Here is a 57671-nt window from a genome sequence, read left to right on the forward strand (position 1 = left end):
ACAAACCGCTTCGGGCTTGAACCCGCCGGCGATCGGGCTGTTCGCCACACCGCCTGCCTCGTCTCGCTCGAAGGCTACGAAGCGTGCCTAGAGAACGAACAAGGCAGACGGCAGGCGCTGGACGGCTGCCGGGAAGCGCGCATGATCGTGCTGGCGAGCTGGACGTTCTCGATAGCCAAATCGCCGTTCGATTTCGCGTCCGCATTCGCTTCGCTGGATGCCGCGATGCTGGCGACGCCTTACTCCGGCGCCAACGAGACGGTGCGCCAACTGTCCGACCTCGGCTATATGCCGATGAATCATCAGGTGCGCGACGGCAGCCGAACCGTCTCCTGGTACCAGCCGCCGCTTATTCCTTACGCCGAACCGAAAGAGCCGTTGATCTGCGCGCGCTTCGCCGATCAATGGCTGAGTTACGACCCGGAGATCGGCATGATGGATATCCGCTTCGCCGGCGCGTGGCAGGTTGGCAGGTCGATGGCGCTGGCGGATCAATCGTATGCGCAGCGCTTGTACGCCTGGCGGCAGAGCAACGTGCGGGCGGCCCGCAGCGCGGTGTACCGCGGGCTGCTCGGCGCGCATCTGTCGGCGCCTTCGGACGAAGCGACGCTTGCGCCGGGACCGGGCGACGATTCGATCGGACATGACTTCGTCCTTGCGGCAGGCCGCGATCGGCGAACCGGAGGGCCGGACAGCGGCCGGGAGCGGCTGCGGCAGCAGTTGAACGAGCGGTATCGGTCCCTGCTCGGGGAGGACATCGACGATGAACCTGCGGACTGAGTGGGAACGTTCGGCGCCTGATCTTCGCGCGCAGGTCGGCCGCGTCTTCGGCACGTTGGCCGAAGAGCTGCCCCAAGATTTGGACGGCCAAGGCGGCGAACTGATCTCCTGGCTGAGCGAACTGTGCCTGCTCGTCGACGTGCCGTTTCATTATTTGGTTCCGTCCGAAGCTCTGCTGCCCGCCAATGCGATTCGCCTGTTCTACGTCAATCCCAACTGGCAGCAGGCTTTGGTTGACGGAGCGTGCAGCCCGGGACGACAAGCTTCGCTCGACCTGGACCACGACCGGCAGCTGATCGACGCGGTGTTTGCGCAGATCGGCAAACAGGTCAAAACGGTCCGCCCGCGCCTTCAGAAAAAAGCGGTCGCGCCGGAGGAATTGGCGGAAGGGGTGACGACGATTTTCGGCTTCCTGCTGCGCTCGCCGTTGGTACGCGGCTGGCGGGGCCTGGAATTTCAGGCGCGTTCCGCAGCCGGCGAACCGCTGAAGGCGCTCCGCATCGAGCAGCTGTCCGACGACGTGCTGATCGGGCTGTTCGACGGCGTGCCGCATACGCTGGACATCGCCCAGCCGCCGGAAAGCTTCTTCTTCGGTTTCCAGGCGATCGACGGACATTACCGCAAGCGGCTCCGAAGCTTCGAGACCGGCGCGCTGCTGGAAGAGAGCGACACGGTTGACGTGGTCGTGCAGGACGCCAATCTGCGCACGCTCGACGTTTGTGCGACCGCCCAAAATATCGAGCGCTTTTTCCAGGTGCCCGTAACTTCGGCCGAGTTCGCGCTGCAAATGATCAAGACGCCTTATATCGGCCGGGTCGTCCGCAGAGATGCCGCGGACTGACCGACAGACTCGACGCCAGGCTTCATCACAGGCTCACATGGAGAAAGGGGAAGAATTGCGATGTATGGATTTTTACCGGAACTGCACAACAAGGTACTGAATCAGATCGATCCGGAGACGGGCATGCTGGAGCTGGATTTTTCCGACGACGAGCATTACCATTTTTTCCTGGAACAGATCGGCGGCCTCGAATCGTTTGGACAGAAGCATCCTCATCTCCTGCCGGTGCTTCAGGAACTTCGCACCACTCCGCTGCTTCGAGCATCCAAGCTGTCCGACGAGTACGGCTTCCACGAAGGCCCGGACGACAAGATGGCGATCCAGAATCTGCTGTTCCAGCCGTCGGCGCAGACGACTTCCGGATTTACAGCAGGCGCCGATCCGGAAGGGTTGACGCTTGCGGAGATCACGGCCGACTACATCGAACAGAAAGATCGGATCAGCGTCGTCTCCTACCTGTACGACGTCACGAGCGGGGAGCTGCTGCATACGACGGCGGACGAAGTCGAACATTCCCGCCAGTATAACGGCAAGATCCAGGCCGATTATCCCAACTACCTCGAAGATACGCCCCGACAATTCATGATTCACAGTACGTTTTATTGTTCCGCCAGCGCGAGCGCAAGAGACGAAGTCGCAGCGCCCCGTTTGAATGCGTACGTGACCAAAAACACGGGATTCACCCTGCAGGGCAATACGAATATCATCAAATCGTTCACGCTGAACGACCCCGTGATCCGACCGGACCATCTGAACGACCCCAACCACAAGGAAGTCAAAATCTCCTATATCCGCGAAGGCTCCATTCCCGATTACGATTACACGAACGACGACCAGCCATTTGTGGACGGAGACCATACGAAAATTTTGGTCCGCGTTCCGTTCTCGGTCACGGTCGAAGCGGCAGACAAATGGTGGATCAAAGGCATGGACGAATCGTATGGCTATCGCATGTGGCTGAAAAACATGATCAACGGCACGGTCAATTTTTACGGCGACCCCGATGCGATCATTCAGCACAAGGACGCGTTCGACGACCAGAACCGGTGTATCCGCATGACGTTCACGTTTCCCCAATCGTGGAACAATATTTTGGATTTCTCCAAGGTCGGCTACCAAGCGTACACGGACGTGGACTTCTATTCCTCGTTCGCCGTTCTTATGTCCGGTCCGTACGATCTGCCGGTCGGCATCTCGGTCAAAAGCGACGGCAAAGACTACGATGCACTCAATATCCAATCGGCCAAAATTTTTATTCAATGGGGCTGCGTCGCCCGCGAGACGAAGATCGCAATGGCGGACGGGACGCTCAAGCGGGCGGACGAGGTTCGAATCGGGGATGAGGTTCGCGACATGAACGACGCAGCGGTTACGGTCCGCAAAGTGCTGACGGGACCCGAAGCCAAACTGTATCTGCTGTCCACGGACTCCTACAGCGTGCGAGTGACGCCCGACCATATCATGTGCACCGAGCACGGCCTGATGCGCGCGATTGAAGTCATCCCCGGCATGCGGCTCCATACGGTCGACGGACTGCAAGCAGTCACGGAGACGGGTTGGTCGGATTACGGAGATACGGTCTACAATTTTGAATTCGATACCGAGACGGTGATGATCGGCAGCGGATTCCTGATGGGCGACTCGATGCTGCAAAACCGCACAAAGGAGCTGGACATCCATGAACATTAATTTCCTGTACTTTACGGTCAAATATATTGCGTCCCGCTCGGGCTACACCGATCCGGAAGCGCAGTCGATCGCGGCCGCCTGCCAGTTTATTGCCGACAACAATCAGGACGTACCCGTGTATCTCAAAAAAGACCGGTTGTCCGAAGCGATCAAACAGCGCCATCTGTACCAAAATGAAACGTCCAAAGGACCCGATATGTGCAAGGTTCCGCTGCTGCTGTCCGCGATCGACGCGGAAAGCGACACGGACGCCTGGAAAGCGGAGCTCACAAACGTGCACAATCAAAAAGAACGGCTGATTCCGTTTGACTATTTTACCGATTCCGCGCTCACGGACGACGGGGAAGAGGACAATACGGACTACCGGGTCCAGCCGATCCAGACGCTGCAGAGCAGCGAAGCTTTTGCCCGGCTGTTTCGCGCCGCGGCGAAGCGGTACCGGCCGGTCAGCGATCCCGATTCGACGCAGGCGCTCCGGCGTCTGGGCGTGCTGCTGCATATCGTCTCGAACAGCTTCGCTTACGTGCCGTTCAACGGCTACGCAGGCGATGTGAACGACTGGACGATCGTGGAAGTGAAAAACAGCCGGACGTTTGCCGACATTACGGATCGGTATAAGCTGGCTAAGGACCAAACGTATCCGAAAGTGGGCCATTTCAGAACGGGCCGCGTATGCGACGATTACAATATCCAGTTCATTCTGAAAAATAACACGTTGATGAACAGCCATACCCGGCTCAGCAACGACTATTTTGCCAAAACGGCCAAAGCGCTTTACGGGTTCTTGTGCCAGTTCAGGGGTCAGTCTCCGTCCGATACGGATTGGCGCGACAATCTGCTGCCGTCGCTGATTCGCGGATGGAATACGGATGCCGAGAGCTACGCCGACCTGCAAAAGCATTGGAGCGAAGCGACGGGAGTCACCTACGGCTACGACGAAAACGCCGTGCGGCAGTCGATCGTGGATGTGGATTCGGCTTTGAAGCCGGATCAGCAGGGTTATTTCGATTTTCTGCTCATGATCCAGGACGTCCGGGATACGGTGCTCGGCAAATTGAAGGAGGCAGAAGAGATGCAGAGCGAGAATCAAAACGGGGCCGGCGGATGGAACATCGCGGTATCCGAGCCCAACTTTGCCGGAGACGATTACGAATTGACCTTTGCCGCCACGCTTCCTGCCAAGCTGGATTCGCTCGCCCTGATCGCGACGGTGATCGACACGAATACGCAGGAGCAGATCAAATCGCAGACGTACACGTATAAAAGCGTCAAATCGATCGCCGAAAAAATGCGTCTGAGCATTCCGGACGACGATCAGCAGCTGACGGCCCGGCTCGTCTTTGTCTGGAACACCGAGAAGGGGCGGCAGCAAAAAACGTTTGTCCAAGACTACGCGGTGCGGGGCAATTCTTCGGTGCTGGCGCAGCTCGACCGCATTCATCCGGTCAGCCGGACCGGCCGGCCCGCGATCCAGATCGTGAACGGCACGCCCAGCGAGACCGCCGATTACAATTATCCGCTGAACGCGATGTACATCGACCAGGACAGCGTCAGCCGGCTCGATCTGTACGCGCCGATCGAACTGCGGATGAAGCTGGCCGACGGCTTCAAGCTGCTCGACTACAGCGATCTGCAGCTTACGCTGACGCCGCCGTCCGGGCCTGCGCTGCGGTACTGCAACAACTCCAAGTTCGTCAGCTTCAAGCCGGACCCCGATACCGGGCTGCTGCAGCTCTCCGCTGTCGAAGAATGGAAAAACCGCCTGGTCGCGTCGGATTTCAGCGCCAGCCTCGCGAAGATGAGACTCGGTATTCAGGTCACGCTCGAAGTCGGTTCGGAATCCGAAGAAGGCTATCGGAACGTTGCGATCGACACCGGCAGGGACGCCAAGCTCGCGGTCGAGATCGAGTACCTGTGGAACCTGTAGAGAGAGGACGCCATGACGCCATGAGGCAAAGCGAGCTTGAGGCGAACCGGATCTGCGTGCCGATCCGACTCGAAGCGATGCCGGTGGGAGCAAGTCCCAAGCCGACCGTATTCGCGAATATCCCGGACGATTTCTCCCGGTTGAGCCTCGACCTGCTGGGCAGCGCCGTACCGTCCGATCTCATGGGTACGCAGACGAAGCAGAAGCCCGGCGTGCATCTGAACTGGAGTCTCCCGGAAGGGTTGAGACAAGGCTTCCAGGCACGCGAAGAGACCGAACCGGAATACCCGAACGTGCCGGAGCGGTGGATCGTAACCCGGCTGTGGTCGACCGAAGCGCAGCCGGATCTGCTGCTGGCCCGGCATTGGATCGTGGAGAGCGACGCGCTCGAAAAGGGAGCGGACCCGAGTCTTCATAACGCGGACAGTTTGACGGTTCCCGAACTGGACGATCCCCGGAGACTTTACCGCATTCTCGGCCGATCGTATCCGTACGAAGCGTCGGTCTCCGAGCCGGCCGGACGATTATCTTCGCTGACCGCGCTCGGTCCGGGCAACCCGGCCTTTTCGGCGATGTATCCGTATCACGTGAACGTGTTCGGCTTCTACGACGACCTGACGGACGAGACCGGCAGGCGCCTGGAACACGTATCGATCGAATACGTCGTCCGCGGGATGTACCGGGACGAACGGAAGCTGCTGCGTTCGGCGGAAGAGTGCCGCGAACGTTATGGCTGGCAGCCGCCGGAAACGCTTGTCTATCCGGCGTCGCCGGTGCTGCACGGCATGCTGAGCGATCTGCGCTGGATCGACGACCGGACCGATTACAACGGCCCGACGATTCGCAATCTGCCGATGCCCAAGCTTGCGGTAGGCAATACGTCCGCCGAAGCGGTCGCGGCGCTGCACGGCAAGCGGGAACGATCCGGCGAGCGCCTGATGAGCGTGCTGCTGCACGATCAGAGCCACAAGCTGCTCAATCTCAACGGCATCTACCAAGCGGACTACGCGCAGCACGACCGGCGCTTCGTCGTCCATGCCGAACAGAAGGCGTACAGGCTTCAGCCCGACCGTCCGGAGTCGGACGAGACCGACCGGTCCGATCTGTCGCCGACGGACCGGATGGTATACCGCAATTTGCAGCGCGGTATCGACGAGAGGTATCGGTTGTCGTTCGACGCGGACGCCAAGCGGTCGTCAATCTACGATCTATGGTGCAAATACATGATCAAAGCGCAAAACAAAAATCCAAACGAAAAGCCGGCGATCCGAAAATGGATGACGGCGTACCGGGAGCAGCTCCATCAACGTATCCTTGAGCTGGACAATGCCGAGATCGCGCTCGAACAGGCGGAGGAGCGTTTGCGGCTGCTTGAGCGACAGCTGGCGGCTGCCGTGCAGGGCGCGTACGAATTGAAGCAGGCTTCCGGCAGCCGGTATTACGTGCCGAATCCGCCCGTACTGCTGCTGTCGGGCGCCGGCCGCGGGCCGCTGTTCGATTCGCAGTCGCCGGAAGGCGAGCAGGCGGCGCTGCCTTGCCGGACGCTGCGGGAGACGATCAGCGCGCTGCGCTTCGAGATTACGGCAAGAGGGCAGACTTACGCGCCGATCATCCAGGCCGCGGCGCTGCTGCCCGCCGCAAGCGTGCAGGGCGAGTATCCGCGGCTGCTGCTGGAAGGGGCGCTGCTCTGCCCGGGCAGCGCCGACCGAATCGTTACGCTGATTAACCAGCAGCTCGGGCTGGCGCCTTTTTCACCGGAAGAACGCGCGCAGGTCAAAACGCAGGTCCGCCGTATGCAGCGCGAGCTTACGGCGGAGCCGGTCGACCCGGAAGAACGGCTGCCGAGTGCAATCTTCGCCGCCGTCTGGACGCCGCCGTGGAATCCGGTCCTGCTCTGCTGGCGCGGCTTGTATTATCCGGACTCAGCATTGATCGGCAGCCGGCCGGCGCTGGACCACTGGACGTTCGGCGAGTCGGACTATACGTTCAGCGGCCCTCCGGTCGATACCGGCAATCCGGTGACCCTTAGCGGCCGCATCTTCCTGACGCCGCATATCGCGCGGCAGCTGCAGGCGATGGCCGCCAAGACGTTCGGGGACGATTTGCCGGGAAGTCTGGGCACGCTTCACCAAGCGGATTATTTGTCGCAGGCGCTCGACGGGTTCAACGAAGCGTTCCTGATGAGCCTGCTGTCGCTGCGCTTCCCCGTGATGGTTCCGGCTGACGGAAGCGCCGAACTGGCGGACGACGTGGCGAACGCGCTGACCGGCTATGCGGTGCAGCAGCCGCGCTTCGACACTTTTTTCTCGCCTTTGCGCGGCGGCTTCTTCAAGTTCGATCAGCTCCGGCTGATCGACACGTTCGGACAGCTTCAGGAGATCGACTGCGGCGAATACGCGCGGGCCGAAGATCTGCGGGACTCGGCGGACGTGCTCGGACAGTATGTGATGCTTCCGCCGCGGTTTATCCAGCCGAGCCGGCTTGTATTCGACTGGATTCAGGCGAGAAGCGCGGAGATTTGCGATTTCGACCTTGCGGATTCGCCGGTGTGCGGCTGGTTGATGCCCAATCACGCGGATCAGACGCTGATGATCTACGACGAGCGGGGGTCCATGCTCGGCTATTTGATCGCGACCGCATTCGACGGGAACGGTGTACAGTGGCGGGACGCCCCCGGCAGGCGGGCCGCTCCGGACGCGGCGGGCGAACTGCCGGCTGGGATGAATGCGGAGATGCAGGGATTTCTCGGCGAGATGCTGCGCCGCAGCCGCGAGTTAGGCGAAGATGTGCTGACTCCGTTTCTGCAGACGGTCGATTCGGCGCTGTGGGACGTCGACCGCCCTTCATCGGCGGCGCCCGGCGGCCTGAGCCTGTTCGTCGGCCGGCCGCTGGTGCTCGCTCGGGCGCGCATACGGCTCGTACAGGCCGGCCCGCCTGCGGCGTACAAGCAGTTGGAACCGAACAACAAGCCGGTTCCGCCGATTCCCGATATCTCGATCCGGGCGTTCGAGATGCCGCTGTGGATCGGGGAACAGCGGCATACCGAAGACGGCATGATCGGCTTTTTCGTGCAAAGCGGCGATTCGGCGCAGCACGGCTACAGGCAGTTCAACAGCGCGTATGCGCCGGAGCATATACAGGAGCATGCACCGGAGAATGAAGCTTCCGGTTATTTCCGCCGCAATCGCCGGATTGATATTCCGGCGGACGAACAAGCGGAAGGCACGACCGTCTCGCTGATCCTGGACCCGCTATGTTCGATACGCCTGATCAGCGGCATGCTGCCGGTCTCGGAGCAGCGTATTCCGCAGGAGCGGATCGAGTCGGCGCTGAATCGCCTCTACGTGATGCTGTACACGGGTCCGCTGCTGCTTGGCGAAGGCCGTCCGCTGCTGCCGCTGACCCGGCTGCCGGACCGGGAATGGGCGTTGATCACGCCCGGCGAGGCCGAAGACTGGATCGAGACGCAGCCGCTCCAACCGTCGAACGGGAACGCGTTTCTGGCCACACCGCCGATTATGGCGGTCGAAGGCTGGCTGCAATCCAAAAAGGGAGGCGACCATGAATCCGAACCTTCAAGCTGAATCCGAACGGCTCGACAACTGCCGGTATCTGCTCGATGTCGACGACAACCGTATCGAAGTGAACGAACCGACGCTCCTGAAGCGGGACTATCCGGTACGGGACCGATTGACGTTTCAACTGTTGAACCCGGAGCGCGCCAGCCGGCTGGTGTTCGATAACCCGGCCAAGCTTACGGCCGAACAGATTCTCAACAAGCTGCAGGCGCGGGAACCGGTCAGCGATACGTCTTATGTCCGGTTCTTTTTCCCTTACGGGGACGAACAGGGGGACTTCATCGACGCGCAGCGGGGACAGCTCATCTCGTTCGAGACGGAATCGGGCGATTGGTCCGTCGCGCAGGGCGTCGTGGAAGACGGCTTTCTCAGCTTCGTCGTGAGCTGTTACAACCGGTACGTGATCGAGACGCTGTTCAGCATGTACTTCCGCTGCGTGAACATCCAGTCGTATGCGCCGGCGGGACTCACGTATGTCTATGCGGATATCCGCAACGTGGCAGGGATCGAGAACGTGGTCAAAGTATTCCCGATTCAGAAGACCGCCGCCGTACCGCAAATCAATCGCTTTTTCGGCGAACCGACCACGGTGGGCGTCGCCGGACCCGTCCGGTTGAAATGGCAGATCAGCGGCGCGGACAAAGGGCAGCTTACGCCGGGCGAGATCGATATTTTTTCTCTGCCGGCTCCGGGTACGGACGTGGCACTGAGCCGGAATATGGCGTACCGCTTGTCGATCACGGGCAGCGGGTCGGAGACGGACGCGTGGGTGAACGTGTACGTGCAGCCCCCTGAGGTCGAGCGGCTGGATTACGATCCGGCGACCGGTCTGGCAAGCTGGCAGTCCCGCTACGACAATCCGCTGCGGCTTGGTCTGGGGAATGAGTGGAGCGCCGTCGAGCAGAGCGGCAGTCTGCAGCTCGCGCTGCCGGTCAAGCCCCAGCTTGCGCTGCGTGCGGACGGCCGTCTCTATCGGGAAGCGGTCGCGCTGAACCTGCAAGGATTGACGCTGGAACAACCGCAGCGGTTTCGCAGCCGTATTCGTGTCTACACCGGTTACGTGCAAAGCCGTTGGACCTGGGTGACGCAGGGCGCGGCGACCGTTTCTTTTGAGATTACCGAAGACGGTCTGTTCTGGCATGCCGCCTCCGCGGACGCTTCCGGCACGTTCGAATACGTATCCGACGCTCCGCTGCACGCCGCCCGGCTCGTCTGCACAAAAAGCGACGGCAGCGCGTATCCGATTTTGCGTTTGGAAGGGGAGGCGGCGCAATGGATCGTTTGATTCAGGCGAACGTGCAGGGCAGCAAAACGGTGCGGCTGAGCGAGCGCAGCGCGCATACGGATCTGCTGTTTCCGAATACGCTGAATATCGAAATCGTCAATGTCAGCTGCGCCGAGACGGCTTCTTTTGTGAACGATCTGCCGGAAGGATCGCCGATTCCCGGGATCGAAGAAGAACATAACGCCGTCTCGGTCATCTATGTGTATTTCCCGCTCGGCACCGGCGATGCGTATCTGACGACGGAAGAGTGGGCTTCCAAAATGGTCGCGTACGCTCCGTACAACTGGGCCGTCGAGCAGGCGTTTGATCCGGCTTACGGCATGTACTTCAAGCTGTATCCGCTGTACGCGTACGATCTGGCTCCGAGAGACAAGTTTTATATCAGCATCGGCAATGTGATCGCGTTCGGCGACTTGGAGAAAATGGTATATGCGGCTGTCCGCTTTCCCGCTGTGGCGATGTACGGCGGACTTGACGATGCGAAGCGGCAGGCGGCGGGAGAGAGCGTTACGGCGGGCGGAACGGACTTTTTGGCCTTTTTCAAAAAAAGGGCGCCGCTGCATATCCCAAGCTTCGACTGCGATCGGACCCGCGTGGCGGTAGGCGACACGGTCACGCTCCGCTGGGCCGTTGCCGGCGATGTCGAACGATGCGTGCTTACGCCGGGCGATACGGCCGTGGACCGCATAGGCAGTCTGGAAGTTCAGGTGTTCGAAGATACCCCGTTCCGGTTGTACGTATTCGGCGAGGATCGGCAGGTCGCCCGTACGGTCACGGTGTATGCGGAAACTCCCGCAATTACCCGTTTCGTCTCGGATTGTCCGCACAATGAAACGAAGTACGGCGAGCGGATCACGCTGTCTTATGCCGCGACGAACGGCTGTGATCTGTATCTGAATCAAGGGATCGGGCGGGTGCGCGGCAGTTCGATCTCGGTGCTGCCCGCAAGACCCGAGACCGTGTACACTTTGAGCGGTATGGGAACGGAAGGGCTGATCCGACAAAACCTTACGATTACCGTAACCGATTACCTGGATGTGGAAGAAGTTACTTATTATCGCACCGGCCGTTCACCGGACACGTACCGATATTACTTGTCGTGGAAAGTGCGTAATTGCTCCACGATCCAGCTGACGACGTCCGACGGACAGCTCCGCAGCTCCGGTCAAAGCGCGGGCAGCCTTCAATTTTCCGATCCGTCGCAAGCGCCGCTAACGCTCACGCTGTATTGCACGGGCACTTCAGGGCAGGTTATTAACCAGGTGTATACTGTGTAAAAAAACAAGCCGCGAAGATCGGCGACGACTCGCATAAAGCGTCACTTTAGTTCAGCAAAGCACAATCAAAGCGCGGCAAAAAGGCTATTTCCCGGCAGTATGCCGAGAAACGGCCTTTTTTGGCAATAATTTATGGATTCGGGCGTTAAGGTCTTTTGCGGTCTGAATCCGGATGATTTGAAGCCGCCACGACGACCAAGCCAATTTTTCGCAAAGTTAAAAAATTTCGATGATGAGCAGACAATCCGAAACTATCCGCTTATTTTCGATATATTTCTTCACAAAATCAGTATTTTGTACATATGTCTATAAGCAGCCGAAAAGCCTCATCGTCCCGGTTCGTTCCGGTAATCCGGCTTTTCGGCTTTCTGCTTTTAATTACGTTACATATTTCCGTTTATGCTTCGTTCAACGGCGCCCAGACCGCTCTAGTCCACGCCATTTGCAGGCCTACCCGTTCCATATTATTTTGGCTGGAGCTGCCGAAAGCCGCTTGAGCCACGACCAGTTCGCAGTTCGCTTTATGGGCTTCGTGCATTCGCCGCAGCAGCAGCGCCGTTTGCAAGCCTTTGCGCCTGAATGCGGGAGCCGTGGCCGCCAAGGTCAGAGAAGCGATACGATCGCTGCCGATATGCATAACGGCTACGGCAGCCGGTTCGTCGTCCCATGCGGCCAGGAACATTTTCCAACCCGGACGATGCAGCAGCCCGATATTGTTGTTTGCAAAATGATGTTTATGTACGAGATCCATGCCGGCTCCGATACAATGAATGCCTGCATAGAGATCAAAATCCGCTTCGGTCTCGATCTGACGGATCTTGATCCTTGAAGGCAGTTCGGGCAATTCGGCGCTGGGCAGCCCGTACAGCACGGAATGAAAACTATCTTGATACAAGCCTTGTTCGGTTAACTGCTTCAACATCTCCGGATGACTGCCTGCCGGATTGATGTCCAACTGAAAAGCCCTGTTTCTGGATCGGTAAAAAGCAATAATCCCTTCCAGTTGGTCGGCATCGCCGTGCGAGAAACCTTTGACCGAATTGAATAATCCCCACGGCATCGTTTGCACATAAAAAGCGGTCGTATGTCCGAACTGCGCAATTTCGACGCCTTCCGGATTGCCGTCCCGCTCGCCGATCGATCTGATCCTTGAAGCCAAATATTCCGTTTCGCATGCTACCAGACGTTTAGCCAATGTTTCGTTTATAACGGGTAATCCCACGAATTGTCCACTTCCTTTTCATTGATTAAGTGCCGTTTGGATCAGCTCCGCCATTTCCGCGCTGCCTTTCGACGAGGCATACGCCAACGGCGTCAACGATTCGCTATTGGGAATCGAGAGATTTGCGCCCTGTGCAATAAGCAACTTGGCGATCTCCAACCGGTCAAAATGCACGGCGACATGCAGCGGCGTAAATCCTTTGCGCAGCTCGCCTTCGCACCTCGAATCGATGTCCGCCCCTTTTTCAAGCAGCATGTGGACAAGGTTCATGTGATTGCCGGCTATCGAAGCGTGCAAAGGCGTATTGTTGAGCTTCCCGTCTGTTCCCTTGAGGTTCGGATCCGCACCCTGACTTAATAAATAAGCCGCTGCTTCTTCCTGCCCGAAATGAGCGGCAAGTCCAAGAGGCGTATATCCGTCGAAGCTGTGGCTGTTCACGAGTGTCGGTGTCTCATCCACGATTTCCGCGATCCGCGCCGTATGACCGACCGATGCCGCTTCGTACACGTTAAGTTCGGCGCCTTTTTGCAGAAGCAGTTCCCGAATCTCGTGAGCCCGGTCATACGCAGCCATCAGTACGGCCGTCTGCCCTTCTTCCGACTTGGCATCTTTCAGCTTCTCGTCGATCTCAAGCAAATACTTGACTTGATCGAGATTTTGGCTTTTGACCGCTTTCAACATCTCATTTTTCAACCGCCGTACGTTTTGTTCCAGTTCCTTGGCTTTTATGATCAACTCTTCCGACGATTGCACGCCGATAGCGATAAACTGCGAAGCGGCTTCCGAACGGCTCTGCGCAAGACCGGCGTTCACCAGCAGATCTACCGCCGTGAGCGTCGTTTCATCCAGCCTTACCGAGATCACGACGCTGCGGGTTGATTTTTTGTTCATCTGCTCAACCTCCTTTCTTTTTACGTAATAAGTATTACAACGTCAGATTATCATCGTATGTCGTCTCTTGTCAAAAGCAAAAACGGACCGATGCGTACCAGTCCGTTTGATATAAGCCTATCTTGACGTAACCCTATCGCCCAACGTTCACGATCTGTCCGATCCAGGTCGGTTCGCTCACGGCAGCTCGCGCCAGGCAGTCGGCACAATCGGCAAAAGACAAAGGGCGAAACGCAGCGATCCGCGCCGCAGGACCTGCCGTATAATCCGCCGTAGCCGCGGACTCGTTCAATCCCGCCGGCCGCACGATCACCCATTCCAGGCCGCTTCCCCGCACCGACTGTTCGGCAGATGCTTTATCGTGAATCGCTTTGGAGAAGACGCGCCGATTAAGTCCGAGCATGCACCGATCCAAAGCAGACAGCTCTTTCCCGTCGCTCAGGCCGATTCCGCTCTGCATGACGAGACGATGGACTCCGGTACGCCGGCAGGCTTCGACGATATTGCGCATCCCTTCCGACATCACGGTGCCGGGCGAGAAGTTGGCCGCCATGATGTCCAGCACGCTTTTGGACGAAGCCGGGCTTGCGGAACGGCCGCTTGGGCCGATGCAGCTGATTACCGCATCCGTGCCCGCGACGGCTTCCGCCAGGCTTGCCGCGTCATAGACGTCCGCCTGACGGGTACAAAGTCCTTTGGCCGCCTGAATATTTTCCGGCCGCCGAGCGACCGCTACCACTTCATATTCCCATTCCAACAGCCGCTCCACCACTTTTCGGCCGGTACTTCCCGTTGCTCCGATAACCGCGATTCTCATCCCTATTCCCCTTTCGACAGCCGATCCTGCTCAAATGCATATTCGTGCACCAAGAAGCCGTTAGGTATAATTGTAGGGAAATGCAAGTCGGCGGCAATGATCAAACAGGCCGCTTTCGTGCATTCATGCACACCCGAGCGGATATTGTGCACGATTTTCCGAAAAGCGGGAGGTTTTTATAAAGTGGGTATCGATCGAAGAACGCGCAAGTCCCAAGAAGCGATCAAACAGGCCGTCGTTGAACGGATGGCGGTCAAACCGTTCGATCGGATTACGATCCAGGAGATTGTCGACCACGCGGATATCAGCCGAAGAACGTTCTATCTTCACTATATGGACAAGTTCGACCTGCTCGATCAACTGATCGAAGAACAGATCGACCGGATGCGCCAGCTCTGCGAGTCGACCGAACAAGACGCCGGCTACCGGGAGATGGGCTTGTTATGGTTTGAGTATCTGGAACGTCATGCCCTGTTCTTCTCCGCCGCATTGACGAATAAAGGCAGCTCTTTTTTTCGAAGCCGACTGCTTGATTTTTTCCTGCATGAATTGAAAAAAAACGAGGTCGCCTGCCCGGACGAGGTCGATATTCAGTTTTTGGGAGCGGCTATCGTAGGGATCGTCGAATGGTGGTTTGAACAGGGCATGCCGCTTGCTCCCTCCTTGATGGCTCAACGAGTCGGCTCTTTGCTGGAACGGAATCTGGACGTGCACTAGGCCGCCAAAAAAACAGTCGAATCAACAAAGAACCGTTTTGCCCGACAGGTGTCGGGCAAAACGGTTCTTTGTGATCACTCGCCAACACTTATCCATTCGGATGCCGTGTTCAACCCACTTCCAACCCGTAAGCCCGGCAGGCTTCTTCCAAACCGCCGGCGAAGAACGTCTCCGACGTCGTGAACGCCCCTCGATCGTTCAAGCCTGTCCGTACCAGACGGTCATCACCTGCGTGATCGCGGATTCCAGCGCTTCCAGCGGTACGCCGTCCCGGGCCTGACTGGAGAAGCCGCGCATAAAGGTGTCGAACAGCGTCGTCAGCGTCCGGACATCGGTATGCGCGGGAAGTTCGCCGACGCTGATGCCGCGCTGTACGCAGTCTTGCAGCCAACCTCGCGTTTGTTCGCGTTCCAGCGTGAGCACTTCGCGGATATGTCGATTCTCGGGAGAGCAGGTTGAAGCCGACAAGACCATCATGCAGCCTGTAGGGTGACCCGCTTCGGTCTGCATACGCGCGGATCGTCGAAGGCCCTCTTCGACAGCCGCCCCGGGAGACAGACTGGCGTCTTTAAAGCTCTCGGTTACCCGTCCGTAAGAGTTCATATACTGCTCTACCGCTTCGCGAAACAGCGCTTCTTTCGATTCGAATGCCGCGTAGAAACTGGCTGCCGACAGATTGCCCATGGCGGCGCGAAGCTGAGCCAACGAGGTGGACTCAAATCCTTGTTCCCAAAATAAGAACATCGCCGCGACGACCGCTTGATCGCGGTCGAAAGAGCGCGGACGACCTGTGCGTACCATAACAACCCCTCCTTTTTCTTACTTTTATATTAATCGATCCAGAATTCGTTGACAAGAAACCCTCTCTCGATTAACATATGGATTGATCGATCCACATATCAGACAAGGAGGGATACACACATGTCTTCACCTGAAAAAGTTCATCAGTCAAGCGAATCGGCGAACGTTTCCGATCGTCTTCCATGGCTTGCGCTGCTCGCGCTCGCTATGACCGGATTTATCTGTATCCTCACCGAGACTCTCCCGGCCGGGCTGCTGCCCCAAATCGGGCTTGGGCTGAACGTTTCCGAGTCGATGACCGGACAGCTCGTGACGTTCTACGCCGCAGGATCAATCGTAGCGGCGATTCCGTTCGCCATGTTTACCGGCAGTGTGCGGAGAAAGCCGCTGCTGCTGACGATTATCGTCGCGTTTCTGGTCTTCAATACCGTAACTGCGCTATCTTCCCATTATTTTCTGACTCTGACCGCCCGCTTTCTGGCTGGAATGGCGGCTGGCGCCGCATGGGGAATGCTCGCCGGTTATGCTCGTCGTATGGTGCCCGAAGCACTTAAAGGCCGGGCGCTGGCCGTTGCGATGGTGGGTACGCCAATCGCTCTGACCTTTGGAGTTCCGGCCGGAACCCTCCTCGGCGGGTTAATCGGATGGCGGGCTATATTCGCAACGATGTCGCTGCTCGCGCTGGTACTGATTGTCTGGGTGGCGTGGAAAGTACCGGATTATCCCGGACAACCTTTGGAACGCAAAATGACGATCCGCCATGTGCTGACGCGTCCCGGTATCCGACCTATTCTGCTGGTCGTGCTGGGATGGATGCTGGCCCACAATATTCTGTATACCTATATCTCGCCTTTCCTCGAACATTCCGGTCTGGCCAATCGGACCGATTTGGTGCTGCTCACTTTCGGAGCGGCGTCGCTTGCGTCGATCTGGATCGTCGGACTCTGGGTGGACCGGCATCCGAGGCTGCTGGTTCTACTCAGTTTGTCAGGCTTTCTGCTTGCTTCCGCTGCGCTGTGGGCAGGCAGTACATCTGCGCCTGTTGTCTATACGGCAGTTGTACTGTGGGGCTTGAGCTTTGGCGGAGCGGCTACTCTGCTGCAAACAGCACTTGCCTTAGCGGGCGGCGAGGAAAGCGTAGACTTGATCATGCCGATCAATACCACCGTATGGAACGCGGCTATCGCGGGAGGCGGAATCGCAGGCGGAGTTCTGATCGAATGGATCGGAGTGCAATCTTTTTCGGTCGTGCTTCTGGTTCTGCTGGCTGCTTCACTATTGACCGCAGCAGGCGCTAAGCGATACGGGTTCCCGAGCAGACGCTAATTCCGCGGTCCTGATAGGTCCGCATCACGCAAAAGCGCGAACTCCTCCAAGAGTTCGCGCTTTTTCAATGGGAGAGAATCCATCCTATTTAACAATAAATTCCCGTCAAGTGTTCAACCCACTTCCAACCCGTAAGCCCGGCAGGCTTCTTCCAAACCGCCGGCGAAGAACGTCTCCGACGTCGTGAACGCCCATTCTCCGTCGATTTTGCGGAATTGGCCCAGCACCAGCGTGTCGCATACGGCGCTCGGCATATATTCGAACGTGTGGTACAGATCCAGTTCGTTGTCGATCGTCAGTTCCACTTTGCGCTTGTACGTATCCAGCGAGCCGACGATCACGATGCGCGTGCAGTGTGCCGGCAGCTTGGCCAGGTCGAGCATGAGCAGCTTTTCCCACACATTGTCGTTGATCAGCTGCACGCAGCCGCTCGGATGTTCCGCCTGATTGTAGAAAATGAAGTCGTCTTCGCCTGCGCATACGTCGTGCTCGTTCACGAGGAACGCCGACAGGTCGATATCGACTTCGTCTTCCGAGTTGAGCTTGGACAGCTTGAGCGTCAAGACATTCTCCGCCGAGACGCCGATGCGCGAACGCAGCCGCTCTTCCGTCTTGTCGAGCTGCGTCTTGTCCCACACTTCCACGCCGAGCTGCTCCGCCATCTGCAGCGCCGCGCGGCTGAAATAGCTCGTCGCCACGACCATGTAGCTCTGGCAGTCATACATATTCGCGCCCGCGTACACTTCCTGGATCGCTCTTACCGGCACGACGTTGCTGAAGCATTTGAGCTGCACCGCTTTGCGGACGCCGCTTTTGACCAGAATGAGATCCACTCCATAGTCCGGCGCATACGGGTCGCTCGTCGGCACTTCGACGTCATAGCCGAGTTTGGTAAACAGGTCCTGCATATGGTATTCGAACGTACGACCGTCGAGCGCAATCTCTTCCAGCACTGCCGGGGTAAACGAATAGGTCGTCGTCAGATCGGGGATGCCGTAGCTCTGCGCCACCTGCTCCATGCCCGCCTCGTAGCCGTTGCCGATCGCGTTAAAGCGCCATTCGTCTTTGTAGGCGTAGAGCGCTCCCAGTTCCAGAGCCGTATTGCCGGAACCGTTCTCCATCTCGACGTCGTAGCGCAGCATTTCCCGGTTATCATACGTCATGACGCGGAGATACAGCTCTTCCGGGATGCCGTTTGGCATAACGAGCGTAAACAGGATTTTGTCCAGTCCCGCCTGTCCGAGCGCCGCCAGATTGACCGTATACACCTCCATGTCTTCCGTCGGCAGCTCGCGTCCGTCCACATGCGTCACCCCGACCGTCGACTTGTTGCCGAAAAAGGCGATGCTTTCCGCGTCCGGCAGCCGATTGTTCGTCAGCAGCATGCCCGCCGTCAGGCATTCGCCTTCCGACGTTTTCCAGCCGATGCCCACCTTCAGGCTGCTGTGCCCGACCGGCGTTTTGGAACCTTTGACGACGCTTTGGGAGTCCGAGCGGTCTTCCGTTCGAATAACGCGTACCCGTCCGCTCATCGGCAGATCCGTTTTGTTGATATATTGGGTAAACTTGTTGAAAATTTTGCGGTAGAGGACCGACGTCGCCAGACCCGAAATTTTCGGGGCGTGCGTCAGCGTGATGTTTTTGGGCGTTTTCTGCGTGCAGCGCAGCGGATAGCCTTTGATCGAGATGAAGTTCCAGAACAGGTGCGGGGCATTCATGGAGGCGATCGGACTCAGGTAAGGCGTCACTTCCTCGTCCGTGAACCAGATAATATGCGTCAATTCGCTCGTCGTAAACAGTTTGGAAAAGAGGTCGATCCGCTCGCCGCGCAGCGGGTCTTTGGCGTAGATCTCGTCTTTGAGATAAGTGTGGGTATTCTCGTGCGTGAACGGCGGCAGCCGGTAAAAGGACCCGTCCGACTGCGCCACCACTTTGACCGGTCCGGCAAACGTCAGCGGGGACAGCTTGTTGAACACCGTCTGCATATTGCTGCGCTTCATGTATTTTTGCAAGCCTTCGGCGGCGTTGACGATCAGGATCACGTTCATCTTGTCGGCTTCCACGCCCTGGCGGCTTAAGTAAGATTGATACGAACTGCGGTAACTGCTGGATCCCATAATGGTTCCCCCTTGAGGAATTTTCTTTATAAACATGAATGTTACGTCCTGAATATCCATTTACTTTCTAAATAGTACTCTCTTTCTTGCCGGAAGTGAATGTCTAAATCGAAAAACCCACCGATTCGGCAGAACCGAATCGACGGGTTGAAGACTGAGCGGGTTAAAGAGCGGACGGGTCGAAGCATAGACGGGTTGAAGATCGTCTATAGGCGGCTTCGATTTTCCGGAACCCCGAAGCCATGCGCTAACTGCCGGATACCGTCACCGTGATCTTCGCTGTCCGGGTCTCTCCGGCGTCGTTGATCAGCACGCCTTCGTATTCGTAAATGCCCGGCGCCCGATCGGCAATCTCGGTCATCGCCGACTGCGCGCCTGGCGTCTTGCCTTGCAGCGTCTGCTTGTCTATGAGAACGCCGTTCTCGTACAACTCATACTCCGAAGCCTGGGTCCCCCACCACAGATTCATATCGATACGGTAGCTTCCGTTCTCATCCCAATTATCGTGCGACAAAACGGCCTGCGCCGGATTGGCATCCGTAACCGTCACGGTCAGCGGCGCGCTTGCCGTGCTTCCCGCCGCGTTGACCAGCTCGCCGGTGTAGACGTACGTGCCGTTCGGCTTGCCGGCGATATCGATCCGCACCGACTGCGCGGCCGGCGACTGTTCGGCAAGCTTCCGCTCTTCGATCAATTTCCCGTCTTCGTACAGCTTGAACGAACTTCCGTTGACGCCCCACCACAGATTCATCGTGACCGCGTAATCGCCGTCCTTCAGGCCGGTGTCGTGACCGTTATCGTCGGACAGCACCGGCGTTCCCGGCACACCGGCCGGCGTCTCCGCGGGTTCTTCGCCCGGTTCTTCGACCGGCTCGTCGCCCAGCGTCACGGCAGCCGACAGCGGAATGTTCAGGTCTTTGACCAGACCCGCTACAAGTCTGGATACTTGAATCGCGCCGTCCATTTGCAGATGCGTATTGTCTTCTTTCGTTCCGACCCACATGAACAAGCTTTTGGTCCCTTCGGGGCCGAGTTCGCGGAAATAGTCCCAACTCGCCTGATTGAGATCGACGAGCAGCGTATCGGTCTCCCCGGCGACTTCGGTCATCGCCTGCACATATTCCGGAAAACTTTTGTTCAGTACGTCGCCGGTATAGTCGCGCCGGTTCACCGGCGTCACGAGCACCGGCGTCGCTCCGCGCTGCCTTGCGCCGTCGATATACGTGTTCAGGTAGACTTTGAACTGTTCCGGCGTCACATAACGTTCCGGCCGGGACGGCGTGGAGTCGTTATGCGACCACTGCATGAACAGATAATCGCCGGCGCGTACGTCCAGCAGCAGCTCGTTCAGGTGTCCGCCGACGAGGAACGTCTTGCTGCTGAGGCCGCCGACGGCCCGGTTGTCGATCTTCACTTTCTGCGGATCGAAGGATTGGCCCAGCGTCTCGCCCCATCCCGCCTGCGGGCGGTAGCTGTCCGCGTAAGGGGCGACGGTCGAATCGCTGGCCAGATAGATCGTCGGCTGATCCGCCGATCCTTGATCCGGCAGCCGTTCGATCGTCAGCGCGTTGATCTTCGGCGCATGGCCGGCAAATTCGAAATCGAATACGCCGTCGATCAGCGCCACGTCATACGTGATGTCCCGGAACTCACCTGCCGGGATCGCCGTCAGCGGCAGCTTGGGCATCTGCTCGGCGATGACGCTTGCGCCCGTCGCTTCTTCGGCGTCGCCGACCGTCATCGATACCCGGTAATTGGCCGGCTCCAATTCGACCCGAAACGAAGTGCCGTTAACCCGGACGAAGTCTCCCGTCAGCGCGTCGCCCGCTGCCCTATTGCCGTCTTCGGTCAGCGCCGTATCGGCAAAGCCGTACCCGTTGCCTTCGATATAGGCATGCGCGGCCTGAACTTGCGTGTACCCTTCCGCCGCTTCGCCGGAGCCGAAGTCAAACCGGTAGCCGCTAACCGGCGCGCTCTCTTCGCGGGTGAGCGAATCTTTGGCGACCTGCAGCGTATGGCGGGCATGGTCGACTTGCGCCTGCGTCGCGGCGGCCGTATCCAGTATCTCTTGCGCAGCCGCCAAAGCGCGGCGGAGCACCGCTTGGGAAGCGGCGGTATACGGCGACAGATCAAGCGCCTGCAGCTCTGCATGCAGCTTCATGAGCGCTTCCTTGCTGCCGGTCTGCGGCGGCAGCTGCGTGCCTTCGATCCGTACGTTGTCGATCGCCGTCGTCCAATTCAGCGTCCCGGAACCGCTTTTTCTCGTGCCGAGGAAACGGATCGAGCGGACGTTGTCGGCATAAGCGGCCGGGCTGAGCGCAAGACCTTCGACCGTCTGCGTCACCGACGGGTCGCTCAGGCTGCGCAGCGTCAGATCCATTGTACGGTTCGCGAAGTTGATCGCGGCGTCCACGCGGACCCAGTCGTTTTTCGGAATCGTCGTGGCGACGCCGCCGCCGGGAATCGCCGTCGTGCCCGTGCCGTAATCCGCCGCATACGGACCGACGAAGTAATGCAGCTTGTCGGCGCTAGTTTTGGACACCAGCGTAATCAGCGCATTGTCATTGGCATCCTGCAGCGTCAGATGGCCTTCCGACGGGGAGGCGCCCACGCTGCCGGAGTTCCAATCGAACTGTACCTGCACCTTGTCGCCGTTCACGGCATCGAACAAGCGGAACGTTTTGGCCCGATGGCCGGAACCGCTGCCGCTCAAAGACAGCACTTTGCCGCCGGCTTGCTCTGTCACGGTGCCTGCCATGGTGCCGCCGAATCCGGCCGCATTGACCAGCGCGTACCGGGCGGCGGCCGGATCGCCTTCGAAATCTTCTTCATACAGCTGCGCTTGCGGCTCCGGCTCCGGTTGTTCGAGATCCGGGTCGATGACCAGCGGGGACAGGCCGAGATTCAGATCTTTGACCGCGTTCGCGACCAGGCCGGCGATTTGCTGCGCTCCGTAGCCGCTGAAGTGCGTATTGTCGCCGACTCCGTTCGGATATTTCGGATATTCGCCCGGATTGGCATACAGGAACAATTTTTCCGCCGCCGCATTGCCGATCGAATTATAATACGCAAGGCTGAGCGCGCTGAGGTCGATCAGCGGCACATCGAGCTGCTGCGCGGCTTCCCTGGCGGCCTGCACGTATTCCGGGAAGCTGACGTTAAACGTCTGCGTCGCCGGATTGAAGTCCCGGCGTCCTACCGGCGTAAGCAGCACCGGAGTCGCGCCGCGCTGCTTGGCCCCGTTGACGTAGCGGGCCAGGTAAGTCTTGTAATCCGCCGGCGACGCGTAGCGGTCCGGAATGCCGGCGCTGGCGTCGTTATGCCCGAACGACACGAAGACATAATCGCCCGGCTTGATACGATTCAAGATTCGATCGAGCCGCCCGTCGACCAGAAACGATTTGCTGCTGCGCCCGCCGATCGCTTCGTTTGCGACTACGGCGCCGTTTGCGAAGTAGCGGCCAAAAGCCTGGCCCCAACCGGCTTGAGGCGCCTGTGATTCGCTGTACGCCTGCATCGTCGAATCGCCGGCCATATAGATCGTGGCGGCGGCTCCGGCTTCTTTTTCCGGATACCGCTCGATCTCAAGTTCCTGAATATCGATCGCCGAGCCGGTGAAGACAAATTCAAGCCGGCCGTCCACCAGCGCCGCGTCGTACGCATAGCTCAGCGGTTCGCCCGCCGCGACCGAAGTCTGCGCCAGCTTCTGCACGAATTCCGATTTCACGCCGACGTTCGAATCGCGCTCGTCGCTGCCAAGCGTCAACGTCACCTTATAATTGGCGTTCGGCAGATCTACCGCAAACGTCGCACCGGCCGCGGCGGACACGTGATGCGCGCCTACGCGCAAGCCGCCGGTCTCCGTGAAGCCGTATCCCTGCTGCCCGCTATAGAGCGTATCCTGCACGCCCGTATGGCCTGGTGCGGCATCCGTGCCGAAGTCGAACCGGTAGACCGGTTCCGTCGCAGGACTTCCGCCGGTCAGCGCCAGATTGGCTTTGGGGAATTCGGTAGCTTCCGCGCCGATATAAAAGCCCGGGTGCGGCGGCTGGTTATACGCGACGTTCTGCCACGCCACCCCGAGCCGATAGACCGGGTCCTGCATCAGCGCCGGGATTCGGTATTCGCTCGGGATCGTCGTCGTATACAGGCGGTATTCCGAACTGTCCGCGCTGCGCACCAGAATCTCTTCGCGCCAATCGCCCAGCAGATCCGCCTGAAGCGCCGGATTGCCTTTGGTATGGTTGTTCGTCAGCGCGCCGTTTGCGCGAAAGATTTCGTTCAGCTTTTTGCCGGCGGGGTCCCACTTGTAGACGAGCGGGGTGCCTTGGGCCGCGGCCGCGTTCCATTCGTGGTCCAGCAGTTCGCGCTGCAGGTCGCCGTCCCACCAGATTGCGAAGTTCGCGCTTTTCGGCGACTGTTCCGGCGTATAGACGGCTTCTCCCGCCGCCGAATACGTGCTCGTGACCGGAACGCTTTGGCCGTCCGTAATCGTCGTGGCCCACGATTCATAGCCCGGATAATTCGGATCGATATCCGCCGACATCCCGCGTCCGGTATCCCGCCCCGTGTATTCGCCCCAGAGAATCTCGCCCGTGCCGGCGTCGCGCATTTCGAGGCCGTAAGCGGCCGTCGTGTGCTCATGCACGCTCATGACCTGATAGCCTGCGCGGTTCGGGTCAAGCTTGCCCGCATGAATCGCGTCGCCGTGGCCGAGCCCGGTGCTGTACAGCAGCGTGCCGTCGTCGTCGATCGCAAGCGCGCCGAACATGATCTCGTCTTTGCCGTCTCCGTCGGCGTCCAGCACGCTCAGGTTATGGTTGCCCTGCGATTCGTACGCTTTACCGGCTTCGTTCGTATCGAACGTCCAGCGCCGCACAAGCTGCCCGCCGACGTAATCGTAAGCGGCCACGACCGTGCGCGTATAATAGCCGCGGCTCATAATGACACTCGGCTTGGAGCCGTCCAGGTAAGCGATGCCGCCGAGGAAGCGGTCTACCCGGTTGCCGTACCCGTCGCCCCAGTCGCCGACATTCCCCCGGGGCGGATCGTACGCCACCGTCGAGACGGCCGCTCCGCTCTCGCCGTCGAACAGCGTGAGGAACTCCGGCCCCGACAGGATATACCCGCCGTCGTTGCGGTAATCTTTGGACGCGTCGCCGATAACCGTGCCCTGCCCGTCCACCGTGCCGTCCGCTGTTTTCACCACGACTTCGGCTTTGCCGTTTCCGTCCAGATCGTACACCATCAGTTGGGTGTAGTGGGCGCCGGCCCGGATATTGACGCCCAGATCGATCCGCCACAGCTTCGTGCCGTCGAGCTTGACCGCGTCGATATATACGTTACCGGTATAACCGGCTTGCGAATTGTCTTTGGCGTTGCTCGGGCTCCACAAAAAGACGATCTCGTATTCGCCGTCGCCGTCCAGATCCGCGACGGACGCATCGCCCGCATAATACGTATAGGTGCCGCCGTCTTTCGTTCGCCCGTCCGCCGGCTTGTCCAGCGGGATCGGCAGGTAGTCGTCGTGCCAGACCGACGCGACTTCCGGCTGCATCTCTTCACGGCCCGCGGTCACGGTCGAGAGCTGATACTGCGAACTGTCGAAGCCGGTCGGATCGACATAGTTCGTCGCGCCGCCGATCGGAGCCGCGTTTACTTTGATTCCGTTTTTATATATATTGAAAGCGATCTCATCGGAATCCGTATGCAAATACCTCCAGCTTAGAAACACGCCTTCGTCCGTGAGCACCGCGACGAGCCCCCGGTCGAGATATTCCGCTTGGCGGGCCGCAGGCGAAGCTGCACTTTCGGCGCGCGCAGGCGCGGCCGGAACAGCGATCGTCACGACCATCAGTAAAGCAAGAAACGCGGCGATTACGGATTTCCGGACGGCACGTTGGGTACGATTCATCAAATAAAGACCTCCTGTTTGTGAAAATATTTTTTTGGTTCGGACAAAAAATCTGCGATTCGGTCAGTACGCCTCCTTTTTTGATAGCGTTTACATTTATTCTACAAGGGTCTAAAAAGCCGCACAATCTTAAAAATAAGACTTCCACTCTAACAAAATTGACTTTTTACGGGAGATGAGAAGATGAAAAATACGGTCTCTTATGCTTTTCGCAGCGACGATTTGTCGATCATGACCGTCGATTCCGTAGGTTGGCAGAACATCTCGCGCGCCAATTACCGCTGTTCGAGCGACGCCAGGCCGGACTACGGTCATGTCGTTTTTCAATACACGCTCAGCGGTCAGGGTTATGTGGACATCGCAGATCAGGTACTGCCGCTGCCGAAGGGACACGCGCTCGTCGTGCAAGTGTCCGATCCGCATTGTTATTACTACAAGGCAGACAGCACCGAACCGTGGGAATTCGTATGGATCAATATCCGGGGCGAAGAAGCAAGCCGAATCTGGAGCCTGATTATCGAGCGGGAAGGACATGTGATCAAGCGCGGCGCGGACTCGCCCCTGATCCGGCAGCTGTGGGACATCATCGGCCTGATCAATCGGGAGAACGTGACGGACAAGTACCGCTTGTCCGTGCAGGCGTATCAGTGGATGCTGACGCTGGTACAGACAAGCCGCGAAGCGGAGAACGAGATCGGCGTCGTCGCGATCACGACGATCGAGAAGTGCAAGACGTTCATGCGGGAACATTACGCGTCGCCGGTCACGCTGGACCTGCTCGCCGAGCACTGCGACCTGAACAAACATTATCTGTGCCGCCTGTTCCAGCGCTCCGAACGGATCTCGCCGCTTGCGTATCTCAAAAACAGGCGGATCGAAGCGGCGCTCAAGCTGCTGCGCACGACCGAACTGCCGATCTCGCGGATCGGGCGGCAGTGCGGCTTCGAGAGCCCGAGCTATTTTGGCAAAGTGTTCAAGCAGTATATGTCCATGTCCCCGACGGAATATCGCCTGAACACGCTGGAGTTTCCTTACGACGCCATTTATTACGAATAACGCAAAAAGAGTCCGGAACACGCGTCGCAGCCGCGTCTTCGGACTCTTTTTCCATCTTCAAATTCCGTTTTCTATCTTCTCAAATTCCGGCCTGGCCTACGTTCAATCTCGCGCATCAAGCATAACCGTCATTTCGCGAGGATAACCCGCCAAGTCTCCCGCGATACGACTTTGACGTCCGTGTCGGACAGACCCTGGCCTAGCTCTTCAATCCGGACGTACAGCGTCCGGGTATACGGATCGACCCGCAGCTCCGTAATATGGCCGCGCTCCGTCTCTAGGCTCCAGGCGTGGACGGTGTCGTGGATACGCACGTTCACGCCGTCTCGCGGACGGATAACCCATTCCCGCTCGTTCGTCTGGACATCGCACCCGAAGCCGTAGATGCCAAGGATCGGGTGATCGATTACGACCGAAGCCGCCATTTTGAGTGCCATAAAATAGCCGAGGCTGCTCTCGCCGGACATCTGCCACGCGTTTTTGATCAACGGGACCTGCCCGGGCCTGATCTCCTTCGTGTTCGCCCAGCCCGTATGCAGCACCCAGCACGAACTTCCGATCGTCTCCGGGTCGTCGTTCCACTGTCCGGAATTGATCAGAGACCATCCTGCCAGGTACGACGCATACGCCGATTTGATCAGTTCGTAATCCGCGCGGCCTTCGTTCAGGGCGTAATCGTACAGCACCCAGCCGCCCAGATGCGTCATATAGCTGACGTTCCAATACGTTTCGCCCTGTTGACGAAGGTCGGTGTTGTAAAAGCGCCAATCCGGCTGATGGCCCCGGTTGGCGAACGACGCCTGCACCGCTTTTTCCATCGTCTGCGTGTCTCCGGCGCTTTTGGCATAGCCGTAGACCGCTTCGTACGCCGTGGAATCGTAAGCCATTTCCGAACCGAACGGGTAAGCCGATTTTGTGAAGAAAGAAGCTTTGGAAGCCGCCGTCTCCCGGACCCATTCCGCTTCTTCGGTCATGCCTTTGCCAGCCAGCGCGTCGGCGAGATACAGCGGAATCGTCGACTCCCCCATATTGCCGTATTCGGTCGCGCCGACGCCGTCCGGAAACATCCAGAACCGGAACATCGCCTGCGTATACAAGAACGCCTGGCGCAGATAATCTTCGGCCGTTCTCAGATGCGTATAGCCGAACCGTTCCTGAATGCGGTACATATTGAAGTACGTGTTGATTACATGTACGTAATTGAACGCCCGCCAGACGTCGTCGGCGCCGTGGCCTTCCCACGGCTCGAACATCGTATGCCACGGCACCATGCGGTGCACCCGGTATCCCGGCTGCTCCGTCAAGCGCTCTTCGACGAAATCGGACAGATAGGCTTCCAGAATGCGCAGCTGCGCTTCGTCCGGGCGATAGACGTTTTTCTCCGACAGGAACAAGCCGCTGACGAGTCCGATCTCGTCGCTTCCGCCCGCCCACCAGTCGTCGCCGAACGGATTGCAGGTCGAGTTGATCCGGCTCTTCATCGTCATGTCCCACATGAGCAGGCCGTGATAACACGGATCGCCCGGATTCGTCTCGTACTGGTGCTCCGCGATAAAGGCCGCATGCCCGGTAATCAAACGCTCCAGCGTGTCGATCGCAAAAAAGTGCAGCACGCTCCGCTCTCCGTCCCCGTAATGGATCGTCACGTCATTCTCGCCGAGATGATGAAAGCGAATGCGGTACAGGCGGTATCCGCCTGCCTGCTCGCCTTCGTCCCGAATATCCGTCAGTTCGGGAACGGACGCCGTCACGGCATGAATCGTCTTCGTGGAACGAAGCAGGACGACCGCCTGATCGTCGCGCGGCACGACCAATCCCGGCAGCACCTCGATATCGATCTGTCCGCTCTCATGGGCGAGGCGGCCGATATCCGCGAAGCTTTGCGCCCAGGCGAGTTTGAACCTGTAAGTCAAGCGGTTCCCCGGAGGCAGGATCAACGCGCGGCTTCCTTGCAACACCGCGGTGACCAGGCCCTCCCAGCTTTCGTCGAACGAGGTGTACGGACCGAACGGGCTGCCCGTGCCGGGTTCCGCTTTGAGATTGTTCCGGTCGTCTCTCTCCGTGCTTTCAAGACCCGTCCCGTCGCGGGTCAGCATGACGAGAAACGGCGGCTTGCCGCTTGACCTCGCCCAGTACACGTACGACCCTTCTTCGCTAATAAAAGTATGGCGCAGCACGTTCTGTTCGTATTTGTAGACGGAATCGTTCCTGAAGATCTGATTGAACAGCAGCGGAACGCCGATCGAATCGAATTCAAGCGTATGCTCCGAGCGGTTGGTCAATCCGATCGTCCAATACAACCCGTCGTCTTCCAGACGAAAATCCGTCTCCAGATCGAAATGCCGGATACCGTCCGCATGCACCGAATCGCCCTTATAAGTCACGTTCACGGCGTTCCCGCGCTGCCGAACCGTGCGGATATCCGACGAAGGAGCGGTATTTCCCGCCGTCCATTCCCTATTCCCGATGCGGTATCGGGTGACGATATGGCCGAACCATTTCGCGTCCGGAATGTCCATCTCCGGGAATTCGGCAGGATCAAGCAAATATTCGGTCGACTGCCGGTCTTCCCGGCAGCGAAGAGAAATAAATCCTCCCCGGCCGGTATCGAATTTGGCGACGAAAGTCTCATTTTCCAGCGTGATACCGTGTTCTGACAGCGGACCGTCCGATTTCATAAGCCGTGCTCCTCTCCCTGCGATCGTGCTTCTGCTTCGCTTACTTCTCGTCGACCCATACGCGCATCTCGCCTTCGCCGCGGTTCGCCCAGGCGAAATACGGGATAAATTTCAGCTGCGTCTCCACTTCTTGCTGCGCCGCATCGCGTCTGTACAGCTCTTCGCCCCAGCTACCGGGATCCCGTTTGAGACCTGCGGCCGTAATGAACGGGATGCGGCCAAACGACGTATCGTCTTCCTTGACTTCGAACGCCGCTTGCGGAGACAGCAGAACCTGATGCAGATCCGCGCCATTGTCCGCTTCCTCCAGACAGTAGACGAGCGGGCCGCGCTGCAGCGCCGTTTTGCCGGCCGTCTGCCGAACGAGAGGGTGGCCTTTCATGCGCGCGACCGTCATCGGCAGCGCAAGCTCGACGCTATCGCCCGCTTGCCATTCCCGCTCCAGCTTGACGTAACCGGCGTGAATCCGGCCATCGAGCGGCACCTTGACGCCGTTGATCGAGAGCGCCGGATGTTCGCACCAATTCGGGATCCGCAGCGCCAGTTCGAACGTGACAGGCGTCTCCGCCTCGACCGTGAAGCGGATATCGCCGTCCCACGGATAGTTGGACTGCTGATGCAGCACGAACGCCTGACCGCCGAGTTCCAGCTTCGATTCGCCGCTGATATACAGATTCGCGTACACCGTATGGTCCTGCACGGTGTAGATATATTGGCCGAGCGAAGCGAGCAGGCGGGCTACGTTCGGCGGGCAGCACGCGCAGCCGAACCAGCCCTGCCGAACCGTCTTCACGTGATGGTATTTATGGTTCGCGCAGCACGCTTTGGGATGAACCTCAAGCGGATTGACGTAGAAAAAGCTTTTTCCGTCCATCGACATGCCGCTGATTACGGTGTTGTACAAAGCCCGCTCCATCGCGTCCGCGTAACGACCCTGCGGCTGCAGCATCAGCATCCGCTGCGCGAAGAAGATCAACCCGATCGACGCGCACGTCTCGGCATAGACCGTATCGTTGGGCAGGTCGTAATCCATGCTGAACGCTTCGCCGTGGCTCTGGGAACCGATGCCGCCGGTAATGTACATCTGCTTGCGTTCCATGTTGTCCCACAGTCTTTTGCAGTCTTCGAGCAGCTTGACGTCGCCGGTCGCCGCGGCCAGATGCGCCATACCGGTGCACATATAGACGAACCGCACCGCATGACCGACCGCTTGATCCTGCTCGCGAATCGGCTTGTGGGCCTGGCTGTACGTCTTGTCGTCGATCACCCAGCGGCCGAAATGCGTCGATCCGTCTCTTTGCTCCAGTTCGGCATCGTAGAAGTGCGGGTTCTGCTGCCGTCCTCTTTCTTCGACGAAAAATCGGCATAGGCGCATATACTTCTCGCTGCCGGTCGCGTCGTACAGCCGCATAAGCGCAAGCTTGATCTCCTGATGCCCGTCATAGCCCTGAAGCTTGCCGGGAGCCGAGCCGAACACCTCGTCGATATAATCCGCGAATTTGCAGACGACTTCGAGTATTTTGCGTTTGCCGGTCGACTGGAAATAAGCGACGCCGGCTTCGATCAGATGGCCCGCGCAGTACAATTCGTGGCACTCCGTCAAGTTCGTCCACCGTTTGCCGGGTTCTTTTAACGTATAATACGTATTCAGGTAACCGTCTTCATGCTGGGCCTGCGCAATAAGGTCGACGACGCCGTCCGCGATAGCTTCGAGTTCGTTGTCCCGCTGCGTCGTCAGCAGGTAGGCGACGGCTTCCAGCCATTTGGCGACGTCGCTGTCCTGAAATACCATGCCGTAGAATTCGCCTTCCGCAAGGCCGGCGGCGATCTTGAAGTTCTGAATCGCACGGCTTGGCTCGGCGTTCGGAATACGGTCATTCAGCGCTTCCCACTGGTACGGAACGACGACGCCGCGAACGAGGTCGACATAGGCCGACCAGAACGGGTCGCGAATATGGACATCGGCCAGAGGCAGCATGCGGGATGAAGACAACGTATGGTTCAAAATAAATCCCTCCAGAGTGTATCGGATCGGTGTATCGTATCGGTATCCATGATCCAGCTAGGGCGACGATCAACCTTTGACCGCGCCGTGCAGCAGACCTTTGACGAAAAACTTTTGCAGGAACGGATAGACGAGCAGCATGGGGAGGATCGACACCATGACGACGGCCGCTTCCAACTGCCGGATATCGACGGCTTCGGCATCGCCGAACACCTGCGTCGCGGCGCTCATCGCTTCCTGCGGCCTGTTCTCGATCAGGATGCGGCGGATCACGAGCTGCAAGACCCATTTGGTCGTATCCGACATGTACAGGAAAGCGTCGTACCACGCCAGCCAATGTGCGACGCCGACCCAGAGCGCGATCGTGGCGAGGATGGGTACGGACAGCGGCAGCACGATGCGGAAGAAAATTTTGAGGTGGCTCGCGCCGTCGATGACGGCCGACTCTTCCAGTTCCGCCGGCAGCGAACGGAAATAGTTGCGGATGATGAAGACGTTTACCGGAGCGATCAGGCCGGGAAGGACGAGCGCCCAGATCGAATTCATCAGTCCCAGACTTTTGATCAGCATGTACGTCGGGATCAACCCGCCGCTGAACAGCAGGGGGAATAACACGAACAGCGTAATCGTCTTGTTGAACGGCAGTTTGGCTTTGGATAACGGATACGCCGTAATCGAAGTGAACAGCAGGCTCAGTACGACCCCAAGTACCGTCCGGGTAATCGTGTTCCAGTAGCCGCGCCAGAAAGCGTCAAAATGAAAAATCGCGATGTAACTGTCGAAATTCAGACTTTTCGGATACCAGAGCGTTCCGACCGTGTACAGAAATTCGCGGGAACTGAGCGAGATCAAGACCTGATTCCAGAACGGGAACAACGTGACGATCAGCAGGAAACTCATAAAAGCGTAATTGAAAATATGGAAAATACGGTCGCCCAAAGAGTTCGATTTGTCCATGAGGCTCCTCCTTCCTACCACAAGGTGTTGTGATCTTTGTTCAATCGCTTGGCCAGCCAGTTCGTGAACAGGATCAGGATCAGCGCGATGACGGATTTGAAAATGCCGACCGCGGTGGAACGGCTGTAATCGAGGTCCTGTATGCCGACGCGGTACACATACGTATCGATAATGTCCGAGACGTCCATGACCGACGAGTTGTACAAATTGAAGATCTGGTCAAACCCGGCGTCCAGAATGCCGGCCATGGACAGGATCAGCATGATCACGATAATGTTGGCAATGCTCGGCAGCGTGATATAGATAATGCGCTGCAGGCGGGTAGCGCCGTCGATCGCGGACGCTTCGTACAGGCTGTTGTCGATTCCGGCGATGGCGGCGAAATAAATGACCGCTCCCCAGCCGAAGTTTTTCCAGATGTCGGAAAGGACGAGGATTGCCCGGAAGTAGTCCGGTTCCGCCATGAAAATCACCTTCTCGAATCCGAACAGGCCGAGGATCGCATTGACCGTGCCTTCCAGCGAGAGCAGGCTCTCCATAATGCCAGCAAGCGCGATCCAGGAAATGAAATGCGGCAAGTACGAAGCCGTCTGAACGAATTTCTTGAACGCCAACTGACGAACTTCGTTCAGCAGCACGGCGAACAGGATCGGAACCGGAAACCCGAGAAACAGTTTCAGGAAGCTGATAATCAGCGTATTTTTAAATACCGTGTAGAAATAAGGATCGGAGAAAAGTTCCCTGAACTGCTCGAATCCGACCCAGGGACTGCCCAGGATACCGTCCATCATTCTGTAGTCCTTGAACGCGATCAAAATGCCGTACATGGGCGCATAACAGAAAATAACAAAATAGACGATCCCGGGAAGGAGCAACAAGTACAAAGGAAGATAGGTTCCATACCGTTTCTTGTTCACCGTTCCGTTCCCCCTTCATGTTTGGAAAAAGAAAGGGAGCCTGCGCTCCCTGTCGGTACGCTTTATTTGTACACTTTGTCGTAAATTTGCTGCGCTTCTTCCATCGCTTGATCGCCGCCCAGCTTTTTCCACTCCGCCACGTAAGCGTCGAATTCGGATATCGGGCGTTTGCCCGTAATAAAATCGGTATACGCCTTGGTCGTCAAATCCGTCAGTTTCGTCGACACTTTGTCGTATTCGGGCTTCGAGAACGGAGTCAACAAATCGTATTTGCCTGTCGCAATCGTCTGGGCTTTGATTTTGTATTCCCGGTCTTTGGCCGTCGGCAGCAGCTCGTTTTCTTTGTCCACGTCGAGGAACGGCGGTTCCAGCGTCGGGAAGCGGGCTTCGCCCAAGCCGAGCTTTTGTCTCTCGTCCGCTTTGTCATATGGCGGCAGCCAGGTGTATCCGCCGTTTTCTTTTTTGAACGTTTTGCCTTCTTCGCCGTACGAGCGTTTTTCCAGCCAGGTGATGTCGTTGTTCACCTTGTCGAAGATCTGTAAATATTTTTTCATTTTCTCCGGATTTTTCTCCAGCTGCTTGCCGAACATGATGCCCATGCCCGCAATCGGATTGAAGTGCATGATGCCGTGATCTCCGTTTGGCCCTGTCGGCCCCGGCGACAGCGCCCACGACGCTTTCGGCGCCACGTCTTTGATCGGGGCATACCAGCCTGTCCCTTCCTGTCCGGCGTTGATGTTCTGCCAGGTGGCGCCCACCTTGGAACTGATAATTTTGTTGCGGGCCTGATCGAAGTCCAGCGCGACCCATTCCGGATCGATCAGGTCTTTGTTGTACCAGTCGTTCAGAAGCGTCAGGACCTCTTTCATCTTCGGATCGATTTCGTCACGGGCGATTCGGCCTTCCTTCTCTGTCCAAAGGCCCGGGTACATGCCGTAAGCGCCGTAGATCGGGCTGAACGCCCACATCGGATCTTTCTGGATGCCCAGGTAGCCGTACGTATCTTTTTGTCCGTTGCCGTCCGGGTCGTCGTTGCGGAATTTGACGAGCGCTTCTTCCATCTCGGCCAGCGACTCCGGCGTTTTCTTGATGCCGACCGCGTCCAGCCAGTCTTGGCGGTAGTACATGACGAGAAATTTGGTCAGATCCGGGTTCGCGGTCGGAATCGTGTAGTTTTTGCCGTTCCGTTCGAACAGGGCAAACGGATCTCCCTTGAAGATCTCTTTGTATTTGTCTACCCAGGCCATGTAATTCGGCATGTTCGCCTTGATCATCTCGACCGGGACTTCGGCCAGGATACCCTGCTCGACGTATTTGTCGAACAACCCTACGTTGACGGCGTAATCGTTGATCCAATCCGGAATCTCGCCGCTTGAAATCTGAACGTTAAGTTTGTCCACATAATCCTGGGCGCCTACGCCCCGCATTTTGACGTTGATGTTCACGCCGAACTCTTTTTCGATTTCGCTGAACAGGTACGCGTCGCTTGTCACTTTTTCGTTGCTGACCCACGCTTCGAGCTCTGTCGCGCTTGTGCTTGTGTCCGCTTTGTCGCCTCCGTCGGAGCAGCTGGCCAGAATAGCGAGCAGAACGACGCTGCTCATGGCCAATGGAATTTTTTTGCCGGATCTCATCGTGAAACCCTCCCTTTTTCTTTTTCTGCAAGCTTGCTTAGCACTGGCTTTTTTTGTTTTTCAATCCATCGATTATCGGGTTATCGCTTCTCGAAAAGCTGAATGAAAGCGATTAACTTGTGTGATTACCTGTAGTATAATGAATGAAAGCGCTATACACTATGGCTGTTTACAACCTGTTTTTTTGAATTTCACACAAAGGAGGACGAAGATTTTGGAAAACGCCGTACTTAATTTTATGTCTCCTCCGATTCCGTATTTCGTCGGGTGCGGCAATCAGCCGTACGCGGCCGGAGAACGGCATATCCATCGTCACGCGATCGGAATCTTCGACATCATCGTCGTCGCGACGGGCAGCCTGCATATCGGCGAGGAAGAGAATCGGTGGCGGCTCGGGGAACACGAAGGGATCATTCTTCGGCCGGACCTGTACCATTACGGGGCGGAAGGCTGCGAGACCCCCACCGAAATCATGTGGATCCATTTTAATACGGTAGGGATCTGGGCCGAACATCAGAGCATGGGCGAATATCTGCTTCGGCAGCAGGATATGAAGAGCAAGCATTCCATTCACGGCATCTATGCGAGCTATATCAATCCGATCTCGCTGCCCAAACGGTTCCGGCTGTCCGACAAGGGACTGTCTCTCATGCGGGAACTGCTGCGCCTGCAGGACGAACCGCGCGCGATCGCGGCGTGGGCGCAGCAGACCGTGTTCCAGCAGCTGCTGCAGGCGATGGATTGCGAGCAGTCGCTGGAACAGGATCTCACGTCGATCCGCGTGGCGGAGAAAGTGCAGCGCTTTTTGCACGAACGCTTCAACCAACCGATCAACAACGGGCTGCTCCAGGAAACGTTCAATTTTCATCCGAACTATATCGCCCGCTGCATGCGCAAGCAGTTCGGCGTGACACCGCTGGAATACCTGATGGAACACCGCTTGAACATCGCCAAAAAGATGCTGCTGAATACCGGTTATTCCATCGAGAAAATTGCCGAGGAAGTGGGCATGGAACTGTCCACTTTCTCCAATGCGTTCCGGAAAAGGGAAAGCGTCTCTCCGCTCAACTACCGCAAGAAATACGCCAAACATGTCTAGGCCATGCCCAAAAGGGCAGGCCCGACGCGGCGAACCCGCGTCATGCCTACCCTGATCGTTGCCCATTCCCGAACCGAGGAGCTGAACCGATGACCTTCCCCCCGTCCCTGCCCGCTCTTGACGTCGAACATATGCAGATGCACGCTGCGATCGGCGGACTGCGGCTGAACGTGCTGTATATCCGCTCCGGCACTTTTTTGCAGTCGATGCCCGCCCATGCGCACAGCAGCAAAAGTTACGAACTGCATTACGTGCCGGCCGGACGCGGACAGCTGATCGCGGACGGAATCCGTTATCCGATCGGGCCGCATACGCTGTACATGACCGGTCCCGATATCGTGCACGAACAGATTCCCGACCCCGGCGATCCGATGCGCGAATACTGCATCTGCTTCGAAGCGCTGTCGGCCGGCGAACACGCCGATCCCGATTCGTCGGCGATCGCGGAGCTTTTTCTGCGGACGTCGTTCTGGCACGGCACGGATACGCAGCAGCTGTCGGACTTATTCGAACGGCTGTCGCGCGAAGCGGACCTGCAATCGATCGGGTATTACATGTCGATCCGCAGCCTCGTCGAGCAAATCGTAATCGCCACAGTTCGCAATTACGCGCGCAACCCGCTGTCCGCTCACGCCGCGCCGCAGAAAACGCTGGACGACAAACGGCTCGTGCTGATCGAGCACAGCTTCCTGTCCGCTTCCGACACGCTGACGCTGCCCGGTCTGGCGCAGACGCTAGGGCTCGGTATCCGGCAGACCGAGCGTACGCTCAAGCAGCATTACGGATTGTCTTTTACGCAAAAAAAGCGGCAGGCGCGCCTCAGCGCGGCCTGCAGCCTGCTTGTGACGACGACGCTCCCGATCGGTCGGATCGCCGGGCGCGTCGGATTTGCCACGTTGGAAAGCTTTTGCACGTTTTTCAAAAAAGCGACCGGAATATCGGCGGGCGAATACCGCGAACGCCGGCAGGCAGAACGCTGAGATCATCCGTCAGGGTGAGAACGCTCCCGGTAAGGCGAGAGCGTATCCGTTAGGGCGAAAACGCGTCCAGGCTTCAGGTCCGTAGGGACCGTCGGAGCCGTCCGGGACGTCCGGGATGTCCCGTCAGGAGAGCACGAACTCGACGGTAATCTCCGCCTCGGCCGCAAGCGTCAGCGACAGACCGGGTTCCGCCCCGCCCGAAGCGGCGTCGGCCGATCGGCCGTCCACGCGGGCCGCCGTCCAGGCGCGGCCCGACGTCAGCCGGACGACGTTGCCGTCGACGAGCGACTTCAACGCCACGCTGGCCCGGCCGGCCGCCAGGTTCCACTCCAGCACCGCGACCTCGACCCGGGTGCGGGCCATCAGCCCTTCCACGCGGCCTTCGTTCCAGTCCGGCGGCAGTGCCGGCAGGATCTCGATCTCGCCGCTGTTCGAGAACAGCAGCGCTTCGTTGATCGCGCCGACCGTACCAAGCAGCGTATCGGTGCAGTACGTGTCGCAGCGGCGGTTCGTATCGTGATCCGTCATAAGAGACGAGTAGCATCCGTCGCCCGCGATCATCGGCAGCAGCGAAGCGGCGACGCCCGCGCCGTTCTTGAGCCGGGCGTAGACGAGCGCTTTGTGCATCCAGCCGTGCCCCGCCGTCGCGTCGCCGGTATTGAACCGGTCCCGGTTCGAGACCGCGATCCGGCACGCTTCGGCCAGTCGGCGATCGCTCTGCGCCTCGTACGCCGGCCAGGCCGGGTACAGATGGCTCAGATGCCGATGATCGTTATTCTCGGCATACTCTTCCATCGCCCATTCGCGCAGCGCGCCGGAGACGTCGAACCGGTAATCCGGCAGCTTCGCAAGCAGCTCTTCCCAGCGCCGCACGGCGGATTCGTACCCCGGGCGCCGGACCGCTTTTTCCATGCCGATCGTCATATGCAGCCCGTCGCGCGCCGCCGAAATGTCCATCGTCGCGTTGGCCGTCAGCGTGCTCGTATAGCCGAGCGGCGCGTTTTCCGGCGAATACGCCGGAAGGAGCATGTAGGTCTCGCCGGGCGCAAGCGCGGTCTTGCCGGGTTCGTGCCGCGACCGGCCCGACGTATCCGTGAAATATTCCGGCGTGCACAGCTGCTCCCAGAAATGACTCTGCCGGGTCAGCAGCGGCAGCAGGATATCCGTCTCCAGATCCAGCTCCCCGCCCCGAAGCAGCGCGTTCCATTCGGCTTCGCTCCGCTCTCCGTCCGCCACGTTCAGCACCGATCGCAGCGCTCCCATATTCATCCGCTCCGTGATCGGAATACGCCTATTGCCGAAGCACTGCCAATATTCGTAGATCGGCAGCAGGCACCAGCTCGCTCCGGCATTCCAGTATTGGAACGGATAATCGTTGTCGTATTCCACGTGCATGGCGCGGTCCCCGTCCGAGTTGACCGACACCTGCAGCGCATCGTGCATGCCGTACGCCATCCGCGCATTGTCCGCGAAGTCGGGCGCGTTTCTCAGGAAAAAAGCGATATACCCGAGCGGCGCATGCGTCAGATGCCCGGTATTCATCGGGGACACCTGCAAATTGACGTTGGCGTCCAGCGTATGGATGCCCCGCCAGCCGGGATTCCATTCGCCGGTCCACAAGCCGCACAGCCGCGGCGCGTTGATCCCCCCGCAGCAGATCAGCGCGTACCGCCCCTGATCGTACAGCCGGCGGATCAAGGCCGGAAGTATCCGCTCCGGAGAGTTCCGCTGCGCACCGATCAGCGCCGCGTTGTCCGCGCCTTGAAGCGCTTCGCCTTCGTGGAGCGCGAAGCGGACCGCGTTGAATTCGGCCGCATGCAGCCGGACATGCGCGGCCAGCGCCCGGCCGTAATCGAAGCCGGCCGGGGCGCTGCCGTATTCGGCGGCGACCGCCTGCGTGGATTCGGCCAGACGATCCACGAGGCGATACGCCGTATCCGCGGCGAAGTCTTCCATGCGTCCAAGTTCGAACGTCCGGTCGCACTGCGTAATGAGATAGACGGCGTCTGCACCGGTTACCCGGATCGCGGGATTGGGCGCCGCGCCCACGTTCAGCGCTTCGTTCGTGTGTTCCAGCAGGATCGCTTTCCGGCTGCCGCCTACCGTAACGACCCGCGTCAGCCCGGCATACCCGCCGCGGCTCAGTTCGCTGCCCGGATAAGCCGGATAGTGCACGACCTGGGCAAGATAATCGGCCTCCGGGCCTGCAAGCTTCTTGTAACGCAGCGCCGACACTTCCGACAGATCGTCCCGCGCTTTGCACATATGCGAGATGTCGTCGATCGACAGCATCAGATTGACTTTGGCCCCGGTCGAGGACGATTGAATCCGCGTAATCGAGACGTTGTCGACGCGGGACGTGAACGACGTCCGCGTCCACTCCCCGTCTTCGTCCGTATAACGCACGCCGGTCTCGGCCGTCTCATGGTTCGTCCATCTGACGTAACCGGACAGTTCTCCCCGGCGATCGGCGTTCAGCCGAAGCTGATGCCCCGGATGATAGGCGTACAGAAAAGTCCGCTCCCGCTTCGTGCCGTCCGGGAACTTGATCGTCCACGCCGCGTTTTGCCGAAACACATTTTCCCGCGCTTCGCCCAGCTGCCCGGTCAGCTCCGCCGGAATCTCCCGCGGATGCGCCGACGGATAATTAAAAGCCATATGTTGAAAAATAAACGTGTCCGCGTAAGGCGCGCCCGACGTGACATAGCCGTTCTCGCCGTTGCCGCTGACCATGCCTTCCCGCCACGCCCGGCCTGTATCCGGCAACGGCAGTTCCGCGTAGGTCGCGGTATGGTTGCCTTTTTCGTACAATCCGGCTCCTGCGCTTGCTTCGCCCATGCTTGCACCTCCCGATTCAACCTGAATGATCGTGTTCCGTCACGCCTTCAGTATAGCGGTGGGAAGCGTTACCGGGAATCGCCGGCGGCGACAAGCTGCGCAGGCCGCACGTCGTAATCGGACAGGTCGAGCCCGGACGGTCGGCCAAGAGATTGGGCTGCTTTTGCGATTCGGCTACTTTCTCGATTCGGGTTCGGATTTGGATTCGGGTTCGGATTCGATCAGGCGATTTTTGAAATAATAGGCCCGATCCCGCTCGTTGATCTCGCGCAGCACGTGGCACGGATTGCCTACGGCGACGACGTTCGCGGGAATGTCCTTCGTGACGACGCTGCCCGCTCCGATCACGGCGTTGTCGCCGATAGTGACGCCCGGAAGCAGGATGGCGCCCGCGCCGATCCAGCAGTTGCGGCCGATGCGTACGGGAGCATTGTACTGATACGCTTGTTCCCGCAGCTCCGGCAGGATCGGATGCCCGGCGGTCGCGACGACGACGTTGGGCCCGAACATCGTATAATCGCCGACATGGATATGCGTATCGTCCACGAGCGTCAGATTGAAGTTCGCATAGACCCCTGTGCCGAAATGAACATGCTTGCCGGCCCAATTCGCGCGCAGCGGCGGTTCGATGTAGCAGTTCTCCCCGATCTCGGCGAACATTTCTTGCAGCAGTGCCGTGCGCCGTTCCTGTTCCAGCGGACGCGTGTGGTTGTAATCGTACAGCCGCTCCATGCAGCGCGCCTGTTCCCGGGCCAGCGTCTCGTCGCCCGGCAAATACAAATCCCCGTTGTGCAATTTTTCCCTGATGTCCATTCCGAACACCCCTTCTTCTAACGAGCCTGTAAACCGGCGATTCGGCAAGCGCTTTACGCGCTCCCGTCTAAGCTTATCCGATCTTTTTTGAAAAAGGAAATGCCGCTCCGCGCTCGTTCTGCGCCATGCGCAGCCCGTTCGCCGTCATGCCGAATGCGACGAACAGCAGTCCTCCGAGCACGACGTAACGCGTGTCCATCCCGGCCAGCAGCAGCCCGCATATGCTCGTTCCGAACGTCGTGCCCAGATTGGCCGAAGTGAGAAACAGTCCGTTGGCGAATTCGGGCGCTTCCGGCGCCGCGGACACGATCCAATACTGCATCAGATTGCCGCCGAGTCCGCCGAGCATGCCCCACAGCACGAGCAAGACCGCCATCACGACGCCGGATTGCCCGAACAGCAGCATCAAGGTATAGACGCCGCTCAGCGCAAGCGGATAAATCCGGCTCAAGCGCCGCGGATTGCCGGTCAACAGACGACCCGCCAGCAGATTGCCGGCGATATTGGACAAGCCGTACACGAACAGCATGACGCTGATCGTCCGCCAATCGTACCGCGTCACGAGTTCCAAATATTCGGCCAGATAGCTGTACAGGCCAAACAGCGCGCCGTTGATGCCGATCACCGCGGCCAGCGACAGCCATATGACGCTTCGCTTCAAGACATGCAGCTGCGCCGCGCCGGAGAGGCGGCCGGATACCGGCATGGACGGCACGAACCGCAGTGTCGCGACGAAAGCGACCGCCGTCACCGCCGCGAAGAACAGCATCGCGTACGCCAGCGAAGCCGTGTTCGCGATCAGACTGGAGAGCGGCACGCCGAGCACCATGCCCGCGGATACGCCGACGAACACTTTGGCGACCGCCCGGGACGATTCTTCCCGGGGCACCGATTCCGCGGCGACGCTGAACGCCATCGAGCAGTAGACCGGGTGGAACAAAGCGGGCACGATCCGGGCGATCAGCAGAACCGCAAAGTTCGAAGTGAACGCCGAGACCAGATTGCCGGCGACAAACAGCCCGAGCACGAACAGCATCAGATGCTTGCGATTGATCCGCGAGAGCAGCAGCGGCAGAACCGGGCCGGATACGGCCACGGCCAGCGCGAACGAGCTGACGACCCAGCCGGCGGTCGAGATGCTGACGCCGTACCGCTCCGCGATCATCGGCAGGATGCCGATCACGCCCATCTCCGTATTGAGAAGGCCGAACACGCCGAGCATGAGAATAGGGACGAGCGGCGGCGTGCGCTTTGAGCCGTCTTGTAGATGCGATTGCATAGGCGTATTCCTCCTGTTTGTCGAATACTTTTAGTTTAACGAGCTGTACAGGTATAGCCAATACTCATATCGGATAGTAGACTATGCCTATCAGGCATACCGTAAACAAAGACAAACACCCGTGAAGGAGGAGCACAGATGGAAATCCGCGTACTGCGTTACTTTTTGGCGGTCGCCCGCGAAGGCAGCCTGACGGGAGCGGCCGAACGGCTGCATCTTACGCAGCCCACGCTGTCGAGGCAGCTCAAAGACCTGGAGCGGCAGTTGGGCAAACCGCTGTTCACGCGCGGCCGCCGCCTGAGTCTTACGGACGAAGGCCGTCTGCTGCGCCGCAGGGCGGAAGAGATCGTCGAGCTGGCCGACCGGCTGGAAGCGGAATTCGGCTCGATGGAAGAGACGATCGGCGGAGACGTGCATATCGGTGGCGGCGAGACGCAGGCGATGAAGCGGATCGCGCGCGCTGTAGGCCGATTGCGGACCGACCATCCGGATATCCGGTATCATCTGCACAGCGGTAACGAAGACGACGTGACCGAGCGGCTCGACCAGGGGCTGCTCGATTTCGGAGTGCTGATCCAGCCGGCCGACGTCGCCAAATATCACTACCTCCCTCTGCCGGATACCGATACGTGGGGCGTCGTCATGCGCAAAGACAACCCGTTGGCCGCAAAAAAGAACGTTCATCGGTCGGACCTGATGAACGTTCCCCTGATTTGTTCCCGGCAGGCGATGAAGCAGACTTTTTCCGAGAATCGCTTTACGGCCTGGTTCGGCGCAGACTTCGACAAACTGAACGTCGTGACGACGTACAATCTGGCTTACAATGCCGCGATTCTGGTCGAAGAAGGGATCGGCTGCGCGCTTGCGCTCGACCGGATCGTCAATACGTCGCGCGAAAGCCCTCTTTGTTTCCGTCCGCTCGCCCCGCCGCTGGAATCCGGCTTGAACCTCGTCTGGCGCAAGCACCAGACGTTCTCCGCCGCGGCCGAACTTTTCCTCGAAACGCTGCGCCGGACTCTCTCCGGGGATGATCCGGCGGATTGAAGCGGCAGCCGCGAGATCGAGGCGCCTGATCCGGGGCGGCCGCGCGATGCCTCAAACCGAGATCTGTCAAGAGGTTCCGGCGGACGCTTATTCGTGTCCCACGATCCCGTGCGGTACATACGGTTCTTCCAGAAAAGCGACTTCCCGAGCCGTCAGCTGCACGTCCAGCGCGCCGAGCGCGTCTTCGAGATGGGCGATCTTTGTCGCGCCAACGATTGGGGCCGCGACCGGCTCTTTTTGCAGCAGCCACGCCAACGCGATATGGCTGCGCGGGACGCCGCGTTCGGCGGCAAGCGCCGCGACCCGGTCGACGATCAGACCATCGCCGTCTGCGGTCGCGTCGTATTTGGCCTTCTGCACCCGGTCGGTCTCCGAGCGGTTCGTCGTCTCCGACGGACTGCGCGTCAATCTTCCGGAAGCGAGCGGACTGTACGGCGTCACGCCGATCCCTTCTTCCCGGCACAGCGGCAGCATTTCCCGTTCTTCCTCGCGGTAGATCAGGTTCAAATGGTTCTGCATCGAGACGAATTTCGTCCAACCGTGCTTGTCCGCCGTATGCAGCGCTTTCTGGAACTGCCACGCGTACATGGCGGAAGCGCCGATATAGCGGGCTTTGCCGGACTTGACCACGTCGTGCAGCGCCTCCATCGTCTCTTCGATCGGCGTATGCGGGTCCCAGCGGTGAATGATATACAAATCGACGTAATCCGTCCCGAGCCGGGCCAGGCTTTTGTCGATTTCGCTCAGGATCGCTTTGCGGGACAAGCCCGCGCCGTTCGGTCCTTCGTGCATGCGCCCGTGCAGCTTCGTGGCGAGCACCACTTCGTCGCGGTTGGCGTAATCGCGGATCGCGCGGCCGAGAATTTCCTCGCTGGCGCCCAGCGAATACACGTTGGCCGTATCGAAAAAGTTGATGCCGAGCTCCAGCGCTTGGCGGATGACCGGCCGGCTGTCCGCTTCGTTCAGCACCCACGGGTGCACCCATTTCTTCGCGTCGCCGAAGCCCATGCAGCCGAGGCAGAATCTGGAGACGTCCAATCCTGTACGTCCAAGCTTCACATATTCCATCTTTGTCTTCCTCCTTCTGGCGAGCCGGCGCAACCGATCCGGCTTCCGATTGCTTCCCATTATGCCATATACCACCTTTTGTTTCGACGTCCATTCCGCGCGAATTTTTGCCCAATCCTCCCGGCGCTCTTTCTCAAGCGGCGAACATCGGGTACAGTGGAAGTAGCAGAAACATCGGACAGAAACCGGAAGGTCTTGAAGCGTACAGACGGATTTAAAAAAAGGAGGAAGATGTATGACGAGCATGACGACCCGTTTGACGCACACAGCCGGAGCGGTGTACACCTTGAGCCGGCTGATCGAACGCCATGCCCTGCAGGACGGCGTGCACGACACCGCGATTCCGCGGCTGTTCCTGATCCGCGAGTCCGCCGTCACGGAGCGGATCGCGCGGGTGAGCGAAAGTTCGTTTTGCCTGATCGTGCAGGGACAAAAAGAAGTACTGCTCGGCGAAGAACGTTTCCGTTACGGGACCGGCGATTATATCGTCACGTCGATGGAACTGCCGCTGACCGGTCAGGTGACCGAAGCAACGGATGACGTCCCTTATCTGGCGATCAAATTCGAATTCTCGCCGGGCGAAGTGCTCGACCTGCTGACGGAGCGCGATCTGCTTCCGCCCCGGCGTACCCAGCCGAAGCGCGCCTTGTTCGTCGGCCAGAGCGAGCCGATGCTTGCGGACGCCATGTTTCGGCTTGCGTCGCTGCTGGACCGCCCTCAACATATCTCGACCCTCGCCCCGCTGTACAAAAAAGAAGCGTTGTACTGGTTGCTGCACGGTCCGAGCGGCGAAGCGCTGCGGCAGTTGGCGCTGGAAGCCGGCAGCGCCAAGCGGGTCCGGCAGGTGATCGACCATATCCTCGTCCGTTACGCCGATCCGTTTCGGATTCAAGAATTGGCGGAACTTGCCCATATGAGCGTGTCTTCGCTGCATCGGCAGTTCAAGGAAGTGACGGCCATGAGCCCGATCCAATTCCAGAAGCAGCTGCGGCTGCAGGAAGCCCGGCGCCTGCTGCTCTCGGAATCGGCGGACGTGGCGGAGATCGCGCTTCGGGTCGGTTACGAGAGCCAGTCGCAGTTCAGCCGCGAATATTCGCGGCTGTTCGGCTTGTCGCCCCGCGCGGATATCCGGCGCATGCGGGAAGGGTAGCGGGACAGTTGGGCGCGGCTTGCTCCCGGACTCAACCTTTGGTTGCGCCGCCGAAGCTGAAGCCCTGCGACATATAACGCTGGCCGATCACGTACAGCGCAACGGCCGGAATCGTGTACAGTACCGAGAACGAAGCCAGCATGCCGTACTGCACCATGCCGTTTTGCCCGAAATACTGATAGATCGTAACGGCCGCCGGCAGTTTGTCCGCGCTTTGCAGCAAAATGAACGGGACGAGAAAATTGCCCCAACTCCCCGAAAAAGCGAAGATTCCGACCGTGAAAATGCCCGGCAGCATCAGCGGCACGACGATCAGGCGCAGCGTCGTCCAGACCGATGCCCCGTCGACCCAGGCCGCTTCTTCCAGTTCCAGCGGCACGGAATCCATAAAGTTTTTCATCATCCAGATCGAATACGGCAGCGCCGAAGCGGTCAGGAACAAAATGGTGAAAAACAGCGAGTCCTGCATCCCGAAAAAGAGAAAGAATTGATACACCGGCACCATGACCGCGGTAAGCGGCAGCCCCGTGGCGAACAAAATCACGTACATGAACGGACGTTTGTACCGCATCTGGTAGCGCGACAGCGGATAGGACGCCAGCCCCGCCACGATTACCACGAGCAGCGCCTGGCCCAGGGCGAGCAGCAGCCCGTTGGCGAACGACAGCCGGTTCTCGGAGCTGGAGAGCGTGTCCCGATAGTTGTCGAGCGTGAATTGAACCGGGAACTTGAGCGCGAGGCTCGCTTCCTTGTCGAACGACGCGAAAATGAGCCATAACAGCGGCAGCAGGAACAGCAGGCCGATCACGCTCAAGATGAGGTAAGGCAGCACGCGCGCGACCGCGTACCGGTTCGGCTTGCGCTTGCGAGTTCCGACACGGGGAACTTTGTGAACGGTAGTCATCGGGTTGTCCTCCTTTTCTACAACTTCACTTTAAGCATCCGCATATAGAGCAAACTTGCGACGATACCGATCACAAGCAGCATCAGCGAAATCGCCGTGCCGTAGCCCAACTGGTAATTCACGAACGCCTGATGGTACATATAGATCGGCAGCGTCTCTGTCGCCAGGCCCGGCCCACCGCCGGTCAGCGCATAGATCAGCGTAAACGAACCGAGCGTTTGCAGCGTCACCAACACCATGTTGGTCGTGACGGAGCTTATGATCATCGGAAGCGTGATGCGGGTCAGCCGCTGCCAGGCGTTCGCGCCGTCGATCATGGCCGATTCTTCCACCTCGCGCGGCACGTCGCCGAGCGCGGCCTGGAACACCATCATCGAAAAAGCGGTCCCGTGCCAGATATTGGCGATAATGACCGAGACCATCGGGAAGGTGTACAGCCAGGCGATCGGTTTGATATCGGCCGACTGCAAGAAAGCGTTGACTGTGCCCGTATCGTTCAGAAAAGCGAACCAGACGAACGCGCAGACGACTTCCGGCGCGACCCAGCCCGCGATCACGATCGAGCCGATCACGCTGCGGAACGTCCGGCTGCGCCCGTTCATCAGCACCGCGATAATAAAGCCCATCACCTGCTGGCCGATCACCGCCGAGAAGATCAAGAAGATCAGCGTATTCCAGACCGAAGTGCGGAAGCTGTCATCCTGGAACATGTTTTTGAAATTTTCAAAGCCGATAAACTGCGTATCCACCGCCGCGGCTCCGGTCAGTGCCATGTTCGTAAAAGCAAAATAAAACGTCAGCAGGGTCGGAACGAAAAAGAAAGCGAGCAGCAAAACAAAGCTTGGCGACAAAAAAACGAACGCGCGCCATTGTTCGGCATTGCGGCGGCGCTTCATCCCGGAATTGCGCGCTTGTACGGTCTCCATCTGCGGTCTCCTCCTCGGTAGCTTGACGTGATCGCCTCCGCCGCGGACCCGTCTTGCGTCCGCCTGCGGGGGCCGCTCACGACCTGTTTGTTGCGCCTCTTGCGGCCGTACACCGGACAGGCGGCCCGTCTGCCCGCTTGCCCGGCGACCGGCCGCCTGTCCGGATCGGCGGGGGAGTGCTTACTTCGTCATGACTTTGTCGGCCCCGACGCTTCGCTGCACGCTTTGCGTGAATTGGGTCATCGCATCCTGCGGATCGGCTCCGCCGGTCACGACTTTTTCGACCGTTTCCTGAATCGCGGTCGAGACGAGCGGATAATCGGAGTTGCTCGGGCGGACGTGGGTGTACTCGATCACGTCGGCCGCTTTGGCATACAGCGTGCCGGGCTGATTGACGTATTCGGTATCCGCGGCTACGTCGGTGCGCGGCGTCAGTGCGCTATCGAGCATGGCATAGGTCTTGTTATGCTTTTCGTTGACCGCCATCTGGACAAATTTCCAGCCAAGGTCTTTCTCGGCGGAGTTGGCTCCGACCGCAAGCGTCCAGCCGCCGGACATCGACGTGTAACCGGGCGCTTGGCCGGTTTCGGTCGGCATTTTGACGAAATCGTACACGTCCAGCGCTTCCGGCCAAGGCTTGCTGCCGGTCGAAGCCCATGTAGCCGGCAGCCAGCTGCCGTTCAGCACGATGCCCACTTTCTGGTTCGGCATCAGGTCGGTCTCCAGCACTTGCCCGGCCTGCGCGGTCATGACCTGCGACAGCTGCGGACCGAGGCCCTTGCTGTAAATGTCGTCGATGAATTGCAGGGTACTCATGACGCCGGGGCTCTGCGTGACCCATTTGCCGTCTTCGAACAGCGTATCCTGCGTGCCGTACAGCAGCATCTCGAATGTCTGCATCGTCGTCGCTTCCTGTCCGGCTTTGCCGGAGTTCATCCAGAACGGGATGATGTCGGGCTGTGTATCTTTGAGCGCCTGCGCGGCCGTCAGGATATCCTGCCAGTTTTTCGGTTCCCACGGGACAGGCAGGCCGGCTTTTTCGAACAGCGCTTTGTTGTAGTACAGGCCGCGTACGTCGGTTGAGAACGGCACGCCGTAACTTTTTTCGTCTTTGCCTTGAACGGCCGCTTTGATTCCTTCGTTGAATTGGCCCCAATCGCTCCACTCGTCGACTGCGAGCGGTTCCAGATATCCGGCCGCGCTATCGGCGTTGATCATGAACGAGTCTTCAGCCAGCACTTCCGGGGCCGTCTTCGTATCGGACATCAACAGCGGGATTTTGGTCGCGTACTGCGCGCCCTGGATCGGCTGAAGTTCTACCGTGACGCCCGGATTTTGCTGTTCGAATTCGCTTTTGACCCCGGTAAGCCATTTGCCCCATACGTCGGTATCGTTCCATTTGCCGTAGGCCACTTTCACTACTTTGCTGTCGGCCGCCGAACCGCCGTCGGCCGTATTCGCCGGCGTCGCCCCCGTACCCCCGGAAGAACAAGCCGCGGTGAACACGGACAAGCTGAGCAGTACGCCGGCCGTCCATTTGTAAGTTTGCTTTTTCATCACAATCGCCCCTTTGCCTAATTGGTTAGCCATTCGGTTATTTCATTTGCATGCCGGGCACGTCATAGCCGCAGTAGGTCAAGACGAGTTCGCTGAACAGTGCGTTCGCCCACGAGAACCATTCCCGGGTGTATTGGGCAGGGTCGTCGGCGTGAAAGCCTTCGTGCAGAAATCCGGTGTCCGCGTCGGTGTTCTCGAGCAGCAAGAGCAGCCGTCCCCGCTCTTCCCGGTCCGTGGAAGTCAGCGCCTGCATCGCCAGCGATATATGCCAGATATAGCGCGGCGGCGTATGCGGACTGCCGATCCCCTGCGCGGCAGTGCCGCTGTAATAATAAGGATTATGCTCGCTGAGGATGAAGCGCCTCGTGTTGACATACAGCTCGTCGTCCGCCCTGCCGTAGCCGAAGTAAGGCAGCGAGAGCAGGCTCGGGACGTTGGCGTCGTCCATCAGGTTGTAATTCCCTTTCCCGTCCGTCTCGTAGGCGTACATCGGGCCGAATTCCGGATGGTCCACGATGCCGTGCCGCTCGACGCCGCCGCGAATCTCCGCCTGCAGCTCGGCCGCGGAGCGGCTCAGCTCCGCGTCTTCGTAGACGTCGCTTGCGATGCGCTGCATGCAGTCGAGCACGACGACGGCAAACAGGTTCGCCGGGATCAGATACCCGTACTCGCACGCATCGTCGCTCGGGCGGAAGCCCGACCAGGTCATGCCGGTCACGACAACGGGATTGCCTCTGCCCGCATGCGGCAGCGTATCGGAAGCCGGACCGTGCAGCCGTTCGAAGCGATAGCCCGACTCTTCTCCGTGATGTTGTTCGGTCCGCCACACGTCCAGAATCGTCAGGCAGGCCAGGCGGAATTCGTCGTCGAAATGGTCCGTACGTCCCGTCTTTTGCCAGAGCAGATACGCGAGCTGCAGCGGATAACAGAGCGAGTCGATCTCGTATTTGCGTTCCCAGATCCACGGCGTCATCTCCGTCCGATCGTCCTGGTGTCCGCTGCCGTTCGCGCTCTCGTTAAACGCATTGGCATACGGATCATGCAAAATGCAGCGAATCTGCCGCTGCACCACCCCCTTCACGAGATCGCTGATCGCTTCGTCTTCGTTCGCCAGCAGCAGGTACGGCCTCACCTGCGCCGCCGAATCCCGCAGCCACATGGCCGGAATATCGCCGGTAATGACGAATACGGTCCCGTCCTGCTGCGGGCGAAGCGTCGTCGTCAACGTGTTGCGGATACAGTTCCCGAACATGCAAGCCAACTTCGTGCGCGTTCCCAACTTTTCGGTCACGTCCGCGATAAGTCTTTCCACCGACAGAGGAATAATTTTGTTCTTCTGCTCATTCATGACAACCCTCCTTATATAGAGCGCTTACATTGATGCGATTATCATAGTCCGCTCTAAATAGTATGTCAATACATTATAATATAATATTTAATTGAACAACGGCAAAAAAAGCCGGACGGGATCTTATCCCGTCCGGCTTTTTGGAGATGAATTTCAAGCTGCAGTTCCTTGAATCAGGGGTCAAGTGTTCGGGTTGGCTCCCGCGTTCGATCCGACGTCCGGAGCCGGCGCGGTGGACAGGCCGTCGATCAGATCGGCCGTCAACGAGATTCGTCCGGGCAGTGTCTCGCCGGCGATCAGTTTCAGAACATTCTTCACGGCGAGGCGGCCGAGTGAATGCTGATCCTGCTGCAGGTGTGTAAACGGATACAAAGCTGCGCTTGCCTGCGGGCTGTCGAAACAAATCAGCGAGATTTGTTCCGGAATCCGGATACCCGCATGATCCAGCGCTTCTTTGGCGAACAGCGCAAGTTCGTACTGCATCGCGAAAATGGCTGTCATCTGCGGATGCTGCTCCACCATGCGCCGGATCAACTCCACGTTGCCGCGAACGTGCTGCAGTTCTTCCGCTTCCGTCTCCGCGTTCCAGGCGAGATCGGTCAGCCAGTAGCTGCGATCCAGCACGACGCCGCGCTCGGCATGCGCCCGCACGAATCCTTCGATCCGCTCTTCGATCGCCACGTTGTCCGTCACTTTGGAAGCGAGCAGCCCGATATGGCGATGGCCCAGATCCAGCAGATGGTTCATGCCGGTCCGCGCCGCCTCTATGTTGTCCGTGCTGATCGAAGCCGATTCCGTCCCTTTGAAATAGCGGTCGACGAGCACGTGAGGGAAGCGGTCGATCACCAGCCGCAAAATTTCCGAGCTGAAGCTTTGCCCGCGTGTCGGATAGATGATCAGTCCGTCTACTCCGTATTCGCGCAGGCTGCGAATTGCGTTTTCTTCGATCGTCGGCTGCGAAAACGACAGGCGGATCATCAGATAGACGTTCAGCCGCTGGGCGGTCCGCTCCATCTCGGCCAGCATCTCTTTGCCGTAGCTGTCGCTAAAATCTTCGAGGATCAAGCCGATCACGATCTGCTTGTTGGCCGGGCGCCGCCGGGCTGCGGCCTGTTCCCGCGGATCAAGCGGCTCGCCTACCGAGTCGGCCCGGCCTTGCTCGTCATCCTCACGGATAACGAACGACCCCCGGCCGGGCTGGCGAACGATATATCCTTCCTGTACCAGCATATCGAGCGCTTTTTTCGAAGTGATACGGCTAACGTCGAACTGTTTCATCAGTTCTTTCTCCGACGGCAGCTTGTCGCCCACTTTGTAGAGACCCCGCCGCAGACGTGCGCGAAGTTCGATATACATGCGTTCATATCTCGGTTTTAAAGACAAAGACAGGTCTGGCATAACATCACCTTTATATTGGATTTGTATGGAACAACCATATAACATATCCTATCATATCATTTATATCCGTTTTTTTCACACAAAAAAACACCTTTAGCGTGAGCTAAAGGTGTTTTGATAACGGAATTACAGTTTTACAACGTTTTCCGCTTGTGGTCCACGGCTGCCTTGAACAACGTTGAATTCTACGCGTTGACCTTCGTCGAGGGTTTTGAAACCTTCGTCTTGGATTGCGGAGAAGTGAACGAATACGTCGTTGCCGCCTTCGATTTCGATGAAGCCAAATCCTTTATCCGCGTTGAACCATTTTACTGTACCTGTTTGCATGTGAGGTACCTCCAAATATTATATTTACATGACTTTGTTTATTCAGAAAGAATCCGATAAAATAAAAAATCACATATTTCACAAGGTTATTGCTCTACCAAACTATAACCCTCTGAAATAAGTGAGTTTAGATTGCGTTTGCATTTGCTATACCCTTACTATAACCCATCTTTTCCTTAAACGCAATCCTTAACGGGGTTTTTTTATTTATTTTTAAAAAAGAAGCCGAACGCCGCTCGCGCCCCGCTTCTTTTTCACTGTCGATTCCGAAGGTTAATGCGGGTTTACTTCAGGTTCTGAAGCAGCTCTTTGTACTTCTTGTAATGCCCGCTGACCCGGTCGGAGACGTAATTGTACATCAGTTGGTTCTCCGACAGCGTCGCCATTTCCTTGTCGATGTCCACGCTGTTGTTGTTATTGTTCATCTTGGCGTTCGCGTCCTGGACGACCCGGTAAGGCACGAGCGCCTCGCCGGGAGCCCGAAGCGTGATATGCCGCGCATGCGTGCGTTTGAGGTCCAGCTCTTTGCCCTGCTCGCCTTCGACCGCGCGCCGAAGCGCGTCTTCGAACTGCACCGTCTTTCTTTTGTAATGCGGCGTGTCGGCGTTGGCGATATTGTTGACCGTAACTTCGTGCCGCGCGTTCAGCGCCTGAAGCAGCGACTGGTGCAGCTTGGAATTGCTGGATTGAATCATGTCTGTTCTCCTCTCGCGGGAATCCGGATGACCGCTTCCGTCCATTCCCCGTATAGACTGCCGAGCTTGAGGTCTCCGCCGTACAGGTCCAGCAGCCGGCTGGCGATCGCGAGCCCCAGTCCGTTCCCGCCCTGCTTGCGGCTGCGCGATTTGTCGACCCGGTAGAACCGGTTCGTCACCAGCGGCAGCTCGTCTGCGGGAATGCCGGTGCCGTAGTCTTTGACCGCAAGGCGCAGCTGCCCGTTTTCGATCGCCGCTGTCACTTCGATCCGTTTGACGTCTCCGGCATACTTGATCGCGTTATCGAGCACGATGATCAAGATTTGCTGCAGATGGCTTTTGCGAATCGGCAGCGATGCTTCTTCGTCCAGTTCAAGCCGTGCGCGAATCTCGAATTGTCGATGCACCGTCTGGAAATTCTCGACGATCTCTTCCAGCGCCGGCTTGACCCGGATCTGTTCCGGCCCGCTGCCGAGCGCCGAAGCGTCTTCGTCGATCCGGGTCAACACAAGCAGTTCCGATACCATCTGGATCATCCGGTTCGTCTCGTTCAAGCTGAGCTGGATCGAACGCTCCAGCACGGCGGGGTCGTCTTTGCCCCAGCGCTTGATCAGCGACAGATGGCCGTGGATGATCGACAGCGGCGTCTTCAATTCGTGCGAAGCGTCTTCGATGAACCGCTGCTGCTGGTCGAACGAATGGGACAGATTGTCCATCAGTTCGTTGAACATCGTCGACAGTTCCGTCAATTCGTCGCGGTGATCGCCGATCTGCACCCGTTCTTTGAGTCCTTTTTCCCGAATGCCCTTCATTGTACGGATCATATCGTTGATCGGGCTGAGCAGTTGATACGACAACAGGCGGCCGCCGACGAGGCTGAGCGCGATCGACACGAAAGAGGTCACGACGAGCAGGCTCGCGATCAGGTGCAGCAGACTCTCGAAATTTTCCGGATTGCGCACGATTTCGACCGACAGCGCCGCGGAAGCGAATCGAATCGGCTTGCGGTAGAGCAGCAGCGTATCCCCTTCGGTCGCCACGCTTTCCAGACTTTCCGAAGCGCCGTACGCCGCAGGCACTCCGTTTGCGGGCATCTGATCCGAGACGGACACGACCGGCGTACCGGATTCGTCCACGATGCGGATCATCTGGTAGCGTTCGTTCAGGACCGCGAGAAAATCCCGGCTGTCCGCAAGCTTCCCGCCCGGCTCGATCAGTTCGAGGTACGCGACGACTTCTTCCATGTTTTTGCGAATAATGTCCTTCTCGTGGTTGTGCACCCAGCTCTGCAGAACGGAGAACTGGATGAGATTATAGAACAGGAACAGCAGGATCAGGTGAAACGCGCCCCACAGCGTAAGTTTCCATTTGAGTTTCAACTTGGTCCGCACGGTGCCCTACTCGTTCTCGTGCCGCATGACATAGCCGATTCCCCGGACGGTCCGGATATACGTCTCGATATCGCCGCCTGTATCCAGCTTGTTGCGTACGTGCCGGACATATACGTCGACGATATTCGTCTCGATTCCCACGTCGTGTCCCCAGATCCGCTCCACGAGCAGGTCGCGCGGCAGCACCCGGCCGACGTTTTTCATGAACGTAAACAGCAGCTCGTATTCTTTTTTGGTCAACTCGATCCAGCGGTCGCCCTGCCTGGCCATGCGCGACTCGATATTCAGTTCCACGTCTTTGAACGTCAGCGTCATCGGGGCGGAAGCGCCCGCTTTCTCCTGCCGCCTGCGAATGACCCGGATCCGGGCCAGTAGTTCTTCGATCGCGAACGGCTTGGGCATGTAATCGTCGGCGCCCGTATCGAGTCCCGTCACCCGGTCCATGACGCCGCCCCGGGCCGTGATCATGATCACCGGCGTGTCTTTGGCCGCTTTGAGGCGTCTGCACACTTCGATTCCGCTCAGGCCCGGCAGCATCAGGTCGAGCAGCACCAGATCCCACTCTCCGTTTAGCGCCGTTTCCAGCCCTTCCCGCCCTTCGTACACGGGCACGGCTTCGTACCCTTCATGCCGAAGCTCCAGCACGACGAAATCGGACAGGGCTTCTTCGTCTTCTATGACCAAAATGCGCATGCGCGTCCTCCTCCATCCCAGTCTATCGTACTTCAATAAAAGGCCGCTGAAGACCGGATTAAAATTTTTTCATACAAATCATCAGGGACTCATTAGGGACTCATCACGGACGAAAAGCTTTGCCCCGCATGCGTTCCAGCACGAAAAAGTAACTTTTGTCGCTATTCAGGCTTTTGATGTCCATGACGGCAAGCCGTGTGTCCTCGTCCACTTTGCGGAACACGTCGATGATGTCTTTATGGTCGTAGACCATCGCGGCGCTTACGGTTCCCCGATATTCGATCTGCCGCAGCCGGGCGGCGCTTTTGCGCGTTCGAACGAACGGGCGGGCAAGCGTCATGGCCGGGCGGATCGGACCGCGCGGGATTTTGTCGAACGGCAGGTTCATCGGAATCCAGATCGGATTGACCGCGTACAGATCGCCGTTCTTTTTCTGAAAAACAAGCGGGTGGACGTGCTCGGCGCTATCGAACTGTTTGCCGTACCAGCCCGATACCGTCAGCAGCCCTTCGAGCGGATGTCCGGTCGCGATCTCGCTTCCTCTCCACAAATCGAGCATGCCGGGCGAATCGGCCGCTTCCAGGCTGTCGAACAGCGCAAACGCTTCTTCCTGCGACGCGCCTTCGCTGCGCATCCGGTTCAATTTTTCTGTTGCCGAAGTCATGGAGCTTCTCTCCTTTGCCGGGGTCGAATCGGGCGCGGGTGCAGGATTGCGCTTATTCCGCGTGTTTCGCGTATTTCGTTTCGCGTACTTCGCGCAGTCCGTCCGCCGCGCCCGCCGTGGTTTGATCGTATCACGGGGCGATTGCCTGTTCAACGAACCCGGAATCCCCCACCGTTAACCGCAATTCAAAAAAGGCCCCCGCAAAAGTTTCGCGGGGGCCTTGTGGTCAAAGCATTCAGTTCAACGTCTGCAAAGCGGTCGGCGAGAACGCGACCAGCTGATCCTGGCGTCCGCCTTCGACTTTGCTCGCCCAGGCCGGATCGGCGAGCAGCGCGCGGCCGATCGCGACCAGATCGAACTCGCCGTTCTCCAGACGCTTCAGCAGATCGTCGATGCCGCTGACGCCGGCGCCTTTGCCTTCCTTGAACAAGCTCAGGAATTCGCCGTCCAGCCCGACCGATCCGACGGTAATCGTCGGTTTGCCGGTCAGCTTCTTGGTCCAGCCGGCCAGGTTCAGATCGGAACCTTCGAATTCCGGCTGCCAGAAGCGGCGCGTGGAGCAGTGGAACACGTCGACGCCCGCCGCGCTCAGCGGCTTGAGGAAAGCTTCCAGTTCTTCCGGCGTCTGCGCAAGCTTCGCCGTATAATCGCTTCCTTTCCACTGCGAGAAGCGGAACACGATCGGGAAGTCCGGGCCGACGGCTTCGCGGCACGCTTCGATCACTTCGACCGCAAAGCGGGTCCGTTCCACCATATCGCCGCCGTAACGATCGGTACGCGGATTTGTTTTGGCCCAGAAAAATTGGTCGATCAGATATTCGTGCGCGCCGTGCAGCTCGATCCCGTCGAAGCCGAGTTGTTTGGCGGCCGCGGCCGACAGGGCGAACTGGCGCACGAGCTCTTCGATCTCCGACTCGGTGTATTCACCGACCTGGCCGCGGGCGCCCATATGCCAGATCTGCGGAATGATCCTGCCGCCGGCCGCATGCACGTCTTCCACGACTTTGCGCCAGCCGGCCAGGGCCGCTTCGCCGTAAAAATGCGGCACGTTCTTCTGGTTCGACGCGTCGGCATGGTCGATGACCGTGCCTTCCGTGACGATCAGGCCGACCTTGTTCTCGGCTCTGCGGCGGTAATAGGCGGCGACGTCTTCGCCCGGTACGCCTTCCGGCGAAAATTGGCGGGTCATCGGCGCCATCACGATCCGGTTGGACAGCGATAGACCTCCGCCCTGAAACGGTTGAAACAACGATTGAACGGATGCGTTCTCGGTCATTGGATAAATCCTCCTGTGGCTGTTGGTTTAGCAAACATTTTTTAGCAAATCTTCTTCATCAATGCGACCGCCGTATGCAGCACGTCCGCGATTTCTTCCCGGGAAGCACCGGATTTCTCCATGATCTTCGCTCCGCCGAGCGCGTTGTTCAGATGGGCGGCCAAAGCGCGGCTGCCCATCTGCTCAGTGATCGTTCCTTGTTCCTGCCCGCTTCGGACGACCTGCTCGATGATCTCTTGCACCCGCAATAGCATCGTGCGCACTTCGCGGGCGACTTCTTCGTCGGCATCGCCGAACTCCAGCGACGCATTGATCATCAGGCAGCCTCGCCTTGTATGCTCTCCGCCTGGCTGCATCGCCGCCTCGCAGATCGCTTCCAGCTTCGCGACAGGCGTCTTCGCCGAAGCGACGCGGCGTTCCAACGCTTCGAGGACTTGCTGCCGATAGACGCGAAGCGATTGCAGAAACAACTGCCGTTTGTTATTGAACGCGCCGTACAGACTCTGCTTCTTCACCTGCGTGCTGCGGGTCAGGTCTTCATAGGAAGTGGCATGGAAGCCTTTTTCCCAGAAAACCTCCATACATTGGTGAAGCGCGGCGTCGGCGTCAAACTCTCTAGGTCTGCTCATACCCGGATCTTATCAGTTGTTGACCGCGCAGTCAAATATAAATCGAAACTCGCCATGCTTTAGTCGGCTGCTCGGTTAGCATGGTATCTTGGTAGTCCAAGTTCTTGAGAACGTGCGGAATTCCGTGCTTAAATGAATGCAGATTCGTGCGTGCGTATTCGTTAAGGACGCGGCATCGCGGAAAAGAGGACTGCGGATCATGAAAAGAACGGTTGGGGACATCGCCATCATCGCGCTTGGCGCGTTTGCTTTTGCGCTCGGGATCAACGTATTCGTCATCCCCCACGAACTGGGCGAAGGCGGCGTGGTCGGGATCACGATCATTCTGTATTATTTGCTGGACTGGTCGCCGGGCTGGAGCAGCCTGATTCTCAACATGGCGCTGCTCGGCATCGGCTGCCGGCTGCTGCCCAAGAAGACGGTCGGATATACCGTAATCGCCGTGGCGCTGCATTCGCTGTTCTTGCACGTGACGACCGGCTGGCAGGTGGCGTCGGACGACCTGATGGTCAATGCCCTGTTCGGGGGCGCGATTATCGGGCTGGGGATCGGACTGATCCTGCGCGTGGAAGGCACGACGGCGGGCACGGTCATCATCGCCCGGCTGATGCACAAGTTCTGGGGCTGGAAGATCAGCTACGCGCTGCTGCTCTGCGACGTGCTGGTCGCGGCTTCGTCGTATTTCATCATCGGCGCGGAGAAGCTCATGTATACGATCGTCATGCTTGTCGTCGCGACCAAGATCATCGATCTCGTGACGACCGGGCTGAATCCGCAAAAGTCCGTTACGATCATCTCCCGGCAAAAAGACGAGATCGCCCGGCAGGTCAGCACGCTTATGGACCGCGGCGTCACGGTCCTGAGCGGCCACGGGTATTACACGCAAAATGCGGTGTACATCCTCTATATCGTCGTGAGCAAAAAAGAACTGCCGCTGCTCACAACGATCGTCAAAGCGGCGGACCGCGAAGCATTTCTGACGATCCACAGCGTACAGGACGTGTTCGGCAAAGGGTTCGTCGATTTGCAGAAGTCGTAAGCGGCCATTCTGGCGGTCATACGGGAACAGCCCGATTCTCTCTGGGAGAACCGGGCTTTTTTTTGTACGGCGCGCTTTGTGATTCAAATCACGAGGCTGCTCCCGATCTCTTTTATAATAAAAA

General features: G+C 58.5%; 42 protein-coding genes (1 of these 42 cut by a window edge). 15 read left to right on the forward strand and 27 right to left on the reverse strand.

Annotated elements, in window-relative coordinates:
- The 7 genes in view from FTE24_RS05075 to FTE24_RS05105 are tightly spaced (at most 60 nt apart) and all read left to right on the forward strand, a layout consistent with a single transcriptional unit that may run on beyond the window.
- Positions 1–780 carry the 3' portion of a hypothetical protein gene (locus FTE24_RS05075; RefSeq protein WP_150229031.1) on the forward strand. It extends 576 nt beyond the left edge of the window, so the window shows 780 of its 1356 coding nt (coding positions 577–1356); the start codon falls outside the window, past its left edge; its stop codon occupies positions 778–780.
- Positions 764–1621: a hypothetical protein gene (locus tag FTE24_RS05080; protein WP_150229029.1), complete on the forward strand. Its 858-nt coding sequence runs from the start codon at positions 764–766 to the stop codon at positions 1619–1621. Before FTE24_RS05075 ends, FTE24_RS05080 begins: the two co-directional genes overlap by 17 nt.
- A gap of 60 nt (positions 1622–1681) precedes the next feature.
- Entirely contained in the window at positions 1682–3310 is a 1629-nt protein-coding gene (locus FTE24_RS05085; RefSeq protein ID WP_150229027.1) for a Hint domain-containing protein, read from the forward strand.
- Positions 3300–5237 carry a DUF6765 family protein gene (locus tag FTE24_RS05090; RefSeq protein WP_150229025.1) on the forward strand — a complete coding sequence of 646 codons (1938 nt, stop codon included), beginning with the start codon at positions 3300–3302 and terminating at the stop codon, positions 5235–5237. Before FTE24_RS05085 ends, FTE24_RS05090 begins: the two co-directional genes overlap by 11 nt.
- Before the next feature lie 20 nt (positions 5238–5257).
- Positions 5258–8821 carry a hypothetical protein gene (locus FTE24_RS05095; RefSeq protein ID WP_150229023.1) on the forward strand — a complete coding sequence of 1188 codons (3564 nt, stop codon included), beginning with the start codon at positions 5258–5260 and terminating at the stop codon, positions 8819–8821.
- Complete coding sequence (locus FTE24_RS05100; protein ID WP_150229021.1) at positions 8799–10100, forward strand: hypothetical protein; 1302 nt, start codon at positions 8799–8801, stop codon at positions 10098–10100. The genes FTE24_RS05095 and FTE24_RS05100 overlap by 23 nt, the downstream gene beginning before the upstream one ends.
- Positions 10088–11377: a hypothetical protein gene (locus FTE24_RS05105; RefSeq protein WP_150229019.1), complete on the forward strand. Its 1290-nt coding sequence runs from the start codon at positions 10088–10090 to the stop codon at positions 11375–11377. The genes FTE24_RS05100 and FTE24_RS05105 overlap by 13 nt, the downstream gene beginning before the upstream one ends.
- A gap of 397 nt (positions 11378–11774) precedes the next feature.
- Here FTE24_RS05105 and FTE24_RS05110 read toward each other — a convergent pair whose 3' ends face one another.
- The 3 genes from FTE24_RS05110 to FTE24_RS05120 all read right to left on the reverse strand — a co-directional run bounded on the left by FTE24_RS05110 (position 11775) and on the right by FTE24_RS05120 (position 14307).
- A complete protein-coding gene (locus FTE24_RS05110) occupies positions 11775–12536 on the reverse strand; it encodes a GNAT family N-acetyltransferase (protein ID WP_237401641.1) in 762 nt (253 codons plus the stop codon).
- A gap of 81 nt (positions 12537–12617) precedes the next feature.
- Positions 12618–13490, reverse strand: a complete 873-nt coding sequence (locus FTE24_RS05115) for an ankyrin repeat domain-containing protein (protein ID WP_150229015.1) — start codon at positions 13488–13490, stop codon at positions 12618–12620.
- A 133-nt stretch (positions 13491–13623) separates the two neighbouring features.
- The gene (locus FTE24_RS05120) at positions 13624–14307 is read right to left on the reverse strand and encodes an NAD(P)-dependent oxidoreductase (protein ID WP_150229013.1); all 684 of its coding nucleotides are present in this window, start codon (positions 14305–14307) and stop codon (positions 13624–13626) included.
- 183 nt (positions 14308–14490) lie between these two features.
- Between FTE24_RS05120 and FTE24_RS05125 the strand changes: the two genes are divergently transcribed.
- Entirely contained in the window at positions 14491–15024 is a 534-nt protein-coding gene (locus FTE24_RS05125) for a TetR/AcrR family transcriptional regulator (protein ID WP_337190014.1), read from the forward strand.
- A 198-nt stretch (positions 15025–15222) separates the two neighbouring features.
- On the opposite strand, the gene FTE24_RS05130 is transcribed toward FTE24_RS05125, so the two are convergent.
- On the reverse strand, positions 15223–15825 hold the full coding sequence (locus FTE24_RS05130; RefSeq protein ID WP_150229009.1) for a TetR/AcrR family transcriptional regulator: 603 nt from the start codon (positions 15823–15825) through the stop codon (positions 15223–15225).
- Positions 15826–15945: 120 nt separating this feature from the next.
- On the opposite strand from FTE24_RS05130, the gene FTE24_RS05135 reads away from it, so the two are divergent.
- Positions 15946–17151: an MFS transporter gene (locus FTE24_RS05135; RefSeq protein WP_150229007.1), complete on the forward strand. Its 1206-nt coding sequence runs from the start codon at positions 15946–15948 to the stop codon at positions 17149–17151.
- 113 nt (positions 17152–17264) lie between these two features.
- Here FTE24_RS05135 and FTE24_RS05140 read toward each other — a convergent pair whose 3' ends face one another.
- Together FTE24_RS05140 and FTE24_RS23445 are read right to left on the reverse strand one after the other, a co-directional pair.
- A complete protein-coding gene (locus FTE24_RS05140) occupies positions 17265–19268 on the reverse strand; it encodes a TerD family protein (protein ID WP_160441654.1) in 2004 nt (667 codons plus the stop codon).
- Between the two features lie 247 nt (positions 19269–19515).
- Positions 19516–25182: a rhamnogalacturonan lyase family protein gene (locus FTE24_RS23445; RefSeq protein ID WP_150229003.1), complete on the reverse strand. Its 5667-nt coding sequence runs from the start codon at positions 25180–25182 to the stop codon at positions 19516–19518.
- Positions 25183–25365: 183 nt separating this feature from the next.
- Between FTE24_RS23445 and FTE24_RS05150 the strand changes: the two genes are divergently transcribed.
- Entirely contained in the window at positions 25366–26238 is an 873-nt protein-coding gene (locus FTE24_RS05150; protein WP_150229001.1) for an AraC family transcriptional regulator, read from the forward strand.
- A gap of 128 nt (positions 26239–26366) precedes the next feature.
- On the opposite strand, the gene FTE24_RS05155 is transcribed toward FTE24_RS05150, so the two are convergent.
- The 5 genes from FTE24_RS05155 to FTE24_RS05175 form a co-directional block, all read right to left on the reverse strand.
- Positions 26367–28916 carry a DUF5695 domain-containing protein gene (locus tag FTE24_RS05155; RefSeq protein WP_150228999.1) on the reverse strand — a complete coding sequence of 850 codons (2550 nt, stop codon included), beginning with the start codon at positions 28914–28916 and terminating at the stop codon, positions 26367–26369.
- A gap of 40 nt (positions 28917–28956) precedes the next feature.
- Positions 28957–30921, reverse strand: a complete 1965-nt coding sequence (locus tag FTE24_RS05160) for a glycoside hydrolase family 127 protein (RefSeq protein WP_337190015.1) — start codon at positions 30919–30921, stop codon at positions 28957–28959.
- Positions 30922–30990: 69 nt separating this feature from the next.
- Positions 30991–31878, reverse strand: a complete 888-nt coding sequence (locus tag FTE24_RS05165) for a carbohydrate ABC transporter permease (RefSeq protein ID WP_141449785.1) — start codon at positions 31876–31878, stop codon at positions 30991–30993.
- Between the two features lie 14 nt (positions 31879–31892).
- Positions 31893–32762: an ABC transporter permease gene (locus tag FTE24_RS05170; RefSeq protein WP_237401642.1), complete on the reverse strand. Its 870-nt coding sequence runs from the start codon at positions 32760–32762 to the stop codon at positions 31893–31895.
- Between the two features lie 95 nt (positions 32763–32857).
- Entirely contained in the window at positions 32858–34429 is a 1572-nt protein-coding gene (locus tag FTE24_RS05175) for an extracellular solute-binding protein (protein WP_150228997.1), read from the reverse strand.
- Positions 34430–34643: 214 nt separating this feature from the next.
- Here FTE24_RS05175 and FTE24_RS05180 point away from each other — a divergent pair, with 214 nt between their 5' ends.
- Together FTE24_RS05180 and FTE24_RS05185 are read left to right on the forward strand one after the other, a co-directional pair.
- Positions 34644–35528, forward strand: coding sequence for a helix-turn-helix domain-containing protein (locus FTE24_RS05180; protein WP_160441655.1), 885 nt, complete (start codon positions 34644–34646; stop codon positions 35526–35528).
- Positions 35529–35617: 89 nt separating this feature from the next.
- Positions 35618–36508 (forward strand): helix-turn-helix transcriptional regulator, encoded by an 891-nt coding sequence (locus FTE24_RS05185; protein WP_150228993.1) that lies wholly within the window; start codon positions 35618–35620, stop codon positions 36506–36508.
- 123 nt (positions 36509–36631) lie between these two features.
- Here FTE24_RS05185 and FTE24_RS05190 read toward each other — a convergent pair whose 3' ends face one another.
- The 3 genes from FTE24_RS05190 to FTE24_RS05200 form a co-directional block, all read right to left on the reverse strand.
- Positions 36632–39346 (reverse strand): glycosyl hydrolase family 95 catalytic domain-containing protein, encoded by a 2715-nt coding sequence (locus tag FTE24_RS05190; protein ID WP_150228991.1) that lies wholly within the window; start codon positions 39344–39346, stop codon positions 36632–36634.
- Between the two features lie 174 nt (positions 39347–39520).
- A complete protein-coding gene (locus FTE24_RS05195; protein WP_150228989.1) occupies positions 39521–40159 on the reverse strand; it encodes a sugar O-acetyltransferase in 639 nt (212 codons plus the stop codon).
- A 73-nt stretch (positions 40160–40232) separates the two neighbouring features.
- On the reverse strand, positions 40233–41438 hold the full coding sequence (locus FTE24_RS05200; protein WP_150228987.1) for an MFS transporter: 1206 nt from the start codon (positions 41436–41438) through the stop codon (positions 40233–40235).
- A 138-nt stretch (positions 41439–41576) separates the two neighbouring features.
- Here FTE24_RS05200 and FTE24_RS05205 point away from each other — a divergent pair, with 138 nt between their 5' ends.
- Entirely contained in the window at positions 41577–42482 is a 906-nt protein-coding gene (locus FTE24_RS05205; protein ID WP_150228984.1) for a LysR family transcriptional regulator, read from the forward strand.
- Between the two features lie 87 nt (positions 42483–42569).
- Here FTE24_RS05205 and FTE24_RS05210 read toward each other — a convergent pair whose 3' ends face one another.
- A complete protein-coding gene (locus tag FTE24_RS05210; protein ID WP_150228983.1) occupies positions 42570–43550 on the reverse strand; it encodes an aldo/keto reductase in 981 nt (326 codons plus the stop codon).
- Positions 43551–43785: 235 nt separating this feature from the next.
- Between FTE24_RS05210 and FTE24_RS05215 the strand changes: the two genes are divergently transcribed.
- A complete protein-coding gene (locus FTE24_RS05215; RefSeq protein WP_237401643.1) occupies positions 43786–44700 on the forward strand; it encodes an AraC family transcriptional regulator in 915 nt (304 codons plus the stop codon).
- A 31-nt stretch (positions 44701–44731) separates the two neighbouring features.
- Here FTE24_RS05215 and FTE24_RS05220 read toward each other — a convergent pair whose 3' ends face one another.
- The 12 genes from FTE24_RS05220 to FTE24_RS05275 all read right to left on the reverse strand — a co-directional run bounded on the left by FTE24_RS05220 (position 44732) and on the right by FTE24_RS05275 (position 56508).
- Positions 44732–45604 (reverse strand): carbohydrate ABC transporter permease, encoded by an 873-nt coding sequence (locus tag FTE24_RS05220; RefSeq protein ID WP_141449777.1) that lies wholly within the window; start codon positions 45602–45604, stop codon positions 44732–44734.
- Between the two features lie 17 nt (positions 45605–45621).
- Positions 45622–46530, reverse strand: coding sequence for a carbohydrate ABC transporter permease (locus FTE24_RS05225; RefSeq protein WP_150228979.1), 909 nt, complete (start codon positions 46528–46530; stop codon positions 45622–45624).
- Between the two features lie 180 nt (positions 46531–46710).
- Positions 46711–48087: an extracellular solute-binding protein gene (locus FTE24_RS05230; protein WP_160441656.1), complete on the reverse strand. Its 1377-nt coding sequence runs from the start codon at positions 48085–48087 to the stop codon at positions 46711–46713.
- A gap of 37 nt (positions 48088–48124) precedes the next feature.
- A complete protein-coding gene (locus FTE24_RS05235; RefSeq protein ID WP_150228976.1) occupies positions 48125–49435 on the reverse strand; it encodes a glycoside hydrolase family 125 protein in 1311 nt (436 codons plus the stop codon).
- Between the two features lie 180 nt (positions 49436–49615).
- Positions 49616–50791, reverse strand: coding sequence for a GntR family transcriptional regulator (locus tag FTE24_RS05240; RefSeq protein ID WP_160441657.1), 1176 nt, complete (start codon positions 50789–50791; stop codon positions 49616–49618).
- A 168-nt stretch (positions 50792–50959) separates the two neighbouring features.
- Complete coding sequence (locus FTE24_RS05245) at positions 50960–51160, reverse strand: cold-shock protein (protein ID WP_141449772.1); 201 nt, start codon at positions 51158–51160, stop codon at positions 50960–50962.
- Positions 51161–51444: 284 nt separating this feature from the next.
- Positions 51445–51855, reverse strand: a complete 411-nt coding sequence (flgB, locus tag FTE24_RS05250) for a flagellar basal body rod protein FlgB (RefSeq protein ID WP_141449771.1) — start codon at positions 51853–51855, stop codon at positions 51445–51447.
- Complete coding sequence (locus FTE24_RS05255; RefSeq protein ID WP_150228972.1) at positions 51852–53246, reverse strand: HAMP domain-containing sensor histidine kinase; 1395 nt, start codon at positions 53244–53246, stop codon at positions 51852–51854. The genes flgB and FTE24_RS05255 overlap by 4 nt, the downstream gene beginning before the upstream one ends.
- A gap of 6 nt (positions 53247–53252) precedes the next feature.
- Positions 53253–53939: a response regulator transcription factor gene (locus FTE24_RS05260; RefSeq protein ID WP_141449769.1), complete on the reverse strand. Its 687-nt coding sequence runs from the start codon at positions 53937–53939 to the stop codon at positions 53253–53255.
- Between the two features lie 103 nt (positions 53940–54042).
- Entirely contained in the window at positions 54043–54603 is a 561-nt protein-coding gene (locus FTE24_RS05265; protein ID WP_150228970.1) for a DUF4334 domain-containing protein, read from the reverse strand.
- Between the two features lie 235 nt (positions 54604–54838).
- Positions 54839–55879 carry an NADH:flavin oxidoreductase gene (locus FTE24_RS05270; RefSeq protein ID WP_150228968.1) on the reverse strand — a complete coding sequence of 347 codons (1041 nt, stop codon included), beginning with the start codon at positions 55877–55879 and terminating at the stop codon, positions 54839–54841.
- Positions 55880–55920: 41 nt separating this feature from the next.
- The gene (locus tag FTE24_RS05275) at positions 55921–56508 is read right to left on the reverse strand and encodes a TetR/AcrR family transcriptional regulator (RefSeq protein WP_150228967.1); all 588 of its coding nucleotides are present in this window, start codon (positions 56506–56508) and stop codon (positions 55921–55923) included.
- A gap of 199 nt (positions 56509–56707) precedes the next feature.
- Between FTE24_RS05275 and FTE24_RS05280 the strand changes: the two genes are divergently transcribed.
- The gene (locus tag FTE24_RS05280; RefSeq protein WP_150228965.1) at positions 56708–57547 is read left to right on the forward strand and encodes a YitT family protein; all 840 of its coding nucleotides are present in this window, start codon (positions 56708–56710) and stop codon (positions 57545–57547) included.
- Positions 57548–57671 lie beyond the last annotated feature (124 nt).

This window comes from Saccharibacillus sp. WB 17, assembly GCF_008634075.2.
GTDB lineage: Bacteria > Bacillota > Bacilli > Paenibacillales > Paenibacillaceae > Saccharibacillus > Saccharibacillus brassicae.

Excerpts from the sequence above, each read along its gene's own strand:
- FTE24_RS05080 (WP_150229029.1), top strand. The coding sequence starts at position 764 with ATGAACCTGCGGACTGAGTGGGAACGTTCGGCGCCTGATCTTCGCGCG.
- FTE24_RS05085 (WP_150229027.1), top strand. The coding sequence starts at position 1,682 with ATGTATGGATTTTTACCGGAACTGCACAACAAGGTACTGAATCAGATC.
- FTE24_RS05090 (WP_150229025.1), top strand. The coding sequence starts at position 3,300 with ATGAACATTAATTTCCTGTACTTTACGGTCAAATATATTGCGTCCCGC.
- FTE24_RS05095 (WP_150229023.1), top strand. The coding sequence starts at position 5,258 with ATGAGGCAAAGCGAGCTTGAGGCGAACCGGATCTGCGTGCCGATCCGA.
- FTE24_RS05100 (WP_150229021.1), top strand. The coding sequence starts at position 8,799 with ATGAATCCGAACCTTCAAGCTGAATCCGAACGGCTCGACAACTGCCGG.
- FTE24_RS05105 (WP_150229019.1), top strand. The coding sequence starts at position 10,088 with ATGGATCGTTTGATTCAGGCGAACGTGCAGGGCAGCAAAACGGTGCGG.
- FTE24_RS05115 (WP_150229015.1), bottom strand. The coding sequence starts at position 13,490 with ATGAACAAAAAATCAACCCGCAGCGTCGTGATCTCGGTAAGGCTGGAT.
- FTE24_RS05120 (WP_150229013.1), bottom strand. The coding sequence starts at position 14,307 with ATGAGAATCGCGGTTATCGGAGCAACGGGAAGTACCGGCCGAAAAGTG.
- FTE24_RS05130 (WP_150229009.1), bottom strand. The coding sequence starts at position 15,825 with ATGGTACGCACAGGTCGTCCGCGCTCTTTCGACCGCGATCAAGCGGTC.
- FTE24_RS05135 (WP_150229007.1), top strand. The coding sequence starts at position 15,946 with ATGTCTTCACCTGAAAAAGTTCATCAGTCAAGCGAATCGGCGAACGTT.
- FTE24_RS05140 (WP_160441654.1), bottom strand. The coding sequence starts at position 19,268 with ATGGGATCCAGCAGTTACCGCAGTTCGTATCAATCTTACTTAAGCCGC.
- FTE24_RS23445 (WP_150229003.1), bottom strand. The coding sequence starts at position 25,182 with ATGAATCGTACCCAACGTGCCGTCCGGAAATCCGTAATCGCCGCGTTT.
- FTE24_RS05150 (WP_150229001.1), top strand. The coding sequence starts at position 25,366 with ATGAAAAATACGGTCTCTTATGCTTTTCGCAGCGACGATTTGTCGATC.
- FTE24_RS05155 (WP_150228999.1), bottom strand. The coding sequence starts at position 28,916 with ATGAAATCGGACGGTCCGCTGTCAGAACACGGTATCACGCTGGAAAAT.
- FTE24_RS05165 (WP_141449785.1), bottom strand. The coding sequence starts at position 31,878 with ATGGACAAATCGAACTCTTTGGGCGACCGTATTTTCCATATTTTCAAT.
- FTE24_RS05175 (WP_150228997.1), bottom strand. The coding sequence starts at position 34,429 with ATGAGATCCGGCAAAAAAATTCCATTGGCCATGAGCAGCGTCGTTCTG.
- FTE24_RS05185 (WP_150228993.1), top strand. The coding sequence starts at position 35,618 with ATGACCTTCCCCCCGTCCCTGCCCGCTCTTGACGTCGAACATATGCAG.
- FTE24_RS05190 (WP_150228991.1), bottom strand. The coding sequence starts at position 39,346 with ATGGGCGAAGCAAGCGCAGGAGCCGGATTGTACGAAAAAGGCAACCAT.
- FTE24_RS05195 (WP_150228989.1), bottom strand. The coding sequence starts at position 40,159 with ATGGACATCAGGGAAAAATTGCACAACGGGGATTTGTATTTGCCGGGC.
- FTE24_RS05200 (WP_150228987.1), bottom strand. The coding sequence starts at position 41,438 with ATGCAATCGCATCTACAAGACGGCTCAAAGCGCACGCCGCCGCTCGTC.
- FTE24_RS05205 (WP_150228984.1), top strand. The coding sequence starts at position 41,577 with ATGGAAATCCGCGTACTGCGTTACTTTTTGGCGGTCGCCCGCGAAGGC.
- FTE24_RS05210 (WP_150228983.1), bottom strand. The coding sequence starts at position 43,550 with ATGGAATATGTGAAGCTTGGACGTACAGGATTGGACGTCTCCAGATTC.
- FTE24_RS05215 (WP_237401643.1), top strand. The coding sequence starts at position 43,786 with ATGACGAGCATGACGACCCGTTTGACGCACACAGCCGGAGCGGTGTAC.
- FTE24_RS05220 (WP_141449777.1), bottom strand. The coding sequence starts at position 45,604 with ATGACTACCGTTCACAAAGTTCCCCGTGTCGGAACTCGCAAGCGCAAG.
- FTE24_RS05225 (WP_150228979.1), bottom strand. The coding sequence starts at position 46,530 with ATGGAGACCGTACAAGCGCGCAATTCCGGGATGAAGCGCCGCCGCAAT.
- FTE24_RS05230 (WP_160441656.1), bottom strand. The coding sequence starts at position 48,087 with ATGAAAAAGCAAACTTACAAATGGACGGCCGGCGTACTGCTCAGCTTG.
- FTE24_RS05235 (WP_150228976.1), bottom strand. The coding sequence starts at position 49,435 with ATGAATGAGCAGAAGAACAAAATTATTCCTCTGTCGGTGGAAAGACTT.
- FTE24_RS05240 (WP_160441657.1), bottom strand. The coding sequence starts at position 50,791 with ATGTATATCGAACTTCGCGCACGTCTGCGGCGGGGTCTCTACAAAGTG.
- FTE24_RS05245 (WP_141449772.1), bottom strand. The coding sequence starts at position 51,160 with ATGCAAACAGGTACAGTAAAATGGTTCAACGCGGATAAAGGATTTGGC.
- flgB (WP_141449771.1), bottom strand. The coding sequence starts at position 51,855 with ATGATTCAATCCAGCAATTCCAAGCTGCACCAGTCGCTGCTTCAGGCG.
- FTE24_RS05260 (WP_141449769.1), bottom strand. The coding sequence starts at position 53,939 with ATGCGCATTTTGGTCATAGAAGACGAAGAAGCCCTGTCCGATTTCGTC.
- FTE24_RS05265 (WP_150228970.1), bottom strand. The coding sequence starts at position 54,603 with ATGACTTCGGCAACAGAAAAATTGAACCGGATGCGCAGCGAAGGCGCG.
- FTE24_RS05270 (WP_150228968.1), bottom strand. The coding sequence starts at position 55,879 with ATGACCGAGAACGCATCCGTTCAATCGTTGTTTCAACCGTTTCAGGGC.
- FTE24_RS05275 (WP_150228967.1), bottom strand. The coding sequence starts at position 56,508 with ATGAGCAGACCTAGAGAGTTTGACGCCGACGCCGCGCTTCACCAATGT.
- FTE24_RS05280 (WP_150228965.1), top strand. The coding sequence starts at position 56,708 with ATGAAAAGAACGGTTGGGGACATCGCCATCATCGCGCTTGGCGCGTTT.